Annotated in this window: 55 protein-coding genes and 1 pseudogene (2 of these 56 running past the window's edge); 21 read left to right on the plus strand and 35 right to left on the minus strand. The window is 71.1% G+C overall.

Annotation, left to right across the window (positions count from 1 at the left end):
- From JMJ56_RS07765 to JMJ56_RS07785, 5 genes are all read left to right on the plus strand, one after another.
- Positions 1-683 carry the 3' portion of a beta-ketoacyl synthase chain length factor gene (locus tag JMJ56_RS07765; RefSeq protein ID WP_202831055.1) on the plus strand. It extends 109 nt beyond the left edge of the window, so the window shows 683 of its 792 coding nt (coding positions 110-792); the start codon falls outside the window, past its left edge; its stop codon occupies positions 681-683.
- Positions 677-1096, plus strand: coding sequence for a phosphotransferase (locus JMJ56_RS07770; RefSeq protein ID WP_202831056.1), 420 nt, complete (start codon positions 677-679; stop codon positions 1094-1096). Before JMJ56_RS07765 ends, JMJ56_RS07770 begins: the two co-directional genes overlap by 7 nt.
- Positions 1096-1818 carry a 3-oxoacyl-ACP reductase FabG gene (gene fabG / locus JMJ56_RS07775; protein WP_202831057.1) on the plus strand — a complete coding sequence of 241 codons (723 nt, stop codon included), beginning with the start codon at positions 1096-1098 and terminating at the stop codon, positions 1816-1818. The genes JMJ56_RS07770 and fabG overlap by 1 nt, the downstream gene beginning before the upstream one ends.
- Positions 1819-2030: 212 nt before the next feature.
- Complete coding sequence (locus JMJ56_RS07780; protein WP_202831058.1) at positions 2031-2531, plus strand: bactofilin family protein; 501 nt, start codon at positions 2031-2033, stop codon at positions 2529-2531.
- A 151-nt stretch (positions 2532-2682) separates the two neighbouring features.
- Positions 2683-3522: a hypothetical protein gene (locus tag JMJ56_RS07785; RefSeq protein ID WP_202831059.1), complete on the plus strand. Its 840-nt coding sequence runs from the start codon at positions 2683-2685 to the stop codon at positions 3520-3522.
- Here JMJ56_RS07785 and JMJ56_RS07790 read toward each other — a convergent pair.
- Complete coding sequence (locus JMJ56_RS07790) at positions 3519-3896, minus strand: hypothetical protein (protein WP_202831060.1); 378 nt, start codon at positions 3894-3896, stop codon at positions 3519-3521. The two genes, JMJ56_RS07785 and JMJ56_RS07790, sit on opposite strands and share 4 nt — an antisense overlap.
- 119 nt (positions 3897-4015) lie before the next feature.
- On the opposite strand from JMJ56_RS07790, the gene JMJ56_RS07795 reads away from it, so the two are divergent.
- Positions 4016-4216, plus strand: coding sequence for a hypothetical protein (locus JMJ56_RS07795; protein WP_202831061.1), 201 nt, complete (start codon positions 4016-4018; stop codon positions 4214-4216).
- Positions 4213-5202, plus strand: coding sequence for an alpha/beta fold hydrolase (locus JMJ56_RS07800; protein WP_202831062.1), 990 nt, complete (start codon positions 4213-4215; stop codon positions 5200-5202). Before JMJ56_RS07795 ends, JMJ56_RS07800 begins: the two co-directional genes overlap by 4 nt.
- Here the strand turns inward: JMJ56_RS07800 and JMJ56_RS07805 are convergent, their stop codons facing one another.
- The 7 genes from JMJ56_RS07805 to JMJ56_RS07835 all read right to left on the minus strand — a co-directional run bounded on the left by JMJ56_RS07805 (position 5203) and on the right by JMJ56_RS07835 (position 14553).
- A complete protein-coding gene (locus tag JMJ56_RS07805) occupies positions 5203-6504 on the minus strand; it encodes an NAD(P)/FAD-dependent oxidoreductase (protein ID WP_202831063.1) in 1302 nt (433 codons plus the stop codon).
- Positions 6505-6552: 48 nt separating this feature from the next.
- On the minus strand, positions 6553-8604 hold the full coding sequence (locus JMJ56_RS07810; protein WP_202831064.1) for a DUF6212 domain-containing protein: 2052 nt from the start codon (positions 8602-8604) through the stop codon (positions 6553-6555).
- Positions 8601-11213 carry a glycosyltransferase gene (locus tag JMJ56_RS07815; RefSeq protein WP_202831065.1) on the minus strand — a complete coding sequence of 871 codons (2613 nt, stop codon included), beginning with the start codon at positions 11211-11213 and terminating at the stop codon, positions 8601-8603. Before JMJ56_RS07815 ends, JMJ56_RS07810 begins: the two co-directional genes overlap by 4 nt.
- A gap of 37 nt (positions 11214-11250) precedes the next feature.
- Positions 11251-12414, minus strand: coding sequence for a glycosyltransferase family 4 protein (locus JMJ56_RS07820; RefSeq protein ID WP_202831066.1), 1164 nt, complete (start codon positions 12412-12414; stop codon positions 11251-11253).
- Positions 12411-12962, minus strand: coding sequence for a 16S rRNA (guanine(966)-N(2))-methyltransferase RsmD (rsmD, locus tag JMJ56_RS07825; protein WP_202831067.1), 552 nt, complete (start codon positions 12960-12962; stop codon positions 12411-12413). The genes JMJ56_RS07820 and rsmD overlap by 4 nt, the downstream gene beginning before the upstream one ends.
- Before the next feature lie 74 nt (positions 12963-13036).
- On the minus strand, positions 13037-13840 hold the full coding sequence (locus tag JMJ56_RS07830; protein ID WP_328702306.1) for a pseudouridine synthase: 804 nt from the start codon (positions 13838-13840) through the stop codon (positions 13037-13039).
- The gene (locus JMJ56_RS07835; protein ID WP_202831068.1) at positions 13837-14553 is read right to left on the minus strand and encodes a gamma-glutamyl-gamma-aminobutyrate hydrolase family protein; all 717 of its coding nucleotides are present in this window, start codon (positions 14551-14553) and stop codon (positions 13837-13839) included. Before JMJ56_RS07835 ends, JMJ56_RS07830 begins: the two co-directional genes overlap by 4 nt.
- 45 nt (positions 14554-14598) lie before the next feature.
- Here JMJ56_RS07835 and JMJ56_RS07840 point away from each other — a divergent pair, with 45 nt between their 5' ends.
- Positions 14599-15042, plus strand: a complete 444-nt coding sequence (locus JMJ56_RS07840; protein WP_202831069.1) for a nucleoside deaminase — start codon at positions 14599-14601, stop codon at positions 15040-15042.
- Between the two features lies 1 nt (position 15043).
- Here the strand turns inward: JMJ56_RS07840 and JMJ56_RS07845 are convergent, their stop codons facing one another.
- Positions 15044-15223: a hypothetical protein gene (locus JMJ56_RS07845; RefSeq protein ID WP_043336576.1), complete on the minus strand. Its 180-nt coding sequence runs from the start codon at positions 15221-15223 to the stop codon at positions 15044-15046.
- 211 nt (positions 15224-15434) lie between these two features.
- Here JMJ56_RS07845 and JMJ56_RS07850 point away from each other — a divergent pair, with 211 nt between their 5' ends.
- Positions 15435-16403, plus strand: a complete 969-nt coding sequence (locus JMJ56_RS07850; protein WP_202831070.1) for a Bug family tripartite tricarboxylate transporter substrate binding protein — start codon at positions 15435-15437, stop codon at positions 16401-16403.
- Here the strand turns inward: JMJ56_RS07850 and JMJ56_RS07855 are convergent.
- Genes JMJ56_RS07855 through JMJ56_RS07865 form a run of 3 tightly spaced genes read right to left on the minus strand, consistent with a single transcriptional unit; the run spans position 16400 to position 19771 of the window.
- Complete coding sequence (locus JMJ56_RS07855; protein WP_202831071.1) at positions 16400-16849, minus strand: DNA polymerase III subunit chi; 450 nt, start codon at positions 16847-16849, stop codon at positions 16400-16402. The genes JMJ56_RS07850 and JMJ56_RS07855 overlap by 4 nt on opposite strands.
- 2 nt (positions 16850-16851) lie before the next feature.
- Positions 16852-18255: a leucyl aminopeptidase family protein gene (locus JMJ56_RS07860; protein WP_202831072.1), complete on the minus strand. Its 1404-nt coding sequence runs from the start codon at positions 18253-18255 to the stop codon at positions 16852-16854.
- Between the two features lie 10 nt (positions 18256-18265).
- A complete protein-coding gene (locus JMJ56_RS07865; protein ID WP_202831073.1) occupies positions 18266-19771 on the minus strand; it encodes a leucyl aminopeptidase in 1506 nt (501 codons plus the stop codon).
- A 90-nt stretch (positions 19772-19861) separates the two neighbouring features.
- On the opposite strand from JMJ56_RS07865, the gene cysQ reads away from it, so the two are divergent.
- Complete coding sequence (gene cysQ / locus JMJ56_RS07870) at positions 19862-20620, plus strand: 3'(2'),5'-bisphosphate nucleotidase CysQ (protein ID WP_202831074.1); 759 nt, start codon at positions 19862-19864, stop codon at positions 20618-20620.
- Positions 20617-21591 (plus strand): L-threonylcarbamoyladenylate synthase, encoded by a 975-nt coding sequence (locus JMJ56_RS07875; RefSeq protein WP_202831075.1) that lies wholly within the window; start codon positions 20617-20619, stop codon positions 21589-21591. Before cysQ ends, JMJ56_RS07875 begins: the two co-directional genes overlap by 4 nt.
- Before the next feature lie 100 nt (positions 21592-21691).
- Here JMJ56_RS07875 and JMJ56_RS07880 read toward each other — a convergent pair whose 3' ends face one another.
- From JMJ56_RS07880 to JMJ56_RS07890, 3 genes are all read right to left on the minus strand, one after another.
- On the minus strand, positions 21692-22249 hold the full coding sequence (locus JMJ56_RS07880; protein WP_202831076.1) for a c-type cytochrome: 558 nt from the start codon (positions 22247-22249) through the stop codon (positions 21692-21694).
- Between the two features lie 35 nt (positions 22250-22284).
- Positions 22285-23499: a PQQ-dependent sugar dehydrogenase gene (locus tag JMJ56_RS07885; protein ID WP_202831077.1), complete on the minus strand. Its 1215-nt coding sequence runs from the start codon at positions 23497-23499 to the stop codon at positions 22285-22287.
- A 93-nt stretch (positions 23500-23592) separates the two neighbouring features.
- Positions 23593-23976: a VOC family protein gene (locus tag JMJ56_RS07890; RefSeq protein ID WP_202831078.1), complete on the minus strand. Its 384-nt coding sequence runs from the start codon at positions 23974-23976 to the stop codon at positions 23593-23595.
- Between the two features lie 80 nt (positions 23977-24056).
- Between JMJ56_RS07890 and JMJ56_RS07895 the strand changes: the two genes are divergently transcribed.
- Complete coding sequence (locus JMJ56_RS07895) at positions 24057-24788, plus strand: DUF7168 domain-containing protein (protein ID WP_202831079.1); 732 nt, start codon at positions 24057-24059, stop codon at positions 24786-24788.
- The gene (locus JMJ56_RS07900) at positions 24785-25225 is read left to right on the plus strand and encodes a hypothetical protein (RefSeq protein ID WP_202831080.1); all 441 of its coding nucleotides are present in this window, start codon (positions 24785-24787) and stop codon (positions 25223-25225) included. Before JMJ56_RS07895 ends, JMJ56_RS07900 begins: the two co-directional genes overlap by 4 nt.
- A gap of 44 nt (positions 25226-25269) precedes the next feature.
- On the opposite strand, the gene JMJ56_RS07905 is transcribed toward JMJ56_RS07900, so the two are convergent.
- The 5 genes from JMJ56_RS07905 to JMJ56_RS07925 all read right to left on the minus strand — a co-directional run bounded on the left by JMJ56_RS07905 (position 25270) and on the right by JMJ56_RS07925 (position 29788).
- Positions 25270-25431, minus strand: a complete 162-nt coding sequence (locus JMJ56_RS07905) for a hypothetical protein (RefSeq protein WP_202831081.1) — start codon at positions 25429-25431, stop codon at positions 25270-25272.
- A gap of 653 nt (positions 25432-26084) precedes the next feature.
- Positions 26085-26978, minus strand: a complete 894-nt coding sequence (locus tag JMJ56_RS07910; RefSeq protein WP_202831082.1) for an NAD(P)-dependent oxidoreductase — start codon at positions 26976-26978, stop codon at positions 26085-26087.
- Between the two features lie 18 nt (positions 26979-26996).
- Entirely contained in the window at positions 26997-28013 is a 1017-nt protein-coding gene (locus JMJ56_RS07915; RefSeq protein WP_202831083.1) for a LacI family DNA-binding transcriptional regulator, read from the minus strand.
- 2 nt (positions 28014-28015) lie between these two features.
- Positions 28016-28975: a Bug family tripartite tricarboxylate transporter substrate binding protein gene (locus JMJ56_RS07920; protein ID WP_202831084.1), complete on the minus strand. Its 960-nt coding sequence runs from the start codon at positions 28973-28975 to the stop codon at positions 28016-28018.
- A 21-nt stretch (positions 28976-28996) separates the two neighbouring features.
- Positions 28997-29788, minus strand: a complete 792-nt coding sequence (locus tag JMJ56_RS07925; protein WP_202831085.1) for an SDR family NAD(P)-dependent oxidoreductase — start codon at positions 29786-29788, stop codon at positions 28997-28999.
- Positions 29789-29956: 168 nt separating this feature from the next.
- Between JMJ56_RS07925 and JMJ56_RS07930 the strand changes: the two genes are divergently transcribed.
- Together JMJ56_RS07930 and JMJ56_RS07935 are read left to right on the plus strand one after the other, a co-directional pair.
- Complete coding sequence (locus tag JMJ56_RS07930; RefSeq protein WP_202831086.1) at positions 29957-31297, plus strand: MmgE/PrpD family protein; 1341 nt, start codon at positions 29957-29959, stop codon at positions 31295-31297.
- Positions 31298-31328: 31 nt separating this feature from the next.
- Positions 31329-32297: a Bug family tripartite tricarboxylate transporter substrate binding protein gene (locus JMJ56_RS07935; protein WP_202831087.1), complete on the plus strand. Its 969-nt coding sequence runs from the start codon at positions 31329-31331 to the stop codon at positions 32295-32297.
- 606 nt (positions 32298-32903) lie between these two features.
- Here JMJ56_RS07935 and JMJ56_RS07940 read toward each other — a convergent pair.
- The 3 genes from JMJ56_RS07940 to JMJ56_RS07950 all read right to left on the minus strand — a co-directional run bounded on the left by JMJ56_RS07940 (position 32904) and on the right by JMJ56_RS07950 (position 35837).
- Positions 32904-33119 (minus strand): hypothetical protein, encoded by a 216-nt coding sequence (locus JMJ56_RS07940; RefSeq protein ID WP_202831088.1) that lies wholly within the window; start codon positions 33117-33119, stop codon positions 32904-32906.
- The gene (locus tag JMJ56_RS07945) at positions 33120-33743 is read right to left on the minus strand and encodes a hypothetical protein (RefSeq protein ID WP_202831089.1); all 624 of its coding nucleotides are present in this window, start codon (positions 33741-33743) and stop codon (positions 33120-33122) included.
- Between the two features lie 1143 nt (positions 33744-34886).
- A complete protein-coding gene (locus JMJ56_RS07950) occupies positions 34887-35837 on the minus strand; it encodes an MYG1 family protein (protein WP_202831090.1) in 951 nt (316 codons plus the stop codon).
- Positions 35838-36084: 247 nt separating this feature from the next.
- Here JMJ56_RS07950 and JMJ56_RS07955 point away from each other — a divergent pair, with 247 nt between their 5' ends.
- Complete coding sequence (locus JMJ56_RS07955; RefSeq protein ID WP_202831412.1) at positions 36085-37665, plus strand: ABC transporter substrate-binding protein; 1581 nt, start codon at positions 36085-36087, stop codon at positions 37663-37665.
- A gap of 201 nt (positions 37666-37866) precedes the next feature.
- Here JMJ56_RS07955 and JMJ56_RS07960 read toward each other — a convergent pair whose 3' ends face one another.
- Genes JMJ56_RS07960 through JMJ56_RS07980 form a run of 5 tightly spaced genes read right to left on the minus strand, consistent with a single transcriptional unit; the run spans position 37867 to position 43297 of the window.
- A complete protein-coding gene (locus tag JMJ56_RS07960; RefSeq protein WP_202831091.1) occupies positions 37867-38829 on the minus strand; it encodes a Bug family tripartite tricarboxylate transporter substrate binding protein in 963 nt (320 codons plus the stop codon).
- A gap of 35 nt (positions 38830-38864) precedes the next feature.
- The gene (locus JMJ56_RS07965) at positions 38865-40004 is read right to left on the minus strand and encodes a mandelate racemase/muconate lactonizing enzyme family protein (RefSeq protein WP_202831092.1); all 1140 of its coding nucleotides are present in this window, start codon (positions 40002-40004) and stop codon (positions 38865-38867) included.
- On the minus strand, positions 40004-41170 hold the full coding sequence (locus JMJ56_RS07970) for a mandelate racemase/muconate lactonizing enzyme family protein (protein WP_202831093.1): 1167 nt from the start codon (positions 41168-41170) through the stop codon (positions 40004-40006). Before JMJ56_RS07970 ends, JMJ56_RS07965 begins: the two co-directional genes overlap by 1 nt.
- Positions 41167-42156, minus strand: a complete 990-nt coding sequence (locus JMJ56_RS07975; protein ID WP_202831094.1) for a hydroxyacid dehydrogenase — start codon at positions 42154-42156, stop codon at positions 41167-41169. The genes JMJ56_RS07970 and JMJ56_RS07975 overlap by 4 nt, the downstream gene beginning before the upstream one ends.
- A gap of 1 nt (position 42157) precedes the next feature.
- Positions 42158-43297 carry a mandelate racemase/muconate lactonizing enzyme family protein gene (locus JMJ56_RS07980; protein ID WP_202831095.1) on the minus strand — a complete coding sequence of 380 codons (1140 nt, stop codon included), beginning with the start codon at positions 43295-43297 and terminating at the stop codon, positions 42158-42160.
- A 291-nt stretch (positions 43298-43588) separates the two neighbouring features.
- On the opposite strand from JMJ56_RS07980, the pseudogene JMJ56_RS33710 reads away from it, so the two are divergent.
- Positions 43589-43727 (plus strand): annotated as a pseudogene (locus JMJ56_RS33710) (IS630 family transposase); the annotation flags it as partial.
- Positions 43728-44019: 292 nt separating this feature from the next.
- On the opposite strand, the gene JMJ56_RS07985 reads toward JMJ56_RS33710, so the two are convergent.
- The 3 genes from JMJ56_RS07985 to JMJ56_RS07995 form a co-directional block, all read right to left on the minus strand.
- Entirely contained in the window at positions 44020-45435 is a 1416-nt protein-coding gene (locus JMJ56_RS07985; RefSeq protein ID WP_328702310.1) for a mannose-1-phosphate guanylyltransferase/mannose-6-phosphate isomerase, read from the minus strand.
- 63 nt (positions 45436-45498) lie between these two features.
- Entirely contained in the window at positions 45499-46209 is a 711-nt protein-coding gene (locus tag JMJ56_RS07990; protein ID WP_202831096.1) for a response regulator transcription factor, read from the minus strand.
- A 172-nt stretch (positions 46210-46381) separates the two neighbouring features.
- Positions 46382-47620 carry a glycosyltransferase family 4 protein gene (locus JMJ56_RS07995; protein ID WP_202831097.1) on the minus strand — a complete coding sequence of 413 codons (1239 nt, stop codon included), beginning with the start codon at positions 47618-47620 and terminating at the stop codon, positions 46382-46384.
- A gap of 157 nt (positions 47621-47777) precedes the next feature.
- Between JMJ56_RS07995 and JMJ56_RS08000 the strand changes: the two genes are divergently transcribed.
- Together JMJ56_RS08000 and JMJ56_RS08005 are read left to right on the plus strand one after the other, a co-directional pair.
- Positions 47778-48056, plus strand: coding sequence for a hypothetical protein (locus JMJ56_RS08000; RefSeq protein ID WP_202831098.1), 279 nt, complete (start codon positions 47778-47780; stop codon positions 48054-48056).
- A 34-nt stretch (positions 48057-48090) separates the two neighbouring features.
- A complete protein-coding gene (locus JMJ56_RS08005; protein WP_202831099.1) occupies positions 48091-48864 on the plus strand; it encodes a competence/damage-inducible protein A in 774 nt (257 codons plus the stop codon).
- Between the two features lie 57 nt (positions 48865-48921).
- On the opposite strand, the gene JMJ56_RS08010 is transcribed toward JMJ56_RS08005, so the two are convergent.
- Both JMJ56_RS08010 and argE read right to left on the minus strand, forming a co-directional pair.
- Positions 48922-49893: a M14 family metallopeptidase gene (locus tag JMJ56_RS08010; protein WP_202831100.1), complete on the minus strand. Its 972-nt coding sequence runs from the start codon at positions 49891-49893 to the stop codon at positions 48922-48924.
- A gap of 2 nt (positions 49894-49895) precedes the next feature.
- Positions 49896-51053: an acetylornithine deacetylase gene (gene argE, locus JMJ56_RS08015; protein ID WP_236037556.1), complete on the minus strand. Its 1158-nt coding sequence runs from the start codon at positions 51051-51053 to the stop codon at positions 49896-49898.
- 66 nt (positions 51054-51119) lie between these two features.
- Here argE and JMJ56_RS08020 point away from each other — a divergent pair, with 66 nt between their 5' ends.
- Positions 51120-52676 carry a M81 family metallopeptidase gene (locus JMJ56_RS08020; RefSeq protein WP_202831102.1) on the plus strand — a complete coding sequence of 519 codons (1557 nt, stop codon included), beginning with the start codon at positions 51120-51122 and terminating at the stop codon, positions 52674-52676.
- Here JMJ56_RS08020 and JMJ56_RS08025 read toward each other — a convergent pair.
- Positions 52640-53449 (minus strand): MBL fold metallo-hydrolase, encoded by an 810-nt coding sequence (locus JMJ56_RS08025; protein ID WP_202831103.1) that lies wholly within the window; start codon positions 53447-53449, stop codon positions 52640-52642. The two genes, JMJ56_RS08020 and JMJ56_RS08025, sit on opposite strands and share 37 nt — an antisense overlap.
- Before the next feature lie 4 nt (positions 53450-53453).
- Positions 53454-54182 carry a DsbA family protein gene (locus JMJ56_RS08030; RefSeq protein ID WP_236037557.1) on the minus strand — a complete coding sequence of 243 codons (729 nt, stop codon included), beginning with the start codon at positions 54180-54182 and terminating at the stop codon, positions 53454-53456.
- Positions 54183-54345: 163 nt separating this feature from the next.
- Between JMJ56_RS08030 and JMJ56_RS08035 the strand changes: the two genes are divergently transcribed.
- Positions 54346-54732 carry the 5' end (the start) of a gamma-glutamyltransferase gene (locus JMJ56_RS08035; RefSeq protein WP_202831104.1) on the plus strand. 1068 nt of this gene lie beyond the right edge of the window, so the window shows 387 of its 1455 coding nt (coding positions 1-387); its start codon is at positions 54346-54348; its stop codon lies off the right edge, out of view.

A 54732-nucleotide genomic window follows, 5' to 3' on the forward strand; every position in this document is an offset into this window, starting at 1 on the left:
TGCCGCCGCCCCCTGCCCTGCTGCCGCCGACGGAGCGGCGCCGGACCAGCCCGGCGGTGCGGCTGGCCCTCGCCGTCGCGGCGGAGGCGACGGCGGGGATCGAGGACCGGGCGGCGCTCGAAACCGTCTTCGCCAGCAGCAACGGCGATGGCGCGGTGGTCGGCGGCATCCTGGAGGCGCTGCACGACCCGGCGGGGGTCGCCCTCTCGCCGACGCAGTTCCACAACTCGGTGCATAATTCGGCGGCGGGCTACTGGCATATCGCGGTCGGCTCCACGGCGCCCTCGGTCAGCCTCGGCGGGCATGACGGCAGCTTCGCCGCGGGGCTGCTGGCGGCGGTGATGGCGGTCACGGCGCGCGGCGCCTCGGTGCTGCTCTGCGCCTACGACCTGCCGCTGCCGGCGCCCCTCGCCGCGGTGCGGCCGACCGGGCCGGGCTTCGCCGCCGCCTTCGTGCTGCGGCCGGAGCGCGATGCGGGCAGGTTGGCCAGCCTCTCGCTGCGCCATGTCGCCGCGCCGATGCCGGCCGCCCCGCCCGGGGATGCGCTGGATGCCCTGGCCGAGGGCAACCCCGCCGCCCGCGCCCTGCCGCTGCTGCGGGCGCTGGCGGCACGGCGGGCGGCGCGGATCGCCCTGCCGCTCGCCGCCGACGCGCATCTCCTGCTCGACCTCGCCCCATGCTGAACCGCGAGGCCATCGCCGCCCTCGTCCCGCACCAGGGGACGATGTGCCTGCTCGACCGCGCCCTCGAATGGGATGCGGCGCGCATCCTCTGCGAGGCGGAGAGCCATGCCGCGCCCGGCAACCCGCTGCGGCGGGGCGGCATGCTGCCCGCCATCTGCGGGCTGGAATATGCGCTCCAGGCCATGGCGCTGCACGGCGCGCTGTCCGCCGGCGGCGTGCCGCAGCGGGCCGGCTTCGTCAGCAGCCTGCGCGACGTGCGGATGGCAATCGGGCGGCTCGACACCGTCGCCGGGCCGCTCCGGATCGAGGCGGAGGCGCTGGTCGCCGAGGAGGCGGGCTTCATCTACCGCTTCGCCATCGCCGGCGAGGGCCAGGGCCTGCTGAGCGGCCAGGCGGCGGTGATCCTGCCGTGATGCCGCGCCGCGCCCTCGTCACCGGCGGGGCCAGCCCGCTCGGCGCCGCCATCTCCCGCGCCCTGGCGGCCGAGGGGCACGAGGTGCTGATCCACGCCCATGCCGGCATCGGCCGCGCCGAGGCGCTGGCGGCGGAGCTGCGCGCCGGGGGCCGCCGGGCGCACGCCTTCGCCGCCGACCTCACCGACATGCCGGCCACCGCCGCGGCGATCGAGGCGCTGCTGGAGGGCGGCCCCGTCCAGATCCTCGTCCACAATGCCGGCACGCATGACGACGCGCCGCTGGCCGGGATGACCGAGGCGCAGTGGCGCAGCGTCGTCGATGTTTCGCTGAACGGCTTCTACGCCGTGCTCCGCCCGCTGATCCTGCCGATGATCGGCACGCGCTGGGGGCGCATCCTGGCCATCTCCTCGATTAGCGGGATCATGGGCAATCGCGGCCAAGCAAACTACGCCGCCGCCAAGGCCGGGCTGATCGGGGCGGTGAAGACGCTCTCGCTCGAATATGCCTCGCGTGGCGTCACGGCCAATGCGGTGGCGCCCGGCATCATCGAGAGCCCGGCGGTCGCGGCGGCCATGCCGCGCGAGCGCATCGCCCAGATCGTGCCGGCGAAGCGCGCCGGGCGGCCGGAGGAGGTAGCGGATCTCGTCGCCTTCCTCGCCTCGGAGCGGGCCGGCTACATCACCGGCCAGGCGATCGCCATCTCGGGCGGGCTCGGCTAGCGGCTTTTTGTTCTTATAAAGAAACCAAAGACGGTGTTGCGCGAGCCTGCCATGGTGGGTGCGTCTGCGGCGCAACGCCCGGGCGGAGGTCACGCCGCGCCGGTGATTTCAGTGGACAGCGACGCTCTCGATTTGTTGTTGTTATATATGCTCAGGAAGGGAAAACCCCTGTGTCGCTTGGCATTCTGAACCGCAACAAGGATGGCAGCTCCATGCCCGAGCCGGCGGCGACGCCGCGCGAGGCGGATACGGGCGTTCCCGTCTTCCGCCCAGCCGGCAACAGGCCGCCGAACGCCTCCGTCCACCCCGATTCAGCCACGCCCGCCCTCGTGCCAGAGCCGATCGACCTGCGCACCCTCGTGGTCGGCCGCGGCATCCGCCTGAAGGGCACCGTGGCTGATGCGGAGCGCCTGGTGGTCGAGGGCACGGTGGATGCGACGATGGAGGCGACCGAGCTGATGGTCACCTCCGGCGGCACCTTCCGTGGCGAGATCACCGTCGATGTCGCGCATGTTGCCGGGCGGTTCGAGGGCTCGATCACCGCGCGCAAGCGCCTTGTCATCCGCGAGACCGGCATCGTCACCGGCACCGCGCGCTGCCACCGCCTCTCGGTCGAGGAGGGCGGGCAGCTCACGGCGCAGATGGAGATGCTGGGCGAGGCGCCGGCCAGGCGCGCCTTCCATCCGGATCCGCCGGTCGAGGCCGGCGACTGACCCATCCTGGCCGGACCTTCCCCGGCCCCTTGCCTCGGCAGGGCGGGCCTCCCTGCGCCCTGCCCCGCATCGCCGGGCCGGCGCGCGGCCGCCCGGCGCGTTCGAGCCTTCGGTCATCGCCCCGCCTTTTTTGCTGCGACAAGAGCTTCGGATGACCACCACGGGCAAGATGATGCATATCGCCGCCTGGGGCGTGACGGTGCTGGCCGGCCTCTTCGTCCCGGCGGCCGGCTTCGTGCTGATGCGGCTGCAGGGGCCGGAGGCCTTCCTCGCCCTGCCGCCGCTGCACCTCTCGGTCATGCTGGCCGCGCTCTTCCTGCCGCCCTGCCTGCTGATGCTGATCTTCACCTGGCTCACGCAGCGGATCGAGCTCGGCACGCTGACCGAGAACCTGCTGCGCCAGACCACCCTCTTCTGCAACCAGCGCGCCCTTTCCGAGACGCTTGTGGAGGAGGTGCGGGCGCAGTCGGCGCTGATGCAGGAGCAGCTCCGCACCGCCGCGGCCGACCGGGTGACGGAGCGGCGGACGACGCAGCTGTTGTTCCAGGAGACGCAGCTGCTGCGCCTCACCGCCGAATGGAGTCTCGTCGTCGGCGAGCTGGGCGGCATCCTCGTCGCCATGTGGCGGCTGATCCATGGCTGGACCGAGCCGGGGGCGGAGGCGCGCTACTCCTCGCTGCCGCCGCCCGAGGAGTTGCCGCTGCACATCCTCCGCATCCTGCCGGTGACACCGAAGGAGATGGCGAAGTACGACATCGACGAGCGCTTCATCCGCCAGGCGGCGCGCTACCGTGCGGTGTTCCAGGCCTTTGTCGATCAGGTGCCGGAGAGCGGACGGATGTCGCGCACCGCCTTCCGCCAGCTCGTCTACGGCCAACTCGATGCCCGGCTCGCCCTGCTGCCGCGGCCGAACCACGGCGAGATCATCGAGCCGGAGACGCTGGCGGCGGAGCCCTACCCGGAGCGGGACAGCCTGATCGACCGGGCCTAGCTCTGCGCGCCGGACTGCACGACGATGGCGTTCTGCAGGTTGCGCACCCAGTTGTTGTAGTTCCGGTGGATGGTGCCGCCATTGTAGTCGAGATTGGTGCTGGTGACGTAGCGGATGCTGAAGCGCCGCGTGTCGTAGGGAATGTCGACCACTGCCTGGTGGCTGCGGACGTTGAGCGTGCCGCGCATCAGGCCAGGCCCCTGCTCCTGCATCACCCAGCCTAGCCCGGCGCCGGCCCGCCTGATTTCCGCGGTGCGTTGCGAAAGCGTCCCGCGGCCGACGAACTCGCCGCTGCCTTCCTGAAGCGGCGCCGGGCGCGCGCAGGCGGCGAGGGCGAGGATGGCGCCGAAGGCCATCAGGCGACGCTGGATCATGAAAGGCTGTCTCCTGTGTTTCCTACCGTTACAGGAGGCTAGCGCAACCGCGGCGGCCTTGCCACCGGGCGGGGCGCGCCATATCCCAATTGCCGTTGCCGAACGGAGCTGCCGAACCGATGTCCGCCCCTCTCCGCACGCTGCTCGCGCTCTGCCTGATCGGCATGGCCGCCTGCCAGAGCCGCCAGCCGGCGACGCGGGCCGGCGAGGCGATCGACCGTGCTGGCAGCCAGACCGGCCAGGCCCTCGGCCGCGCCGCGAATTCCACCGGCAATGCACTGGGGCGGGCCGGCAACTGGATGCAGCGGCGCACGGAGTGAGCCTCTCCCGCCGGCTCTGCCTGCTTGGGCTGCTCGGGGCCGCAGGCTGCACGCCGGTCGTCATGCCGGCCGGCCTTGCCGAGCGCAACCCCGCCATGGCCGACAAGGCCTTCGTCACCGCCGATGGCGCGCGGCTGCCTTATGTCTCCTGGCTGCCGGAAGGCCGGCCGCGGGCGATCCTCCTCGCCCTGCACGGCTTCGGCGACTACTCCTTCAACTTCTTCGAGATCCCGGCACCGCTCTTCACCGGGCTCGGCATCGGCGTCTTTGCCTACGACCAGCGCGGCTTCGGCGCCGGGCCGCATCGCGGCTACTGGCCGGGGACGACGACGCTGACGGCCGATGCCGCCGCCGTGGCCCGGCTGCTGGCGGCGCGCTATCCCGGCGTGCCGGTCTTCCTCGCCGGCGAGAGCATGGGCGCGGCCGTCGCGCTGGTGACGATGGCCGCCGCCGATCCGCCCCCGGTCGCCGGGCTGGTCCTGCTGGCGCCCGGCGTGCGCGGCCGGGCCTCCATGGGCGAGTTCGCGCGGAGGACGCTCGAGATCGCGGCGCATGCCATCCCCGCCGTCGGCTTCAGCGGCTCCGCCCCCGGTTTCTCGCCCACCAACAACGAGGAGGCCATGCGCCGCTGGGGGCGCGACCCGCTGACGCTCCGCACCTTCCGGGTCGATCTCGTCTATGGGCTCGTCGATCTGATGGACCGCGCGCTGGAGGCGGCGCCGCGCCTCCGCACGCCGGCGCTGCTGCTCTATGGCGGCGAGGACCGCATCGTGTCCGAAAGCCCGGTGCGGCGGCTGCTTGCTGCCTTTGGTCAGGAGGCGCCGGTCCGCCTCGGCTTCTATCCGAAGGGGCATCACCTGCTGCTGCGCGACAATGATCGCGCCGTGGTCGCCCACGACATCGCCGCCTGGATGGAGGCGCCGGCCGAGCCCCTGCCTTCCGGCGCAGAGGCCGCGGGCCGCGCCTGGCTGGCGAAGGCTGGCTGACTACTCCGCCGGGGCGAGGGCGGGCGGCGGGCCTTCCTCCGCCATCTTCGGCCCGAGCCCCACGCGGTGCAGGGCCGAGAGGGTATGGTAGACCGCCTTGAAGCTCAGGATCGGCACCGCCGCGCGCCAGGAGCCGCGCAGGTTGCCGGCCAGCATGTTGATGATGCCGTCGCGCATCCAGAGCGTGTTCTTCGGCGCCATGAAGAGCGAGCGCATCACCGGGTCGTTCACCCGGTAGATCAGCCAGGAGATGCGGTCCATCGCCCGCGCCAGCTCGCGGTTGGTGCGATCCGCCAGGCGCTGGCCACGCACCGGGTCGTCAAGCCAGCAATGCGCCGCCTTCGCGCCGAGCTCGCCGGCGGTCATCGCCATCAGCACGCCGGTCGAGAACATCGGGTCGACGAAGCCATAGGCGTCGCCGACCATCAGGTAGCCCTGGCCGTTCCCCTGCCGTGCCCGGTAGCTGTAGTTCGCGGTGGCGTAGATCTCGGAGGCGATCTCGGCATTGCGCATCCGTGCCGCGACCGTCGGGCTGGAGGCGATGCGTTGCAGGAAGAGGTCCTGCGCGCTGCCCTTACGCCCCTTCCAGGCCGCCTGGTTGCCGACGAAGCCGACGCTCATGACGTCGCCCGGCAGCGGGATCAGCCAGAACCAGCCATCCTCGGCGAGGTGGATGCTGATATAGCCGTCCAGCTCGCCGTCGCGCCGCTCCACGTTGCGGAAATGCGCGTAGCTGGCGGCGGTGTTGTTGTACTTGTTGCTGGTCTTCACCTTCAGCCGGCCGGCGAGGAAGGTGTCGCGGCCCGAGGCGTCCAGCAGGTAGCGCGGGCGGAAGGTGAGCGTCTCGCCCTCCGGCCCCTCGGCCGTCACCGTCGCCCGCTCGCCAGGGGCGGCGAATTGAATGTCGGTGACGCGCGTCCGCTCCATCGTGGTGGCGCCAAGCCGGCCGGCATTGGCGAAGAGCAGCCGGTCGAATTCGGAGCGCCGCACCTGCCAGGCATGGGTCCGCTCACGGTCGAGCGCCAGGGCGAAGGGGAAGGCGCAGCTCCGCCCCGTGCGGTCGGAGACGAATTCAGCGCCAGGCTTGTGCACGCCGATTCCGCGCACCGCCTCCAGCACGCCGAGGCGCTCGAGGATGTCGAGATTCCGCGGCAGCAGGCTCTCGCCGATATGGAAGCGGGGGTGGCTCTCCTTCTCGACCAGCGTCACCTGCCGGCCTTGCCGGGCGAGAAGCGCGGCGGCGGTGGAGCCGGCGGGGCCGCCGCCGATCACGAGGACATCGGGCTCGAGAGTGTTCTGCATGCGGCGAGATTTCCAAAACCGGATGGCCAGCGTCAAGCCGCCCGGCGATCATGCCGTCTCGGCCGGCACCTTCAGCGCCTCGGCCAGCCGATGGGCGAGGCCGAGCCACATCGCCTCCTGGGCCGCCGCCTCTGGCGATTCCCGCACCGCCCGGGCCACAGCCTCGGGCAGCAGCCGCACCAGCGCGGCCAACATGTGGCGGTCGCGCTGGTGCGGCAGGCGGTCGAGCAGGTCACCGGCGAGGTCCGCCTCCCGCACCAGCAGGTAGGGCCCCCAGCCATCCCCCTCCGTCCCCGGCCAAATGGAAAAGAGGTTCGGCCAGCCCTCGCGCCTGCGGAATTCCAGCACCGGCCCTCCGCCCCGCTGTGCCAGCTTGAAGCGCAGCAGCGGCCAGGCCCAAGGGCCGTCGCCCACCTCCTCCAGCCAGATGTCGAGGTGGCGGTAGCCGCCATCCGGTGTGACGAAATACTCCTGCAGCCGGACGAGCGCGGCATGCGGCCCGGCCATCGTCATCATAGGGCTGGCCGGGACGGCGATGGCGGGAGGGCTGGCCGGGACGGGCGCGGCCCGCACCGGCTCCGCCGGCGGTGGGGCCGGAAGGGGGTTCACCGGCTCCGGCCGCGCCGTGGCGCCAAGACCGCGGAGGCCGACCAGCTCGGACCACTCCACCCGCAGCGGCGCCGCCGGCGGCTTGCCGGCATGGCGCAGCACCAGCACCACCGCCACATTGCGCGGCCCCTCGGGCGGCAGGGCGAGGGGCAGCAGCAGCGGCCCACCCTCCGGCGGCGGTCGGCGCCAGCCGCTCCAGCGCGCCTCCGGCGCATCCAGCACCAGATCGGATTCGAGCGCCAGCGGCACTCCCTCGGGCTGGAGCCAGAGGGCGGCCTCCAGCTGCCCGGCATCGCCGCGGGCGACCGCGACCTCCGCCTGCAGCAGGTCGAGCCCGTTCACCGGCACCAGCGGCAGGGTGATGGCCAGCCGCCGGCCTGCCCCGAAGCTCGCCAGCAGCCGCGGCGCCTCGCTGCCGAGCGCCACCCACTCCACCTGTCCGGCCGGGAAGCGTGCCGCCTCCCAGATCTGGGCCGGCAGCCGCATCGGCACGCCGGGCCAGCCGAGTTCGAGGCCGATCGCCTCGGCGTCCCAGTGCGGCGGCACGGTGAAGCGCCGGCCGAAGGGCGCGGTCCAGAGCCGCAGCGCAAGGCTGCGCTCCGGCACCCGCCCGCCCCGCACTGCCAGCGCCCGCTCCGGCGCCGTCACCCCGGCCCCGAGGGAGAGGGCGAAGCCGTCGCCCGCCTCGAGCTCCACCGCGATGTCGAGGCCGGCCGTCTCCCGCACCGGGCCGAGCGGGCTCGGCAGGTCGAGCACCAGCCAGCCCGGTTGCAGCGCCTCGCCCGGAACCAGCCAGGCGCCATGTACCCGCCCGCTCTCCGCCCCGTAGAGCCGCAGTCGAAGCAGCGCGGCCGGGCCGACATGCGCCTCCTGCACATGCAGCGCGAGGCTCGCCACGCCCTCCAGGTTCAAGCCGAGCACCTGCGCGGCCGCGAGCCGGCCTTCCGCGGCCGGCACCGCTTCGCCGGCCGGCGCGGGTTCCAGCGCCAGCACCTGACTGAGCGCCGCCGGCGGGCTCTGGCGGCTGCCATGCCGGATCAGCGAGACGATGGCCTCGCGGCTCTCCTCCGCCTCCTGCCGCGCGGCGGCGAGGGCGCGGTGCAGCACGGCGGTTGCCGCGGCCTGGCGGGCCAGGGAGGCGAGGGCGAGGCGGGTCAGTTCCGGCAGCGCCGCCGCGGGTTCCGCCGCCTCGATCACCGGCGGCAGCTCCGGCGCGGCGGCGGACCACCAGGCAAGCAGCGGCGCGGCCGCCCCGGCCTTGGGCGCCAGCACGGCGAGCACCTGCGTCGGCGGCACCGGGACCGGCCGCGTCGCCGCCTCCGCCGCCGCGCCGGGGCGATGCAGGCGAAGGCTGCCGCCATGCATCGTCACCTGCCAGGCGGAAAGGCCGGGCTGGGCGAGGAGGGCGAGCGCCACCCCGTCCAGCGCCAGCAGCGTCGGGCTGCCGTCATAGAGTTCGGCGAGATCGGCCGGCGCAATCAGCACGGTCATCCTGGCTGCCCTTGCACCGGCACCAGCCGGTCCAGATGGTCGAGGAAATCCTGCATCCGCACCGGCCAGTCGGCCTTGGCCAGCCGCGCCGCAGCCGCGGTGGCGACGCCGGCCAGCAGCGCCCGGTCGGCCGAAAGCCGTGCCAGCGTCTCGAGAAAGCCGTCGATGACCGCCTCCTCCGCCTGGCGGTGCGGGACGAGGAAGCCGTCCTCCCCGTGCCGGATCGCCTCCGCCACGGCACCGACATCGGTGGCGATGACGACGCAGCCCATGCGCTGCGCCTCCAGCACCACCAACGGCACGCCCTCGAAGCGCGAGGGCAGGACGAGCACATCCGCCCAGGCATAGAGCGCATCCAGCGCCGCCGGCTCGATGGCGGGCGGCTCGATCGGCACGCCGAGCTCGGGCACCGCGGCATCGGCCAGCACGGCCCGCCCCACCACGCGCCAGCGCAGGCCGAGCGGCGCGCTGTGGCCGATGATGGCAGCCAGACGGTCGAGCCCCTTCTGCCAGTCCATCCGGCCGAGGAAGAGCACCTGGAGCAGCCGCCGCTGCCGCTGCCGGGCGGCGAGGGCCGCGGCGATGCGCGAGGGCCGCGTCGCATAGCCCGGTGCGTTCTCCACGAGGTGGATCTTCCGCGCCGGAATGCCGGCGCCGATGCACCAGTCGCGCAGCTGACGGGAGATCACAAGGATGCCGTCATAGGCATGTTCGTAGGCGGCCTGGACATGCGGCGTGCCGCGCGGCTCGCCATGCGGCCCATGCTCGATCAGGTGCAGCCCGCCGAAGACGCGGACGCCGAGCCGGCGCAGCGGCGCCATCAGCGCCTGCCCCGCCAGCGAATGGACATTGATCAGCACGTCGAGCCCGGCCAGTACGCCAAGCACGTCCCGCGCCGCCTGAGAGCCGCCGAAATGCGAGACGCCGGCGCCGAAATAGCCGCCCTCCCAGGAGACTGCCGTCTCGCCCAGCCCGTCGAGCAGCATCACTGTATCGAAGGCCCCGGCGAATTCGGCGCCGCGGTCGATCCGCCCCTGGCCGAGCACGATCAGATGCGTCCGCCAGCCCCGCCGCCGCAACACGGCGGCCTGGTTGAGGATGACCTTCTCCAGCCCGGCGAAGGCAAAGAGCGGCAGCAGGAAGCCGATGTCGCGCAGCCCTGGCCGCGGCAGGCGTGGCAGCAGCCGGCCGATGCCGATGGCGGCCTCGGCATCCGCGGCGATCCGGCCGCGCGGCGGGCGGTATTCCCGCTTCCAGCCCGCGGGCAAGGGGCTCCACCGGCGGCGCAGGCGGGCCAGCGCCGCCACCTCCAGCAGCAGCAGCCGCAGCGGCAGGGGGCTGGCGAGCGAACCCGGTGCCGGCAGCCGCAGCCGCAGCAGGGCGGTGATGGGCTGCGGCTTCGGCCCCTGCAGGCTCTCGATCCAGGCCGGGGAGGGATCGCCGGCGGCCGCCCACAGCACTTGGCTGCGGGCGAAGACCAGCGGGGCCGACGCCACCTGCCCCTCGGCCGGGCCGGGACGCTCCAGGGCCAGCATCGGCTGGTCGGTCGGGACGATCTCGAGGGCTGCGACATGCGCGTCGCGCAGCAGCCGCTCGGCCCACCAGAAGACCATGTGCAGCACGCCGGACCTCGCCAGCAGGTCGAGCACCGACGTCTCGGTGAAGCAGAGGATCTCCGGGTACTGGCAGACGCTCGGCTGCTCCATCGCCGCGAGCATCGCCTCGCGGGCCTGGCTGGGCGGAAGGCCGGTGCCCTCGCCCGCCGGATCGACCACGAGGCGGACCTGGCCCTCATCCGGCATGTGCAGGGCGAAGCGGGGTACTTCCGCCGCTTCCGCCGCCAGCAGCCGCCGCGGCGCGAAGAGCCGCGCATGCTTGCGGTGCAGCTGGCCGAGCAGCAACGGCCGCAGCCGCTCGGAGGAGGAGAGCATGCTTTCCGGCCGGCGGCGGTAGCGGAACCCCGCATGGGGCAGGTGCTGGCCGCGCCAGCCGCGGGCGGCGGCGGAGAGCCAGAAATCCCAGTCCTCGAATCCGTCCCGCATCGCCTCGTCGAAGCGGAGGCCGCCCTCGACCATCTCCCGCCGGACGACGCTGCCGGCCTCGCAGTAGTTGCAGGTCAGCAGCTGCATCAGCGAGAAGGCGCCGCCGGTGGTCCAGTGGTCGTGCCCGCCGAATTCGTCGATGTCCGGATAGACCCAGCCGATCTCCGCCGGCGCCGCGGCCAGCGCCGTCAGGGCCCGGGCCAGGTAATGCGGGTGCAGCCGGTTGTCGGCGTCGAGGAAATGCAGGGCGCGGCAGCCGTGCAGGGCGCCGAGGACGAAATCGATGCCGGTGTTGCGGGCGGCGGACAGCCCGCCATTCGGCCTGCGGAGCAAGAAGACTCGGCCGGGGTGCAGGCTGGCGAAGGCGAGGGCCGTCTCGGCCGTTTCCGGGTAGGGGCAGCCGTCATCGACGACGACCACGGCGGACAGCGGCCCGCCCTGCTGGTCGAGGACGGAAAGGATCGCCTCCGGTAGCAGGCCCGGCTGGCGATAGGCCGGGATGACGACCGCGACCTCGACGCCAGCGGCCCAGTTGCTGTCTGCAGGTCTTTGGACGGTCCGCATCATCTGCATCGGTCTGCGTCCGTTCCAGCACATGCCGCAGCTATCCGTATCGTCCGCACCCCGCGACGAGGCCGCGCAGGAGCACGGAATACCGGCTGAGCATCTCCAGCATGCCGTGACGCAGGGCATGCGCCTCGGCCGCGTCGATCCGGCCTATTGAATTCGGCGCTTTCCTTAATATCACAGAGACGTGACCCGTCAAGCTGAGTATAGATTGCGTTTCGGAGACGAAAGCTAAAGAATCGGCCATTCCGCCCCAGCATTCGAGGGCCGCGGCCGTCGCCACCACCGGGCAGCGCCGCGCCGCCGCCTCGAGCGCGATCAGCGGGCAGCCTTCGAGCCGCGAGGGCAGGACCAGCGCATCCGCCGCCAGCAGCCAGTCGCCCACGTCATCGGCCGGACCCCGCAGGCGCAGCGGGCCACCCGGCCGCGCCGCCGGATGCGCGGCGAGCGAGGGCGCCAGCGGCCCCTCGCCCAGCGCACCCAGCGTGGCGCCCGACACTTCCTCCAGCCGCTCCGCCAGGGCCGGCAGCAGGTCGGCGCCCTTCTTCTCCTCCAGCCGTCCGGCGAAGAGCACCAGCGGCGCCGCCGGGCCGAGGCCGAGCGCCGCTCGCCGGGCCCGGCGCTGCGCCGCCCGCCGGGCCGGATCCTCCACCGGCGGCGCGACGCCGTTCGGCACCACAGCCACCTGCCCGGCGGCGAGTCCGAACAGCGCCTCCACCCGCCCGGCGACCGGAGCCGAGACGGCTGCCCAGGCCAGCGGCGCAGCAAGGACAGGACGCAGCAGCGCCGCCGGCACCGGCACCGGCTCGCGCGGAGCGAGATGGGCGATGGCTAGGCCCGGCAGGCGCGCCTCGGCCAGGGCGCGTTGCAGGCCGAGGCCGTGGCTCGGCCAGGGCAGCGGCAGCAGCGCCGCCTCCGGCGCATGGCGGGCGATCAGCGCCGCGGCGGTCCTGGCCTGGCGGGCGGCATTGGCTTCCGGTTCCTCCGCCTCGCGCCAGCCGATGGGCGCGGCCACTGGAGCGAGCGGGTGGAACAGCGGGGCGAGGCCGGGCAGCAGCTCCGGCTCGGCCGCGGCGATGACCTCGACCCCCGCTTCGGCCAGTGCCAGCGCCAGGGTCGCCGTATGGCGCTCCGCCCCGCCGATCGCAGCGGAGGGCAGCAGCACCAGCAGGCGCCGTAGGCGGCGGACCCGCGCTGTCATGCCGGGCGCAGCACCAGCAGCTGCGCGGCGCCATGCGCCCTCTCGGCGAGCAGGGCGAAGCCCGGCGGCGGCACGGCATTGCCCGTGGCATACTCGGCACAGATGATCGCATCAGGCGCGATCCAGCCGGCGGCGAGCGCGGCGAGGGCCCGCTCCATCACCCCCTCGGCATAGGGCGGGTCGAGGAAGAGCAGGCCACAGGGCGAGGCTGCGCGCGGCGGCCTGGTCGCATCGGCGGCGAGGACGGTGCAGCGCGCCTCCTCGCGGCAGGCGGCGATGTTGGCCCGCAGCGCGGCCAACGCCGCCCGGTCGGTCTCGAGGAAGCTGGCCCGTGCCGCGCCGCGCGACAGCGCCTCCAGCCCCAGCGCCCCGGTGCCGGCGAAGGCGTCGAGCACCGTGGCGCCTTCCACCCGCTCCCGCCCGCCCCAAGGGGCGTGCCAGAGCATGTCGAACAGCGCCTGGCGCACGCGGTCGGCGGTCGGGCGGGTCGCCATGCCGGCCGGCGCGGCAAGGCGCCGCCCGCGATGCCGGCCGGCTATAATTCTCACGCGCGGTTCCGCCTGATATTTTTCACGCGCGGTTCCGCACGATGATTTTCACGCGCGATTCCACACGATGATCCTCACCCCTCGTCTGGCCTCGGAGAGGCCCGCCGGCGCGGCGGCGCCTCCTCCTTCACGCCAAGCTGCTCGCGCATCACCTTGGCATTCACCTCCTCCACCGCCCCGGCCGGCAGGGCACCGAGCTGGAAGGGGCCGTAGGAGACGCGGATCAGCCGGTTCACGGTGAGGCCGAGATATTCCATCACCCGCCGGATCTCGCGGTTGCGCCCCTCCTGCAAGGCGACGGTCAGCCAGGCATTGGCGCCCTTGCGGCTATCGAGCCCGGCCTCGATCGGCGCATAGCGCACCCCGTCGACGATGATGCCGCTGCCGAGCGAGGCCAGCACCCCTTCGTCTACATCGCCGTTCACCCGCACGCGGTAGCGGCGGATCCAGCCATTGGAGGGCAGCTCCAGCCGCCGGGCCAGCGCGCCGTCATTGGTCAGCAGCAGCAGCCCTTCGGAGGTGAGGTCGAGCCGCCCCACCGAGATCAGCCGCGGCAGGCCGGGCGGCAGCGCGTCGAAGACCGTCTTGCGGCCCTTCTCGTCGCGATGCGTCGTCACCAGCCCGTCGGGCTTGTGGTAGCGGAAGAGTCGGGTGCGCTGGGCATTGGCCACGGGGCGGTTGTCGACCAGCACAGCCTGACCGGGCTGGACGAAGGTCGCTGGTTTGCCGACCACCTTGCCGTCCAGCTTCACCCGTCCTTCGGCGATCATCCGCTCCGCGTCGCGGCGGCTGGCCACACCTGCGCGGGCAAGCCACTTGGCGATGCGCTCGCCGCGCTCGCCATCCTCCTCCGCAGCGGCGTCCTCGGCCTCGTTCACTTGCGGCAAGCCTCGACGAAGGCGGCGAAGATCAGCGGGTCGGCCGGATCGACGGCATATTCGGGATGCCACTGCACGCCGAGGGCGAAGCGGTGGCCGGGATGCTCCAACCCCTCCACCACGCCGTCCGGCGCCACGGCGTTCACCCGCGCGCCAAGGCCCGGCGTGGCAACGGCCTGGTGGTGGGCGCTGTTCACCGCCATGCGCGGCTTGCCGATGATGCGGGCGAGCAGCGTGTCCTCGGCAATGGCGACCTCATGCCCCGGCTCATTGCGCGGGTTGGGCTGCTCGTGCTCGATCTCGGTGCGGATGCTGTCCGGGATGTGCTGGATCAGCGTGCCGCCGAGGGCGACCGCCAGCAGCTGCTCGCCGCCGCAGATGCCGAGCACCGGCATGTCGCGGGCGAGTGCCCCGCGCGTGACGGCCAGCTCGAAATCGGTCCGCCCCGCCTTCAGCGTGACGGTCGGGTGGGTGCTGCCCTCGCCGTAGAGCGAGGGGTCCACGTCGAAGGCGCCGCCGGTGATGAGCAGCCCGTCGATGCGGTCGAGATAGGCCTCGGCCAGCTCCGCATGGTGCGGCAGGGCGATTGGCAGGGCGCCGGCTTCGGCCAAGGCGGCGAAGTAGTTCTTGCGGAGCGCATACCAAGGCAGCTTGGAGTAGCCGCCGGGCTCCTCCGCATCCAGGGTGACGCCGATGATGGGACGGGTGGGCATAGCGCTCTGCTAGACCTCCTGCATGGGGCGGGGCAAGCTCGCGCCATGCCTGCCCCGATCGAAATCGCCCTCGACGAGGCCCGCGCCGCCGCCGCGCGGGGCGAGGTGCCGGTCGGTGCGGTGGTGACGGATGCCGCAGGCCGCGTATTGGCCCAAGCGGGGAATGAGGTGGAGGCGCGGCACGACCCCTCGGCTCATGCCGAAATGCTGGCGCTGCGCGCGGCCGCCGCGGCGCGGGGGGACAAGTTCCTCGCCGATTGCACGCTGACGGTGACGCTGGAGCCCTGCCCGATGTGCGCCCAGGCGATCGGGTTCTTCCGCATCCGGCGCCTGGTGTTCGGCGCCTATGACCCGAAGGGCGGCGGCGTCGAGCATGGCGCGCGGATCTATGCCGCCCCGTCCTGCCATCATGCGCCTGAGGTGGTGGGCGGCCTGCGCGAGGTGGAATGCGGCGTCGTACTGCGCGAATTCTTCGCGGCGCGGCGGTAGATCAGGCCTTGGCGGTGGGGACCGGGGCTTCCGGCTGCGGCTGCGCCTCGGCTTCCGACACTTCGGCCTGCGGGGTGTCGTTGCCCGTCGCGGTGGAGGAAACCGCCGCGGCGCTGGCAAGCCCCGCCGAGAGAAGGATGCGCCGCAGGAAGTCCCCCCAGGGATCGGTGCGCCGTTCCATGCGCCTCATCCTCCCGCCGGGCCGGTGCAGCGCGCAGCATGTCTGCGTGGCATCTCTGGTCTCCTGCATCCGGGGGGAGGATGCCGTATGGTTGTGTCATGATAACGGCAAAGTAGAAACCAAGTGTATCCCGAAGCTTGACCACACCGGTTAATAGCGTCACGAAGCGGTGAAATTACGTTACCGGATATTTCCGAAGAGAGGACAAAGGATGATCCGTCGCCGCGCGCTGCTTGCCGCGCCCCTGCTGGCGCCCGGCGCCGTCCCTGCGCAGGAGGCGCCCTGGCCGGTGAAGCCCGTCCGCATCCTGCTCGCCTACCCGCCCGGCGGCAGCACGGATGTGCTGGCCCGCGCGCTGGCCGAGGCGTTGGCCGCCGCCATCCCAGGGAGCAGCGTCATCGTCGAGAACCGGCCGGGCGGCGCCGCCGTGGTCGGTACCCAGGCGGCCGCCGTCGCGGCGCCGGACGGCTATACGTTGAGCCTCGGCAACAACCAGACCCATGCCGCCAACGCGGCCATGGTGCGCGACCTGCCCTATCGCCCGGTCGAGGACTTCGCCCCGATCGGCCGGCTGGCCGAGGTGCATCACGCCCTCGTCGTCCCCGCCACCTCGCCGGCCCGCACGCTCGCCGAGCTTGCAGCGCGCGGCAAGGCGGGGCGACTCACCTATGCCTCCTCCGGCGTCGGCTCCGCCAGCCATGTGATCGCCGAGAGCTTCGTCCGGCGTGCCGGGCTGGAGGCGACGCATGTGCCCTATCGGGGCGGCGCCCAGGCGACCACGGACACCATCGCCGGCGTCGTCGACTTCTTCGTCTCCACCTGGCCGCAAGTAATGGCCCTGGTGAAGGAGGGGCGGCTGCGGGCCTTAGGCATCGGCGCCCCGGCTCGGCTGCCCGACGTCCCGGATGTGCCAAGCTTCGCCGAAGCCGGCGCGCCCTATATGGCCGTCGATGCCTGGTTCGGCCTCTGGGCTCCGGCGCGGACACCGGCGCCGGTCATCGACCGGCTCTCGGAGGCACTGCCGAAGATCCTCGCCGAACCGGCCATGGCGGCGCGGCTGGCCAGCCTCGGCTTCACCCCGGCGCCGCTGCGGGCAGCGGAGTTCGCGGCCTTCCAGCGGGCTGAGGTGGAGCGCTGGCAGGGGCTGGTGGAGTTGACGGGGATTCGCCTCGACGGCTAGGCCTTCTTCTCCCAGCCCCGCGCGCCCTGCTGCCAGTAGGAGAGCGCATGCCCCGCCGCCTTGGCCGCGCTCCAGCGGCGGCGGGCGGCGGCGACCGCTTCCTCGTCGGCGCCGTCGAAAAGGTCGAGCACGCGGTCATACTCGCTGAACCGCGCGCTCTCCGCCCCATCCACCAGCACGAGGAAGCGCGCCCCGTTCGGCGCCGGCGCATCCTCCGCCGTCAGCCAGATCGGCTGCATGGCGGCATGGCCGCTCCTGGCCGTGCCATGCGGCAGCCAGTCCGGGTCGGCCGATTTCCAGAGCGCATCGTCGAGCGCCGCCACCCGCTCCTCGCTGCCGCAGAGCACCACCGCCCGCCCGCCGGTGCCGAGCACCCGGCCGAGCAGCTTCGGCAATGCCAGTTCCAGCGGCAATCGGGTGAGATGATAGAAGGCGACCTCGGCCATGCTCAGTGCTCGAAATACATGGCGACCAGGGTATCGAGCAGCCTCGCGCCGAAGCCGCTCGGACCGCGCGGGCCGAGCGCCGTTACCTCCGCCCGGTCATCGACGCCGGCGATGTCGAGGTGGGCCCATGGCGCCGGCCCCGCGAATTCGCGGAGGAAGGCCGCCGCATGGCAGGCATCCGGCTGCCGCGTCCCGCTCGCGCATTGCTTCAGGTCGGCGATGGCGCTGGCCAGATCCTCGCGGTGCCGCGTCCCGATCGGCATGGGCCAGAGCATCTCGCCCACCGCCTCCCCCGCGGCCTGAGCCTGGGCCAGCAGCCCGGCATCGGTACCGAAGAGCCCGGCCCGATGCGTCCCGAGCGCGGTGACGATGGCGCCCGTCAGCGTCGCCAGGTCGAGCACCGCCTGTGGCTTGAAGCGCTGCGCGTAGTGCAGCGCATCGGCCAGCACCAGGCGCCCCTCGGCATCGGTGTCGATGACCTCGACGGTGCGGCCTGAGCCCATGCGCAGCACGTCGCCCGGCCGGTAGGATTCCGCCCCGACCGCATTCTCGGCCAGTGCCAGCACGGCGATGGCGGGCGCCGGGGAGCGGCGGAGCGCGAGGGCCAGCATCGCCCCGGCGCAGGCCGCGGCGCCGGCCATGTCGGCCTTCATCGCCTCCATGCCCGCCGCGCCCTTGATGCTGATGCCGCCCGTGTCAAAGCAGATGCCCTTGCCGACGAAGACGACGGGCGCCGCCGCCACGCTGCCGCGCCAGCGCAGCACGGCGAGGCGCGGCGGGTTCTCGCTGCCCCCGCCGACGGCGAGCAGCCCGCTCAGCCCCTCCCGCGCCAGCCGTTTGCGGCCGAGCACGTCGACGGCGATGCCATGCTCCGCCAGCGCCTCCAGCCGCGCGGCGAAGGCGCGGGTGGTGAGCGCATTGCCCGGCTCCATGGCGAGGTCGCGCGCCAGCAGGCAGCCCCGCACCCCGGCCGCCGCCCGGTCCCAGAGCGGGGCCACCGCTTCCGGGTCGTCGACCAGCAGATCGAGCCGCCGCGGCCCCGGCGAGGGCTCGGCCCGGTAGCGGGTGAAGCGCCAGGCGCGCAGGCAGGCCCCGGCGGCGAGCGCGGCGGCATCGGCCGGCGCCAGCCCACGGGCATCGATGGCGAAGCGCCGTGCCTCGCCCGCCGCGGCGGCGGCCGTGCCGCCTGCCTCCTCCCAGTCGAGTGTCCGGCGCGTGGCGCCGATGCCGATCAGCATCACCCCCCGCTCCGGAAGCATCACCGCCTGGCGTGGGGCGCCGGTGAAGCCAGACGCCTCCGCCGCCGCCCGCAGCGCGGCCGGCACCGCGGCGGCATCCGGCAGCGGCAGGGCGAGCGGCGCCCGCGCATCCTCGCGCGGCGCCCGCCGCAGCTTCACCGTCAGCATGGAAGGCGGCTCAGCCTTCGTAATGCTCGGCCACCAGCCGGTCGAGCAGGCGGAGGCCGAAGGCCGTCGCCCCCTTCGGCGAGGTCGCCAGGTCCTTGCCGCTCCAGGCGGTGCCGGCGATGTCGAGATGCGCCCAGGGCATCGGCCCTGCCTTGGTGTCGACGAAGCGTTGGATGAACTGCGCCGCGCTGATCGAGCCGCCCGGCCGCCCGCCAACATTCTTCATGTCGGCGATCTCGGACTTGATCTGCTTGTCATAGGCCTCGCCGAGCGGCATCCGCCAGCAGGCTTCGCCCACCGCCTTGCCCGCCGCCATGATCCGTCCGGCCAGCTCGTCGTCATTGCTGAACAGGCCGGCATGCTCATGGCCGAGGGCGATGATGATCGCGCCCGTCAGCGTGGCGAGGTCCACCATGAATCGCGGGGCGAAGCGGGTCTGGCAGTAGTGCAGCACATCGGCCAGCACCAGCCGCCCCTCGGCATCGGTGTTGATGACCTCGACGGTCTGCCCGCTCGCCGTAGTCACCACGTCGCCCGGGCGCTGGGCATTGCCGCCCGGCATGTTCTCGACGAGGCCGACGAGGCCGACCGCATCCACCTTCGCCTTGCGGCCGGCGAGCGCCGCCATCAGCCCGATGACGGCGCCGGCGCCGGCCATGTCCCACTTCATGTCCTCCATCCCGGCGGCGGGCTTGATGGAGATGCCGCCGGTGTCGAAGGTCACGCCCTTGCCGATGAAGGCGACCGGGCGCTGCGCCGTGCCCTTCTTCCCCTTGGACGCGCCGTTCCACTGCATCACCACCATGCGCGGCTCCTGGGCGCTGCCCTGCGCCACGCCGAGGATCGCGCCCATGCCGAGCTTCTTCAGCTCCTTCGGCCCCATGATCTCGACGGTGAGGCCGAGGCTCTCCAGCGCGCGGCAGCGCTCCGCCATCTCCAGCGGGTTGAGGATGTTCGGCGGCTCGGTCACCAGGTCCCGCGCGAGGAAGACGCCGTCGGCGACGGCGCGCAGCGGCGCCCAGGCGGCCTTGGCCGCGCTCGCCGCATCGGTGGCGATGGAGAGGCGCTCAAGCTTCGGCTTGTCCTCCTCCTTCTCCGTGGTGCGGTAGCGGTCGAAGCGGTAGCTGCGCAGCAGCAGCCCCATGCCGAGCGCCGCGGCCACGGGCGGCGGCAGCGCCTCGGCGGCCACCACCGCCTCGCGCTCCGCCTGGATGAGGCCATAGAGCGCGCCGCCGGCCGCCTCGGCCGCCTCCGCCGTCACCTCCTTGCCCAGGCCTATGGAGACGATGCGGGCCGGCCCCGCGGCGCCATCGGCCAGGGCCGGGGCCCAGATGGTGCAGCTCTGCCCCTTGCGCCCCTTGAAGCCGGCCGCCGTCAGCGCGCGCTGCACCGCCCCGCCGGTCGCTGCGTCGATCGCCTGCGCGAGCCCGGTGAAGGCCTCTGCCCCTTCGCCGATGGGCAGCACCAGCGCGCCATGGCGGGGCAGGGCGGGCTTCACGAAAGCGATGTCGATCATGCGGCTGGGGTTCCGGGACAAGGGTGAGCCGCCGAGGATAGCACCCTCCGCCGCTGGCGGGAGGCGGGGCGGGCGGGTAAAGCTGGGTCCATGGATGATGTACTGCTGCTGGACCTCGCCGCCAGCCTCGCCCGCCGCGCCGCGGCCGCGATCGAGGCGGTGCGCCGCGCCGGCTTCGTGGTGGACCGCAAATCCGACGAAAGTCCCGTCACCGAGGCCGACCACGTGGCCGAGGCGCTGATCGTCGAGGGACTGCGCGCCGCGACCCCCGGCATCCCCGTGGTGGCGGAGGAGGAGGTCGCCGGCGGCCTCGTCACCGCGGCCTGCCCGGCCTTCTGGCTGGTCGACCCGCTCGACGGCACCCGGGACTTCGCCAAGGGCCGCAGCGAATACGCCGTCTGCATCGGCCTGGTGCGGGAGGGCCGGGCGGTGCTCGGGGCGCTTGCCCTGCCCGCGACGGGGGAGATCTTCGGCGGCCTGCTCGGCGCCGGCGCCTGGAAGGAGGATGCGGCGTCGCGCCGCCCCATCCAGGCCCGCCGCCCGCCGCCCGAGGGGCTGACGGTGCTGGCCAGCCGCCATTATGCCGATGACCCGCGCATGGGTCCCTTCCTCGCCGGACGGCCGGTGGCGGAGCGCCGCAGCGCCTCCTCCGCCCTGAAATTCTGCCGGGTGGCGGAAGGCGTGGCCGATCTCTACCCCCGCTTCGGCCCGACCATGGAATGGGATTCGGCAGCCGGACAGGCGCTGGTGGAGGCCGCCGGCGGGGCGGTGACGCTGTTGGACGGCGCCCCGCTCCGCTACGGCAAGCCGGGCTGGCGCAATCCCGACTTCATCTGCCGCGGCGCATGACCGAGCGCCTGACCCCTGCCGAGCTGGATCGTGCCGCCACCCTGCTGCGCGAGGGCGCGCTGGTCGCCTTCCCGACCGAGACGGTCTACGGCCTTGGCGCCGACGCACGGAATGCCCGGGCCGTCGCCGGCATCTTCGAGGCCAAGGGGCGGCCGCATTTCAACCCGCTGATCTGCCACTACCCGGAGGCCGAGGCCGCTTTCGCCGAGGTCCGCGCCGATGACCGGGCGCGGCGGCTGGCCGCCCGCTTCTGGCCCGGGCCGCTGACGCTGGTGCTGCCACGCCGGCCGGAATGCCGGGTCGACCTGCTGGCCGGTGCCGGGCTGGATACGCTGGCGGTGCGGGTGCCGGCGCATCCCACGGCGCTGGCCCTGCTGCGTGCGGCCGGCGTGCCGGTCGCGGCCCCCTCGGCCAATCGCTCCGGCCAGGTGAGCCCCACCACGGCGAGGCATGTGCTGGACGGCCTCGGCGGGCGGATCGCCGCGGTGCTGGATGACGGGCCCTGCGCGGTCGGCGTCGAGTCCACCGTGCTGGACCTGACGGGCGCCGGCCCTGTACTGCTCCGGCCCGGCGGTGTGCCGGTCGAGGCGATCGAGGCTGAGCTCGGCCCCGTCGGCCGCACCCTGCCCCTCTCGGCCGCGGCGGCGACGGCCTCGCTGCGCTCGCCGGGGATGCTGCTCTCGCACTACGCCCCCGGCCTGCCGGTGCGCCTCTCCGCAACCGAGGTCGCACCGGATGAGGCGCTGCTCGCCTTCGGCCCGCCGCTGCCCGGCGCCGCCGTGGCCTGGAACCTCTCCGAGGCAGGCGACCTGCGCGAGGCCGCCACCCGCCTCTTTGCCGGGCTGCGCTGGCTGGACGAGGCGGGCAGCGCACGCGGCTGCCGGGGCATCGCCGCCATGCCGGTGCCGGAGGCGGGGCTCGGCGCCGCCATCAACGACCGGCTGGCGCGCGCCGCGGCGCCACGCGGCTGAAGCAAACTCCGATCAGGTGAAGTCACCTGATCGGAGTAATTTGCTCGTTCAAACAACAGGCTAGAGCGGGATCCGTGAGCCAGTGCGAACGGAAGCCGCTCTAGCGCTGCGCCACGTAGTGGGCGATCTGCGCGATCTGCGCGTCGCTCAGCCCCTGGACCACGCCGTTCATCTGCGTGTCCGACCCATGCCGCTTGCTGTCGCGGTAGGCTATCAGCGTCTCCGCCAGGTAGTCCTCGCGTTGCCCGGCGATATGCGGCACCTGGTTCTGCCCGGTGAGGGCCGGGAGGTGGCACACCCCGCAGCGCAACTGGCCTGCCAGCGCCGCCCCGGCCTCGAGGGCGCTGGCATCCCGCGGCGCCCGGTCCGGCGGCGGCGCATGGGGAAGGGTGGCGACATAGGCGCCAAGGTCCTCCACCTGCTGATCGGTCAACCCGTCGGCGGGCGCCTGCATCGCCGGCACGTCGCGTAGTCCCTCGCGGAACAGCACGAGCTGCAGGGCGATGAACTCCGCCTGCTGCCCGGCCAGCGATGGAATCCCCGGCATGGCGGAGATACCCCGCTCGCCATGGCAGGCGCCGCAATTGCGCTCCGCCGCCAGCGCCGCGCCGCGTGCCGCCGCATCGCCCTGCGCGGCAGCGGGAAGGGCCGGCGCCATCAGCGCCAGCCCCAACAGTACAACCCGCAAGCCCATCACCGCCCGTAGGTGATGCGGTAGATCGCGCCGTTCTGCTCGTCGGAGACCAGCAGCGCCCCGTCCGGCATCACCAGCACATCGGTCGGCCGTCCCTTGAAGCTGTTCTCGGCGGTGTCGAGCAGGCCGCTCAGGAAGGGCTCCACCCGCCCCTGCGTGCCGTCCTCGTTCAGCGTGACCGCCACCACGTCGAAGCCGCTCTTGGCATCGCGGTTCCAGGAGCCGTGCCGCGCGACGAAGGCCCGCCCGCGATAGGCCTCGGGGAACATCGTGCCGGTGTAGAAGCGCATGCCGAGCGGCGCCGTATGCGGCCCGAGCATCGCCACGGGCGCCGGGAACTCGGAGCATTGCCGCCCGGTATGCCCAGGGTCCTGCCAGGCATTGCCGGAGCAATAGGGGAAGCCGTGATGCTCGCCCGGGCGCGACAGCCGATGCAGCGTGTCCTCGGGCAGCTCATTCCCGGCCCAGTCGCGGGCATTGTTGCTGGCGTAGAGCACATTGGTCCCCGGCCGCCAGTCGAAGCCGACCGAGTTGCGGATGCCGTGCCCCATCACCTCGCGCCCCGACCCGTCGGGGTTGTAGCGGACGATCAGCGCATGCCGGTTCTCGTCGAAGGTGCAGACGTTACAGGGCACGCCGATATTCATGTAGAGCTTGCCGTCCGGCCCGAAGGCGGCGAATTTCCAGCCGTGATGGCCTTCGGTAGGCAGGGCGAAGGCCTGGGTCAGCTCCACCGGCTCGGCACTCGGGTTCTGCGCGATGTTGTCGAAGCGCAGCACCCGGTTGACGGCGATGACGTAGAGCGCGCCGTCCCGCACCGCCACGCCGTTCGGGTTGTCCAGCCGCTGCGCCAGGATGCGCGTGCTGCGCGCGCTGCCCTCGTCCTTCACGGCATAGACGCGCCCGATGGTGCGGGTGCCGACATAGACGGTGCCATCCTCGCCACGCGCCATCATGCGCGCGCCCGGCATGCCGGAGGCCCAGAGCTCCGCCCTGAAACCTTCCGGCAGCCGGATGGAGTCCAGCGGGATGCGGTCCGCCGGGGTTGCCGTCAGGCGCGGGGCATGGGGCGCCAGCGAGCTGGTCGCCTGCTCGGCGGGGCGCCCCTGGGCCCAGGCGGGCGGGGCTGCGGCCTGCTGAGCGAGGGCCGCACTTCCGAGCGACAGGGACAGGGCACCGGCCAGCGCCATACGCCATGCGGAATGGGACGTCATCAATTCCTCCAGAACGGCGCCTAGCTGCGCCATTCGCCTGGAAGCTAGTTCATGTCGTCCCGGCAAGACAATGCCGCGGCATCGTCCCGGCGGTCAGGCCGGCGTCCGCTCCAACAGCTCGATCGAGATGTTCTCCGGCCCGCGTATGAAGCAGATGCGGATGCCGGGCCGCGGCGAGGTCGGCTCCATGGAGAACTGCACGCCCTTCGCCTTCAGCCCCGCCACCGCCGCGTCTAGCCCCTCCACGCTCAGGCCGAAATGGTCGATACCCTGATAGGGCGCGGAAGGCGGCGCGGCCGCGGCGGCATCGGCCTGGATGATGAAGACATCCTGCCCCCCGACCTTCATGTCGATGCGCGGCTTGCCCTGCTGCAGGCTGCGGATGATCTCGGCGCCCAGCATCTCCTCGAACCAAGCGGCGGTCGCCTCCGGGTCGGGGCTGCGGAGATGCACATGGTCGAAGCGGTAGCGGGGCATCGGATCCTCCCTCGGGCCGCGAGCCTAGCCCTTTCGCGCAAGGCTTGACCACCGCCGGGGCGCCGCCTCATCTGCCCGGGATGGACCAGCAGAGCGAACTCGCCAAGGTGAAGGCCCGCATCCGCGCCCTCGCCGCCAAGACCGTCGAGCGCGGCTGCTCCGAGGCGGAAGCCATGGCCGCCGCCGCCAAGGTGGGTGAGCTGCTCGAGGTCTATGGCCTCTCCATGGGCGAGGTGGAGCTGCGCGAGGAGGCCTGCGTGCAGGCGCGCCTCACCGTCCAGGGGCCCGGCCGCGTCGCGCTGCGCTGGCTCTTCCCGTCCGTGCTGCGGCTCTGCGAATGCCGCGGCTGGACCGATGGACGCGAGGATTTCGTCCTCTACGGCCTCGAGCCCGACGTGCAGATGGCGGATTACCTGCTCCGCGTCATCGAGAGCGCGCTGGCCTTCGAGGAGGCGCGCTACCGCCGCAGCCCGGCCTATCTAGACAACCCGTTGCCCGGGCAGGCCATCCTTCGGAGCTTCCGCTACGGCTTCGCCGACCGGGTGGCGAAGCGCCTCGACGCCATGGCGGATGAGCGCCACGCCGCCGCCGAGGCACGGCAGGCCGCGACCTCGACCGGCACCGCCCTCGTCCTGGCGAAGGAGCGCAAGGTGGAGGAAGGCTTCCGTGGCCTCGGCATCCGGCTCCGCAGCGTCACCAGCACGGCGACGGTGCGCGACCGCGGCGCCTGGGGCCACGGCGCGGACGCCGGCGGCCGGGTCGGGCTGAATCGCCCGGTCGGCGCCGATCCGCACGCCCGCCGCCTGCGATGAGCCGTGACGACGCGGCGGCCCGCCGCCTCTACGCCTGGGAGGACCGGGTGGTGGCACCGCGCGACGCCTCCGTCGTCCCCTTCGCGCAGCTGCAGGCGCTGGTCGACCATGTCTGGTCCGCCGAGGGGCTGCGCTTCCCGCCCCGGGTGCGGCCCCTAACTCGCCAGGCCCGCCGCACCGTCGCCCGCGCCACTCGCCTCGCCATCGAGGCACCGCCGGAGCTGCCGAGCTGGGTGCTGTTGCACGAGCTGGCCCATGCGATGACCAGCACGGCGGAAGGCGAGAGCGCCGGCCATGGCCCGGCCTTCGTCGGCCTCTACCTGCACCTGCTGGTCCACCATGCCCGGATGCCGGAGGCGGAGCTGGCGGCCTCGCTCCAGGCCGCGGGGATCGCCTTCGACCTCGCGGCGCGGCCCGTCTTCCTCGGTGCGGAATAGGGCATCACCGACCTGGCGGCCCCTGGCATGTCGAGAGCGCGCGGCTATGGCGCCGGAGGGAAGCGGACCGCCGCCAGCAGCCCTGCCGGCTCGAAGCGCAACGCCACCGCACTACCCAGGCCGAGGTCGTGGGCAAGCGCCCGCTCCAGCAGCCGCGTACCGAAGCCGCGCCGCTCCGGCGGCTGCACCACCGGCGGGCCATCCATCTCGCTCCAATGCAGGGCGACCGCTCCGTCCGGGCCTGCCTCGCACCGGATATGCACGCGGCCGGCGTGGAGAGCGCGCCATACTTGGTGGCGTTCGTCGCCAACTCATGGAAGGCCAGCACCAGCGCCTGAGCGGGCGACACCGCCGCCTCACGGGCGCCCGCCTCGATCTAGAGCTGAAGCGCCTGGCCACTCTTGAGCCATGGCGCAAACGCGGCGCGCAGCGTCGTCTCGATCCCGGCTGGCTCCCAGGCGTGCCGTCCCGGCGGAAGAACAGATCCTCATGCGTCGGCAGCGTCCTTCCGATGGCGAAGACCCCGCCCAGCGCGCACTCCGCCATCGGAAAGGGCCACCCATCGGGGTGATAGTGGTGCACCGCATCGTGCAGCACCTGCCCGACCAGCTCCTCCCGCGGTCAACCGAACATGTGCTCCGCGGCGGGGTTCATGAAGGTGACGCGCCCCTCGACGTCCGCCCGAGCGGCACGGAGCAATGCCTCAAGGCACGCCGGAGCGCGACCGGGCATTCCGGCTCGGGGCCGGTAGAGGCACAGGCCGCTGGGCGAAATGGCATGCCGAAACCCTGTTGCTGTCGCGGCATGTAAACGACGTCATGCACCGCCGCGGCCAGAGGGCGGCGTGGCAGGCCTGCCGTCATCCGCCTATCGTGACCCCGGCCCAGTCCTCGACGACCCGGGCGATGTGGGTGAAGTCGCTCTCGGGCCCGAAGGTCGCGCTGGTCACGGCCAGCATCTGCCGCACCGCGCTGCCCACCACCATCGGCACGCCCATCGCCTCCGCCTCGTCGAGGCAGAGCCGGACATCCTTGTGCGACAGGCCGGTGGTGAAGCCGAAATCGAAGGTCCGGGGGATGACGGCGCGGGGGAATTTGTCCTGGGTTGCGCTGTTGCGGCCGCTGCTGGCGTTAATCACCTCGCATATCAGCGCCGGGTCCAGTCCCGCCTTCACACCCATCGCAATGGCCTCCGAGGAGACGGCGAGCGCCGCGGCGGCGAGCAGGTTGTTGCAGAGCTTCAGCACCTGCGCCTGGCCCGGCCCCTCGCCGCAGAAGAAGGGTTTGCCCATGACCTGCAGCATCGGCTCCAGCGCCGCATACTCCGCGCGCGGGCCGGAGACCATGATGGCGAGCCGGCCATTCGCCGCCCCCGTGATGCCGCCGCTCACTGGACAGTCGAAGGTGGTGCGGCCCGCCTCGGCGAAGCCGGCCGCCACCTCGCCGGCCACGCGCGGGCCGGTGGTGGAGAGGTCGACGAAGCAGCGCGCGCGTTGGCCCTGCAGCACGCCATCCGGCCCGAGCGCCACGGCGCGCACCACGCCGGGCGAGGGCAGGCTGGCGAAGACCAGGTCCGCCCGGTCCGCCACCTCGCGCGCATGGGCGGCACGGACGGCGCCCAGTGCGACGGCAGCATCGAGCGCCGTCGCCACGGGGTCGTAGGCTACCACGGGGTAGCCCGCCGCCAGCAGCCGTGCCGCCATTCGGCTGCCCATCTGCCCAAGGCCGATGAAGCCGATCACCTGATCCGTCATGTCACGTACTCGCCCCTGTCACGTACTACCGCGGTGGATGATTTCGAAGCGCAGGTCCACGGTCAGCGGACCGGCGGCGCGGCCCTCGATGCGGTCGAGCAGGACCTCGGCGCTGCGGCGGCCGATCTCGTGGCGCGGCAGGCGCAGCGTGGTCACCGGCGGCACGAGGTGGCCGAGCAGGTCGATATTGTCGAAGGCGGCGATGGCGACGCGCCCCGGCACCGGCCAGCCGCGCCGCGTGCATTCCAGCGCCGCGCCGATCGCCAGCACGTCGCCCGCGAAGAAGATGGCATCCGGGTCGCCGCCGGCCGCCAGCAGCCGGTCCAGCGCCTCGACGCCGGCGGCGAGGCCCGGCGGCACCTCCAGCACCAGGCGCGGGTCGAAGGGCAGGCCGGCCTCCTCCAGCGCGGCGGCATAGCCGCGGCGGCGGTCCCGGCTGCGCCCATTGGCCGCGAGCGGCAGGGTGACGAAGCCGATGCGGCGATAGCGGAGGCGCAGCAGGTGCCGCGTCATCGCCATGGCGGCATCGTGGTTGGAGTAGCTGACCACCATGTCCAGCGGCTGGCGGGTGAGGGTGCCGTTCTCGACCACGGGGATGCCGGCGCGGCGGATCATCGCCACCGCCTCCGGCGTATGCGTCGTGTCGTGCAGGATCAGGCCGGCGACGCGCTGGCCGAGGAAGGCGCGGATCGCCGCCTCCTCCGCCTCCGCCCCATAGCCGGAGGAGGCGATCATCAGCTCGTGCCCATGCCGCCGCAGCACGTCCGAGATGCCCTGGATGGTGCTGGCGAAGAGCGAGTTGTCGATGCTCGGCACGACCAGACCGATGACGTTGGAGCGCGAGGAGGACAGGCTGCCAGCCAGCCGGTTCGGCACGTAGCCCACCTCCCGCACCGCCTGCTCCACCCGCGCCCGCACCTCGGGCGAGACGCGCTCCGGGTGCTTCAGCGCGCGGGAGACGGTCATGGTCGAGACCTCGGCGACGCGCGCCACGTCCCGCATCCGCACCGCTGCGCCGGGGGGATCGCCGTCCATGCCTACTCCGCGGTGATGCGCGCGTCGCGCACCACGGCGCCGATCTTGTCGATCTCCTCTGCCATGAAGCGGCGGAAATCCTCGACCGTGCCGCCGGCCACCTCGGCGCCGCCTTCCAGCAGCCGGGCACGCTCGGCGGGCTGGGTGACGATGTCCATGAAAGCGGCGTTCAGCCGCTCCGCCACGGCAGACGGCATGCCGCCGGGGCCGAGCACCCCGTACCACTCGTCGATGGCGAAGCCGGGCAGCGTCTCCGCGATGGCCGGCACCTCGGGCAGGTAGGCGGCGCGCGCCGCGGAGGTGACGGCGATGGCACGCAGCGAGCCCTCGCGGACGAAGGGCAGGGTGGAGCTGGCATTGCCGAACATCAGCAGGAGATGCCCGGCCACCACATCCGCCAGCGCCGGCCCGCCGCCGCGATAGGGCGCGTGCAGCATGTCCACGCCGGCCGCGAGCTTGAACATCTCGCCCGAGATATGCACCGCCGAGCCGATGCCGGGCGAGCCGAAGGTCAGCCGTCCCGGCTGCGCCTTGGCCAGTGCGATCAGCTCCGGCACCGTCCGGACCGGCAGCGCCGGATTGACCACGAGGATGTTGGCGACGCGCGCCAGCAGCAGGACCGGCGTCAGGTCCCGCAACGGGTCATAGGCGGTGCGGGAGAGCAGCGCGGCGGAGATGACCGTGCTGGTCACCATGCCAAAGGTATGGCCGTCACTCGGCGCCCGTGCCAGCTCCGCCGCGCCGATGGCGCCCGAGGCGCCGCCCCGGTTCTCGACGACGACCGGCTGGCCGAGTCGCGCCGAGAGCTGCGGCGCGAGCTGCCGGGCGAGGATGTCGGTGGTGCCGCCGGGCGGCCAGGTGACGAGCAGCCGCAGGGGGCGAGAGGGGAAGGCCTGCGCCAGGGCTGGCGCCGGCAGCAGCGCCGATGCGCCCAGGGTCGCCAGCAAAGCTCGACGTTCCATCCCGCTTTTCCTCCCGCCGGTTCAGGCCGCGGACCAGCCGCCATCGATCGGCAGCACGGCTCCGGTGATGTCCCGCCCCGCCTCGCCGCAGAGGAAGGCCGCCATCGCGCCCACCGCCTCGGCCTGCACGAAGCGGCCGGTCGGCTGCTTGCCGGTCAGGAATTGCGCCTCCGCCGCCGTCCGGCCAAGCCCGCCCGCCGCCATGGCGGCGCGCAGCCGTTCCTCGATATTGGGTGTAAGGGTCGAGCCGGGGCAGAGCGCGTTGCAGGTGATGCCGCTCTCGGCCGTCTCCAGCGCCACCGCGCGCGTCAGCCCGATCAGCGCGGTTTTGGTCGTGACATAGCCGACGCGCCCGGCGGTGCCGACCAGGCCGTAGATCGAGGACATGTTGAGCACCCGCCCCCAGCCACGCCGCCGCATCCCCGGCAGGGCCAGCCGCAGCAGGTGGAAGGCGGCCGAGAGGTTGACGGCGATGTCCATGTCCCAGGCCTCCGGCGCAGTACCCTCGACCGGACCGAAATGCCGGGTGGCGGCATTGTTCACCAGGATGTCCGGCGCCGCCGCCGCGACGAGGGCGGCGATGGCGGCCAGATCGGTTAGGTCAGCCCGGTGGTAGCGCACTTCGACGCCCCGTGCCGCCACCGCCGCCAGGGCGGGCGCCGCCTCCGCCTCGGTGGCGAGGCCGTGCAGCAGGATGGTGCAGCCCTGGGACGCCAGGGCCTCCGCCACCGCGAGGCCGATGCCGCCGGTCGAGCCGGTGACCAGCGCCTGGCGGCCGCGCAGGCTGCCACCGCCCCTTTCGTCCGGATTCATGTGATCGATACCATTTCTCAAGCCTAGACGGGAAGCAAATGGGAGTGCAATCCAGCGCATTGAACTTTACAGCCGGAACGGTAGTGGTTACCGCTAACACGATCCGGCAGCAGCTTGCCGCACCACGTCCAGGAAACACGCCATGCTGGCTCTTGCACGCCGCGCCCGATGAGTAGCCAGGCCTATGCCGGCGAGGCGCTCGGCCACTTCCTCGCGGCCTCCCGCTGGGCGGACATCCCGCCCGCGCTGCGGCACGAGGCGGTGCGCAGCCTCCTCAACCATCTCGGCTGCGCGCTGGGCGTGGCGCGGGATCCGGCGGTCACGACCGCCCTCGAGGTGATGGCCGGCTTCAGCGGCGCGCCGGTGGCGACCGTCATTGGCCAGGGGCGGAAGCTCGACGCGATGAGCGCCGCCTTCGTCAACTGCATCGCCGGCAACCTGCTGGATTATGACGACACGCATCTCCGCACCGTCATCCACCCCGCCGCACCAGTCGCGCCGCCCCTGCTGGCGCTGGCCGAGCAGCGCGGCCATTCGGGGACAGAGGTGCTGCATGCCTTCCTGCTCGGGATGGAGGTGGAGTGCCGCATCGGCAACGCCGTCTCGCCCGGACATTACGACCGGGGCTGGCACATCACCTCCACCTGCGGGGTCTTCGGCGCGGCGGCAGGTTGCGCGAAGCTGCTGGGGCTGACTGCCACGCAGGCCTGGCATGCCCTCGGCATCGCCGCCAGCCAGTCTGCCGGGCTAGTGGAGAACCTGCCGAGTGCCGCGAAGAATGTCGGCATGGGCAATGCGGCGCGGCACGGGCTGCTGGCGGCGCTGCTGGCCGAAGCGGGATACGAAGCCACGCCGGCCGCCATCGAGGGGCCGCTCGGCTGGGCCCGCGCCATGGGCGACATGCCGCAGGTCGCGGAGATCACCAGCGGCCTCGGCGAGCGCTGGGAGATCGCCCGCACCACCTACAAGCCCTATTCGGCCGGCATCGTCTTCCACGCCGTCATCGATGCCTGCCTGCAGCTCCGCGCCGAGCTGGACGTGCCGCCCGAGGCCATCGCCGCCGTGACGGTCGCGGGCGATGCGCTGCTGCTCGCCCGCGGCGACCGCGCGGTGCGGACGGAACGCGATGCGCGCGTCAGCATCCACCACAATGCCGCGCTGGGCCTTCTCCGCGGCCGGGCAGGCGTCGCGGATTTCGGGATGCCGGCCGTGCTGGACCCGGCGCTGGTGGCCCTCCGCGCCAGGGTCACGGCGGCGCTCGATGCCTCGCTGCCGCGCGGTGCCGCCCGGGTGACGGTGCGGCTCGCCGATGGGCGGGAGCGGGTGGCGACGGTGCTGCAGGCGCGCGGCAGCGAGGCACGGCCGATGAGCGATGCGGAGTTGGCGGCGAAGTTCCGCGACAACGCGGCCCTCGGCGGCTTCGCCGACCGCGCCGATGCCGCGCTCGACGCGCTGTGGGCTTTGGAGACGGCGCCGGAGATCGGCGGCCTGATGGCTCTGCTGACCTGACGAAACAGAAGAACGGGGGAGAACCACGCCCATGCCCTTCATTACCCGCCGCCGCCTGCTCGGGGCGGCCGCAGCCCTGCCGCTCGCCGGCCCCGCCCTGGCCGCCTTTCCCGAGCAGCCGGTGCGCGTCATCGTCCCTTGGAACCCTGGCGGCCTGGCCGACATCCTGATCCGCGCCCTGGCGCCCGCCATGGGGCAGGCGCTCGGCCAGCCGGTCGTCGTCGAGAACCGGGCCGGCGCCAATGGCGCGGTCGGCACGCAGGCCGTCGCCCGCGCACCGGCGGACGGCCATACGCTGATACTCGGCAATGCCGAGACCCATGCCATCAACCCACTGATCTATCCGAAGCTCGCCTACAACCCGGTCACCGAGTTCACCCCGGTGACGGCCTTCGCCAGCGGCCCCTTCGCGCTGATCACCCGGCCGGGCCTGGGCACCGAGACGCTGGAGGCCTTCCTCGACCTGGCGCGCCGCCAGCCGGGCCGGGTCAGCTTCGCCTCCTGGGGCATCGGCAGCACCTCGCATCTGGCGATGGAGGGTCTGGCCCGGCAGGCGCGGCTGGAGATGCTGCACGTCCCCTTCACCGGCGCGGCGCCGGCGGCCACGGCGCTGATCGCCGGGCAGGTGGATTGCATGTTCCTCAATGCCGGCCCGGCCGAGGCCGCGGCGCGCGACGGCCGGCCGAGAATCCTCGGCATCGGCGCCACGGAGCGCGTCCCGCAACTGCCCGCGGCGCCGACATTGAAGGAGCTTGGCCTCCCGGTGGAGGCGGCGAACTGGTTCGGCCTGCTCGGCCCGGCCGGGCTGCCGGCGCCCGTCGCCGCCCGCATCGGCGCCGCCGTGGCCGAAGGGCTGAAATCTGCCCAGGTCCAGGAGGTCTTCCGCGCCCAGGTCGCCCTGCCGTTGACGCAGACGCCGGCCGAGATGGAGCAATTCCTCACCGCCGACCGGGGACGCCGGGGCTCCGTCCTGCGCGACCTCAACATCCGGCTGGAATAGGCGGCATCTGGCCGTCATGCCGGCCCGGCGCTTCCCCGGCGGTTGAGGAGGGCGATGGCCAGGGCGAGGGTCAGGCTCAGCAACAGGCGGCCGGCGACGAGCTTCGCGCTGCCCAGCAGGGCCCAGAGCCTACCCGCCAGGCCGCCATGCTGCGGCGGGAGGATGTGGAGGCTGGCCGCGTGGGGTGTCGCCCCAGATGGCTGCGGACGAGGTGCGCGACATGGCCACGGCCTGAGGGCGGACAGCGCTGCCGGTGTTCGAAGCCTCCTTCGCACCGCGCTGGCCCATGCCGGCCCGGCAGCCTCGTCACGGTGCGCGATCATCGGGACATGGCCGGGGTGACCATAACCGATGACGGGCCAGGCTTCTCGCAGGCAAATGCGCCCGGGCCTTCGGCCCGTTCTTCAGGACGGCGCGCGAGCGGCAGAACCGGGCTCCGCCTCGCCGTCGGAGGTCAATCTGTAATCCATGATGATAGGTTCATATCGTGTTTGCAGGCCGAGCAGTCGGGCAGGGCTGTTTCGGTCGCTACTCATAGCTCTACGTCGTCGGAGCAACAGAAGCAGTTCCGGTTTGGTCCGCCGCCATGGGGGTTTGAGGGCAGGATCAGCGCGCGCGCGGGTTTCCGAGCGAGATCGCGATGTCAGTGAGATCGCGAAGCTCTTTCGTGTCGGGTAGGCGCCTTGGCGGGACAGAGGTCGGGCTGCCCCGGTCCTCCTCGACCATCTTGGGGAACTCGCCCCATCGCGGGCGCGTCCCCCCGCCCGCAGCGTCTGAGTTTTGCGCTTCCTCGGGAGCGATCTCGCGCACCGCCTTGAGCATCTACCTGAGCCCTCCGGCCACGAACGTAGCAACGAGCCCGCCGATTGTCAGCAGCAACGCGCCAACGAGGGCTACGAAGGCCCGGTTCCTCCAGGTCTTCCTCTGCCGGTTTGCCTCCCGGTTACGGGCAGTCGCGACAATCATCTGCGCGACCAGGCTGCCGCGCACCCTGGCAAGGATGATGCTCTCCAATTCCTGTGGCGTCGCGTCCGCAAACTGCTCCCTCGTGTCCTGTGCCACCTGCCCCGCCGACCGAAGCAGTTCCGCCTCGGGCGCCACGTCCAACACGCCTCGCCGGACGAGCGCCGCGAGTAGGCAGGCTATGGAAACCACAACCAGCACCACGTCGAGGGCGAGGGCGGCAGCGATAGGCACCGCGAAGCTAGGCGCCGCCTGCCGGAGTTGCGGAGCCGCGACGGCGATGGCGGCGAAGGTCGCGCCGGTGCCCGTCGCGTAGAAAGGCAGGCTCCGGATGACCGTCTCCTCATCGTCGAGCTCCCGAAGGAATCGCTGGCGAACGTAGCCCTCCAGATACGCCTGCGTAGCGCCGGTGTCGGCCAGGTAGGTAGCCGCCTCGGGATCGGGTTCTGGGCGCACGCGCCCAGGGCTCAAGGTTTCCTCCATGCGCGACTCCCGCGAACAAAGCAGGAACATGCACAACCCCGTTCGCGCTGTCCATCGCTTCGGCGCCGTTAGAAGCCCGTTACCTCAGGTCGTCGCCGTTGCTCGGGTGGCCTTGCTTTTCACCGCCGTCGTGGCGTTTCGGAACGCGATGATAGCGGGACCGCACATTCATAACGCTGCGCGGTGGCCCAGGGGTTAAGGGCGCCACAGAAAGCACGACTGGTGAAAGCTGGTTGCTTAGAAGCGATGCTATCGATCCTGCGGGGCGACTATGGGCGCAGCACCGAACGGCCGAGGCCGCGATAGACGCAACATCAATGGTGGCTTCTCGCTGTGCTACCCCGAGATGCTGGGGGGACTTGCCAGTGTGGGTCGCCGCAACGAGGCCTTGGCGACACTCGGGAGCGCATTGGAATGGTCCGAGCGGAGTGGGGAGACATGGTACCCTCCCGAACTTTTCCATAGACCTTGTTCCGGCGCAGGCTGTGCGTGCTGTAGGTTGACCGCTCAAGCCCGATAACTTCGACTCATTCGCAGACGGGGCAGGCATTCTGGCGGATGCTGAGGTGCTGGCCCATCCTTGATCGGCTCGGGGACACATAGTCGTCCAGCACGCGGCCACGGATTACCAGCCATGCGCGCAGGCTGCCGCGGGTTTGGTCGCTGAGTTCGAACTGCACCGGCCGCCCGGTCTTCCGCTGGATGCGGTCGCGCGGTAGCGAGTAGCGCCATTCACGGCCAGTTGGACAATCGTCAGCCGGACCAAGTTGCAGCCTCTAGGCTTGCTGTCGATCACCGCACGGTCGCTAAGCCGCTGCTCCCCTTAGGGAGGAAGCGGATTGCCCAAATCTGCTTGGGTTTAAGGGGCGGTTCGAGACCGACCGAGCGCCCCTTGTTCCAGGGTGAGGCCGGCCTCGTATGAGGGAGCGGAGCACCAGCATAGGCGTGTCGAATAGCACATCTCCTGAACCGCAAGACCGCGGCCCAGGAGGAAGCGCCAAGCTAGCGTCGGCGGACCGAAAGCGGTCTCGCCGCAGCGCACCGGTCACCGCCAAGAAATATACGCTTTTTGGATGGGCGCATGAGGCCAGCGCCATTCTGTTGACCCAGCGAGATATGCCGAGAGTCTACCGAAGTGCGGATTCACAACTCCATCGCCTTGCGAGCCATGTCCACGGCACCGGCGCGCGACTTGGCGGCGCCTACGAAACGGCGCAGATGCACGAACACGGCATCCGCTATGCCCGTCTTCGCCACCAATGCCTCCCCCTGCAATCCGGCCCAGGCTTCGGGCAACGGCAGCCGCTGCTCGAACGAGCCTGGCTCCGGCGGCATCGTGTCCAGCATCCAGTTCCCGTTCGAGGCAGGTGAAACGGTGAGCAGGACTGGCAAGTCGTGCGAGAAAACAACGTTCTTCCAGGGCATTCCGCGATCCAGCACCAGGATGCGCGGATTGTCGCCGGCCTTGTGCGCAGCGAGGACGCTGGCTTCGGCCGCAAGACGTGCCCGCAATCCATCAACGCGGCGGCGCAGGATACCTGAAGCCAATGCGGCCGCCTCCAGAAATGCCACATCGCCGGCCGTGGGTCCGGCTCCCGCAGGATCATCCCAGGTCGGATTGAATTCGCCGATCAGCGTTGCCATGCCAAGTGTATCGCGTTCGCTTGAGCCGTTGGACGACAGGCCGTTATCGATTTCGTCAATCCGCCGCACAACGGTCTCATCGATTTCCGAGGCGATCCTGGCGGCGAAGGCCTCGGCCCCGCTCTCCCGCAACAGGGCGGCTACCGCGCGTTCGCCGTAGGCTTGCCAAATCAGGCCTGCGGAGGAGAAGGGCGTTGCATCGGCTCGCTGCGGTGCACCGCGCTGGTGATGGTCGAAGCGGTTTGCTGCTGCATCGAAGATGAACCCTACATCCCAGACGATATCGGCCGTGTCGATCAATTCCGGTTTGCGGGTGCGCAGCAGCACATGGTCCCGGCCGGGTTCAGCCAAACCCAGCGCCATGCGCAATACGGCATAGGCAAATACCTCGTCGCAATGGAACTTGCCGCCATGGGTTGCAAGTACGGGAAGCGGCAGATCACGTGCCATAATTGAAATCCGATACAGGGGTGCTTCGGCGCTAATGGGGAACGCCTCTGGCGGAGTGCCTACCTCGGCAAGCCCGATGCGTCGATGGTTCGAGTTCACCTGCTCCTGGCGATGTTCGGCGTAACAGAAAGCCAGGTGAACCGATCATCCGCTTTGGAAAGCCGCGTATCGACGGCAGGATGACAGCCTTGGGCATGGCCTCGTTGTTGCTACGTCTAAGCCGATACCGGATCGAGGTTTCCTGATGATGAAACGCCGCACCCTGCTCACCACCGGCGCCGCTGCGCTTGTTGCACCCCGCGTGGCCCAGTCGCAGGCCGCCAGAACGCTCAAATTCGTCCCGCAGATCGACGTGCCCCTGCTCGATCCCATCGTCACCAGCGCCTACATATCGCGCAACCATGGCTTTGTGGTGTTCGATACGTTGTTCGGGCAGGATAGCGAGTACAAGGCGCAGCCGCAGATGGTGGACGGCTTCATCACCGAGGCCGACGGCAAGACCTGGCGGCTCACGCTGCGCGGCGGCCTCAAATTCCATGACGGCACCCCCGTGCTCGCCCGCGACTGCGTCGCCAGCGTCAACCGCTGGGGCAAGCGGGACGCGTTCGGCCAGGCGCTGATGGCCGTCACCGACGAGCTTTCGGCCACCGACGACAAGACGATCGTCTTCCGCCTCAAGCGCCCCTTTCCCCTGCTGCCGGACGCGTTGGGCAAGATTGCCGGCAACATGTGCGCGATCATGCCGGAGCGGCTGGCCAACGCCGACCCCTTCAAGCCCATCACCGAGATGGTCGGCAGCGGCCCGTTCCGCTACGTCGCAGCCGAGCGTGTACCAGGGGCGCTCAGCGTCTACACTCGCTTCGAGAGCTACGTGCCGCGGCCGGGCGGCACGCCGAGCTGTACTGCCGGGCCGAAGATCGCATACCTGGACCGCATCGAGTGGGGCGCCATCCCAGACCCGTCGACCGCCATGGCCGCATTGCAGCGGGGCCAGGTCGATTGGTGGCAGGAGCCATCGCTCGACCTGTATCCCGTGCTTCGGCAAAACGGCAACCTGACCACCGACACGCTCGACCCGACGGGCCTGCCGGGCATGGTGCGGTTCAATCATCTGCAGCCGCCCTTCAACAACCCGGCAATCCGGCGTGCGCTGCTCGGTGCGGTGAACCAGGCGGACTTCATGCAGGCAGTGGCGGGGTCTGATCGGTCGCTGTGGAAAGACGATGTTGGCTTCTTTGCCGCCGCCTCGCCGCTGGCCAGCAGTGCCGGAGTATCGGTGTTGCAAGGCAAGCGCGACATGACCCGCGTAAAGGCCGACCTTGCCGCGGCCGGCTACAACGGCGAACGCGCGGTGGTGATGATCGCAACCGACTTGCCGGCTCTGCAAGCGCTGGGCGAGGTGGGAGCCGACATGCTGAAGCGGGCGGGCATCAACGTGGACGTGCAGAGCACGGATTGGGGCTCGGTGATCCAGCGCCGGGCCAGCAAGGCCCCGGTCGACAAGGGCGGGTGGAGCGTCTTCTTCACCAGCTTCTTCGGCGTCGACCAGTTCACGCCAGCGACGCATCTCGGCCTGCGGGGGAATGGCGAGGCCGGGTGGTTCGGTTGGTGCAACTCTCCCAAGCTCGAGCAACTGCGGGACTCCTGGTTCCAGGCGTCGGACACGGCGGCTCAGAAGGCGATCGCGGTGCAGATCCAGGAGCAGGCGTTCCAGGACGTACCCTACCTGCCGACAGGGGAGTATTATCAGCCAACCGCCTACCGCAAGACGGTGAGCGGCGTGTTGAAGGGCCTGCCGTTGATGTGGAATGTGAAGAAGGAGGCGTGACGACCCGCAGCCCGATGCCGGCTTGAGCTGATTCTGGCCAGCCGTGCATCGGCCACCCGAGTGTGGCCATTCGGAACGCCCGACACGACCGCCCGATCTGCCCCGTGCAGATGAGGGCGGCGGCGGGAGTTACGGGATTGGCGGGACCACATCTGGATGCCCGACACGGGAACCTCGGCCCATCGCTGATCTCTTGGTCGATCAATCAGCGCGGATGTTGGCGGCGCGCATCACCTCGCCCCAGCGCCGCCGGTCTTCCTGGATGGTGCTGCGGAAGCTGTCGGGGTCGCCGATCAGGCTTTCCATGCCGTTCTCGGCCAGCCGCCGCTGGAAGACCGGGTCGACGTTCACCCGCTGCAGCGCCGTGACCCAGCGATCCAGAACCGGCTTCGGCATGCCGCCCGGACCGGCGACGCCAAACCAGTTGCGCACCGTGAAGCCCGGCACCGTCGCGCTGATCAGGGGCACGTCCGGCATCAGCGGGCTCGGCCTCGGGGCGCCGAAGGCGACGGCGCGCAGGCCGCCATCGCGGATCTGGCCGAGGAATTCCGGCAGATTGCCAAACATCATGTCGGTGCGCCCGGCGGCGATATCGACGATCGCCGGCGCGCCGCCGCGATAGGAAACGTGCAGCAGGTCGACACCCGCAAGTCGCTTGAAATACTCCGCCGCCAGATGCTGGCTGCCTCCATTCCCCGCGCTGGCGTAGGTCAGTTTCCCGGGATTGGCGTGGGCGAGATCGATCAGTTGCCGGACGTTTTGGATCGGCCCCTGCGGACTGACGACGAGCACATTGTAGATGTTGGCGACATTGCTGATCGGCGTCAGATCCTGGTCCACGTCGAACGGCAGCCGCATTCCCGGCATCTGCGGCATGACGGTATAGAGCGCCATGGTGGCAAGCAGTACCGTATGACCATCCGGCGGCGACTTCGCCACGGCATCGGCGGCAATATTGCCCGAGGCACCGGTGCGGTTTTCCACCACGACGCGTTGGCCGAGGACCGGCGACAGGTGCTCGGCCAGGATGCGGGATAGCAAGTCGCAGGTCCCGCCGGGCGCGAAGCCGCAGAGGAAGCGGATGTCCTTCGAGGGAAACTCCTGCGCACGCGCTGGTAGCGCGGCCGCGAACAGGGCGAGAATGGCGATCAGCAGGCGCTTCATTGGCGCATTTCCTCCCGGTTGATGCTTGCTTTGGCCTACACGTAGCCTGGTCCCTCGATGGCCGGATGGGCGGCGAGGAAACCCTCATCCACTTCGACGCCGATGCCCGGGCCATCGAGCGGCAGCACCGTCCCGTCGCGGCTAATGCTCCAGGGCTCGCTGCCCAGCACATCGCGGAACAGGTTGTTTCTCGAGACATCCGCCTCGAAATAACCGCCATTCTCGATGGCAGCGAGGAAATGGATGGAGGCTGCCTGGTTCACACCGGTCATGGAGGAATGCGGGTTGATCGGGATCTTGAAGGCGCTGGCCATGGCCGCGATCCGCAGGGCCTCCGTGATGCCGCCGCATTTCGACAGGTCCGGCTGCCAGATGGTGATGACCCTGTCCTCCAGCACTCGGCTGAATTCGAAACGGGTGTAGTGGTTCTCTCCCGCCGCCAGCGGCGTCCGGCCATAACTCCGCGCCTGGGTGTAGAGATGATGATCGTGCGCGGGGAAGGGTTCCTCCAGCCAGCCGATGTTCAGCGCATCCATCACCGGCATCACCTGCCGCGCATCCGCGATGGAGTAGCCGGTGTTGGCGTCCGTCAGGATCGCCAGCCCATCGCCGAAGGCATTCCGCACGGCCTCCATTCGCGCGGTGTCGTCGCGCACCGTGTCGCCGATGCGCAGCTTCACGGCGCGATATCCGCTCTCGATCAGCGGCTGGGCCTCCTCGACCAGGTCGGCCGGCGGCTGGTAGCCGAGGGCGATGCCGCCGGCATAGGCGGGAACCAGGCGGCGGGCGCCACCAAGAAGCTTCCAGAGCGGCCAGCCCACCGCCTTGCCCCTGATGTCCCACAAGGCCATGTCGATGCCCGACATCGCCATGGCGGTGCCGGCGCCCATGCCGTGGCTGCCAAGCTGGTACTTGTAGATCTTGGCCCAGATGCCGGTGGTGTCGCTCGCCTCCATCCCGAGGATGAGCTGGGAGAGGGTGGTCTCTATCAGCTTGGCGATGGCGGTATGGGCGCGGCCATGATGGCTTTCACCCCAGCCGACCAGGCCGCTCTCGGTCGTCACCTTCACCATGACGCAGTCGCGCTTCACAGCCTGCCCGATGCCCAGCCGCACGCCACCGGATTGCGGCAGCGGGAAGGAGGTGGGATAGGCCTTGATCTCGCGGATCTTCATCATTGCCTCCTGTAACGGTTCAGGAAATCTTCCTTCACTGTGATGCCAAGGCCTGGCCGGTCGGGCACGTCCACCATGCCGTCCTGCACGGGGAAGCGCTCCTCGATCAGGTCGTGCAGCATGGGGTTGTGGCCGAGCGAGTATTCCAGGATGAAGCCCGCGCTGTTGCTGGCGGCCAGATGCAGCCCGGCAGCGAAAGCCGGGGCACCCGACCAGAGATGCGGTGCCAGGCGCAGATTGAAGGCGCTGGCGATGGCGCCGATCCGCACGCCTTCGGTGATGCCGCCGGCGATGGCGAGGTCTGGCTGCAGCACATCGGCCGCACGCAGCTCCGCCAATTCACGGAAGTCGTGCCGGGTGAACTCGCTCTCGCCGCTGCTGATGGGCACGGCGCTGGCGCGGCGCACCTCCGCCTGGCCCTGCTTGTCGTCCGCTGTCACCGGTTCCTCGAACCAGAGCAGGTCACAATCCTCCACCATGCGGCAGAAGGCCTTGGCCTCCGCCACGGTCCAGGTGCCATGTGCATCGGCGGCGAGACCGATTTCAGGGCCGAGCGCCCGGCGCGCTGCCCGCACCCGTGCGGCGGAGCGGGCAACCGGCCCATCCATCGAGCCGACCCGCATCTTCACCGCGTGAAAGCCGCCCTTGTCGATATAACCGAGGAGCTGTTCGCCGATCTTGTTCTCATCGGCCCAGCCGCCGGAGGCATAGGCCGGCATGCGTTCCGCCCGCCGGCCACCGAGAAGCCGCCAGACCGGTGCGCCGAGCGACTTGCCCAGAATGTCCCAAAGGGCGATGTCGATGCCCGCGATGGCACTGATCGACAACCCCCGCCGCCCGAGCGCCGGGAAGACATGGCCGCGGTCGATCGCAAAGCCCTGCCGCGGCATGTTGTACAGCACATCCCAGAGCCGCGAGATGTCACGCGGGTCCTCGCCCGTCAGCTGCGGCGCAAGATCCTGGTTGATGATGGCGGCCAGCCCGGCGCAGGCCGCTGTGCTGGCCACACCTGCCTTGGCCTCGCCCCAGCCGGTGATGCCGGCATCCGTCTCCACCTGGACGATGACGCTGTCGAAGGTCGGCTGCTTGCCGAAATCGGAAAGGTGCTGACGCTCCGGTGGGATCGGCACCTGAACCCAGCTGGCCTCGACGCGGGTGATCCTCACAGGCCAAGCTCCCGGCGGCGGGTCTGGTATGCGTCCCAGGCTTCCGGATTGATGAGGTTGGCCGGCCGCCCGCCGCGCAGCACCCGCACCACGTCCTCTGCCGCGACCTGGCTCATGCGCGCCGCACTCTCGCGCGAGAGGCCGGCGACATGCGGCGAGAGGACGACATTGGGAAAATCGCGCAGCGGATGGCCTGCCGCGAGCGGCTGCACGGCGTAGACATCCAGCGCCGCGCCGCCGATGCGGCCTGCCGACAACGCCTCGACCAGCGCCTCCTCCTCGACCACCGCACCGCGCGAGACATTCATCAGCCAGGCAGTCGGCTTCATGCGGCCGATCAGTGCGGCCGAGGCCAGCCCCTTGGTTTCCGGGGTCAAGGGGCAGGCGAGGGCGATGAAGTCGCTCTCAGCGAAGAGGTTTGGCAGCGCCGCATACTCGACAAAACCCGGCAGCGCCTCCCGCCTCCGCTGGAAGCCCAAGACCCGCATGCGGAAGCCGTGATGCGCGATCTCCGCCAGTCGCGTTCCGATGGCGCCGACGCCGACGATGCCGAGGGTCCGGCCGCGCAGCTCGGTAGCGCTGCTGGCCAGGGCGCGGCCGCTCTTCCAACCCTCCGTGAGGTGGAGCCGGTGCATCGTTTCCAGCTGCCGTGCTGCGGCAAGCATCTGGGCGACGACGAATTCGGCAACTGCATCGGCATTGGCGCCCGGCACATTGGTCACCAGCACACCATGCGCCGTGCAGTCGGCTACCGGGATCAGGTCCACGCCGACCCCATGCCGCGCGGCGACCAACAGCCTTGGGCAGGAAGCGGCCAGGTCGTCGGGCAACTTCTGCCGCACGATGACAGCCGAGGCTGCGCGGCAAAGGGCGCGGAGTTGGTCGTGGCTTTGTTCGCCACCGGGGCCTTCGATCACCTCCAGCCCTGCCTCGCGCAGCACTGCCATGCCCACGGGTTCGATCGGCTCGGTTAATGCAACCTTCATTCTATGCCACCTTGAAGCGGGCCAGAACCTCGCGGTCGATCTCGATGCCGAGGCCCGGGCCCTCCGGCACGGCGACGACCCCGTGCTTCTGCTCGATTGGCAGGGTCGCCAGCAGGTCGCGCAATGGGTTCGGCGTCTGCTCGAATTCCAGCATGGGCGGCACGGGACGGAAGGCCGGCGGCTGATCCGGCAGGGTCGCCAGGAACTGCACCGTGGCGGCGAGACCAATTGCGCTGCCCCAGGCATGCGGCACGCATTCCACGCCGAAGGCCGAGGCCAGCGTTGCGATTTTCCGCATCTCCGAAATCCCGCCGGCGGCGCAGACATCGGGCTGGACAATATCCATGGCCTTTTTCGCGATCACGTCGCGGAAGCCGAAGCGGGTAAAATCATTTTCCCCGCCTGCGACCGCCAGGTCGAGCGCGCGCGTGACCTCGACATAGCCGTCATGGTCTTCTGGGCTGATCGGCTCCTCGAACCAGAGGAGATCCAGCGGCTCCAGCATGCGGCCGAGACGGATCGCCTGCGGGACGGAGAAGCAGTGATTGGCGTCCACCGCGAGGCCGATCTCCGGCCCGATCGCCTCCCGCACCGCCGCCACGCGCCGCAAGTCCAGTTTCGGATCGCCGAGGCCGATCTTCATCTTGATGGCGCGGAAGCCCTGCGCCTTGTACTCCAGCGCTTCCTCCACCGCATCCTCGACCAACCGGTCCATGTCGATGAAGTAGAGGCCGGTTGCATAGGCCTGAACCTGCTTGCGATAGGCCCCGCCGATAAGCTTGTGGATCGGCTTGCCCGTGGCCCGCCCCATCAGGTCCCAGAGCGCGATGTCGATGCCCGAGAGCGCCGTGATGGAGAAGCCCTGTGCCCCGTAATCCTTGATGCGGTTGTAGAGGTCTTCCCAGACGACCTCCACGTCGAAGGGATCGCGGCCGACCACGCGCGGGGCATACTGCGTCTCGATCAGGGTCTTGTTGACAGCGGCCGGGCCGTAGCACTCGCCCCAGCCGGTCAGCCCGTCATCGGTCGTCACCTCGACGATGCAGGAGGAACGCGTGCTGTAGAGCCAGCCCCGCGCCGAGGTGAAGGGTTTCTCTACCTTGGACTGCAGGATATGGCAGGTGATCTTGTCGATCTTCATGCGGACGCCCTCCCAGGCGCAGTTCCGGGAAGGCTGCCATGGGGGGGCGCCGCCTGTCACCCTCGCGCTTGAGTGCCGGCTCTAGAGACGGAATGGCCCGATTGGGAGCCGACGGACAGCGCCCGCACAAGGGCTGCGCGGTTCGCTGGGCCGCGCTGGTGCGGGAGGTGGGTTGGGTCGCGCCGGGGCCACTCGGGGGCGGACCGGCGCTCGGCGCAGATCGAGGTCCACGCAGTGCTGACCTTCGCCTTGTTGGCCAGAAATCTGACATGACGCTGCGGGATCCAGGCCGAGGCGCAGCCCGATCTCGACCCCGACCGTTTGGTATTGATGGATGAAAGCTGGGCCTCGACCAACATGGCCTGCACCGACAGCCGGGCACCCCGGAGCGAGCGCCAGCAGGCCTCTCGTGCCAGCCGGGTGTGCCAAGTGCTTCGCCGCTGCCGGCTGTAGCGCAGACAGATAGGAAAACGCTCTAGCCCGGCCAGCGCAACAGGTGCTGCAGGCCTTGTCTCCCTTTGGCACCCTCGGTTCCGACCGAAGCTGTTGGGATGTCGGCCTGGGTTAGCCTTCCGTGCCCCCGAATTTAGCCCAAGCGCGAGGGCGACCACCATTTCCCGTAAGCTGTCAATTTTTGAAATACACCGCAACATGTTGAAAATGCTGCGTTCTCAAACAGAGACAGCTTATGGGTAAACGCATACGCCGCCCTCACCCTTCGGTCAGGTGCGTCCGTAGGTGTCCTCGAGGCGGACGATGTCGTCCTCGCCGAGATAGGAGCCGACCTGCACCTCGATGAGCGTCAGCGGGATCATCCCCGGATTCTCCATCCGATGGACGCAGCCGAGCGGCAGGTAGATGCTCTCGTTCTCGCGCAGCATGATGTTCTCGCCGTCGCGGTGGACGATCGCGGTGCCATGCACCACCACCCAGTGCTCGGCGCGGTGGAAGTGCTTCTGCAGCGAGAGCTTCTGTCCCGGCCGGACCTGGATGCGCTTGACTTGGAAGCGGTCGCCCTGGATCAGCCCCTCATAGTTGCCCCAGGGGCGGTAGACGCGGCGATGCTCCGTGGCCTCCTTCTGCCCGCTGCGGCGAAGCTGGTCGACCAGCCGCTTCACGTCCTGCGCCCGGTCCCGCGGCATGGCGAGCACCGCGTCATCGGTGGTGACGATGACGACATCCTTCAGCCCGACCACGCCGGTGAGGATGCCCTCCGACCGCACCAGGCAGCCCTCGGCATCGACCAGCGAGACCGGCCCGCTGACGACATTGCCGCGCCCGTCCTTCTCGCCGACCTCCCAGAGCGCCGCCCAGGAGCCGAGGTCGGACCAGCCGATGTCCGCCGGCACCACCGCGGCGAGCGAGGTCTTCTCCATCACCGCATAGTCGATGGAGATGGCCGGCGCCGCGCCGAAGGCCTGGGCGCCTAGGCGGACGAAGTCGAGATCCCGCTTCGCCTCGGCTATGGCGGCGGTGACGCTGCGGACCACCTCGGGGGCAAAGCGCTCCAGTTCGGCGAGCAGCGTCGCGGCGGTGGCGACGAACATGCCGCTGTTCCAGAGGTGCCGGCCATCGGCGAGCAGGTCGGCCGCCTTGGCCGCGTCCGGCTTCTCGATGAAGCGCTCGAGCCGCATGACGCCCGGCGCCTCGGCCAGTTCGGCGCCCGGCTCGATATAGCCATAGCCGGTCTCCGGCGCGGTCGGCCGCATGCCGAAGGTGACGATGCGCCCGGCCTGCGCCGCGACGACGGCCCTGGCCAAGGCGGCGTGCAGCGCCGGCACATCGGTGATGGCCGCGTCCGCCGCCTTCACCCAGATCACGTCCTCCGGCGATTGCTCGGCCACCAGCAGCGCGGCGGCGGCAATGGCCGGGGCGCTGTTCCGCCCTGCCGGTTCCAGCAGGATGCGGGCGCCCTCGACCTTCGCCTCGCGCAGCTGCTCGGCAACGAGGAAGCGGTGCGCCTCGTTGCAGACCACGACGGCCGGCGCGAACTCCGCACCCATGGCCCGGCCCGCCGTCTGCTGGAGCATGGTCTCGCTGCCGAGCAGCGGCCAGAATTGCTTCGGGTACCCCTCGCGCGAGAGCGGCCAGAGCCGCGTCCCCGTTCCGCCTGACAAGATCACCGGCACGATCGCCACAATGCTTCTCCGTCGTGTTTACGGCGGCCTACACCGGAAAGATGGCGGGAAACAGGGCGAAGATCAGGCGACCCTGCGGCCGCAATCGGCGAAGCCGGCGAACATGTAGCCGGCGCCGCGGACGGTCTTGATGCAGTCCTGCTGGGTCAGGCCGAGCTTGCGGCGCAGCCGGAGCACGAGATTGTCAACCGTCCGGTCCTCGGCGCGGAAGGGGCGGCGGAAGACGGCGCGGGCAACGGCATCCCGGCTGATCGGCTTGCCGCGATGCTCGACCAGCAGGCACATCAGGTCGTACTCGGCGGTGGTGAGGGCGCATTCCGACCCGTCCGGCCGCAGCAATTGCCGCCGTTGGGGGATCAGGCGCCAGCCATCGACGCCGATTGCCGGCTCGGCCTGTACCGTGCCCCATTCGCCCCGCCGCAGCACGGCCCGGATGCGGGCCAGCAGGGCGTGCGGCGCCAGATCGCGGTCCACCAGGTCGTCGGCGCCGGCCTCCAGCACCACGATCTCGCTGAGGTCGTCGCCGCGCTGGGCGAGCATGATGCAGGGGATGATGGAAATCTCGCGAATGCGCCGGAGGGTCTGCAACGCGCTGGCCGGCTTGTCCCCCTCGCCGAGGAGGATGACGCTCGGCGGCCGGTTCTGCAGGCGCGCCAGCAACGGCTTCGGGTCCTGATGCACCTCGACCGGAAAGCCATGCTGATCGAAGAAACTGGCCAGTCTTCGGCCAAAGCCGGCGTCCGTTTCGATGATTCCGAGACCCTGCTGTTCCATGCCAATCCCCTACGGCATTCCCGGAGCCGCCAGCGACCTCGGCCGTCAATCAGCGATTGATGCAACGCCATAGTGTGCAGCGCAGCACGATTTGTCACCCGGAAATCGTATTCCGGGTTTCCTCAATGGACTGTTACCGAACCCGGGGTTGAGCAGAGATTTGTAAATGAAGTTATGGCAAGGTTGGCCGCCGACCCGCGGCGACGGCATCGATGAGCGCCAGGTGCTGCGGCAGGCAGACACTGTCGAGATCGTAATGATCAACCACGGTGCGCCGCGCCGCTTCCCGCAGCGGCGCATGGGCCGCCGGGTCCTCAAGCGCCCGCACCACCGCCTCCGCCACCTGGTCCGGCGAGAAGAAATCGACCAGCAGCCCGTTCCGCCCGTGCTCGATCACCTCCTGCACCGGGGCGGTGGCGGAGCCGATGACCAGGCAGCCGAGCGACATGCTCTCCAGCATCGACCAGGACAGGACGAAAGGGTAGGTCAGGTAGACATGGGCCATGCTGAGGCTGAGCAGGCCAAGCAGCGTCTCATGCGGCACCTTGCCGGTGAAATGCACCCGCGAGAGGTCCAGCCGGTCGCCGAGCTCGGCCAGCAGCACCGCCTTCCAGCTCTCGCCCTCGCGCGGCTTGCTGCCGTAATGCGGGTCGTCCCCGCCGACCAGCACGATCTGCGCCGCCGGCCGCCGCGCCAGGATCTCCGGCAGGGCGCGCATGAAGACATGGAAGCCGCGATAGGGCTCAAGCCCGCGCGCGACGAAGGTCACCACTTCATCCCCCTCGGCCAGGGTGCAGCCATCGGCCAGGGTGATCCGCACCCCCTTCCGGCGGCGGATTGCGTGGGTATCCACCCCCTCATGCACCACCGAGATGCGCTCGCGGGCCCAGTCGGGGAAGCGGCTGGCCTGCCATTGCGTCGGCGTCTGCCCCCAATCCGCCACCTGCAGCGAGACCAGGTGGTTGGCGTTGAGGATGCGCACCCGGCAGGCATCGTCCATCGAGACCTGCCCCGGCGGGTCGAAGCCGACATCGGCGCCGGTCGAGTGGTAGTAGAATTCCCAGTAGTAGAGCAGCTTCGTCTCCGGCCAGACGTCGCGGAGGAAGAGCCCCTCCCCCCAGCCGGGATGGCAGCAGACGATGTCCGGGGTGAAGCCCCGCTCCTTCAGGGTGATCGCCGCCCGCGCCGCCTGCTGGCCGCGATAGACCGCGTTCTCGAAGCGCCGGACATAGCGGTGCGTCTCCTTCGCCCCCGCATGCGGCGCCTTGTAGCGGAGGTGCTGGACGCCCGGCAGCGGCTCCCCGGCATTCTCCCCGAGGCCGATCACCTGCATCCCCGGCCGCCGGGCCAGCGCGCGGGCGACATGGCGGTACTGCGCCGGGAAATTCTGGTGGACGAAGAGCACGCGCATGCTTCGGTCGATCCTGTCGGCAGTCACGGGGGCGTGGGGTCCGCTCATGCCCGATCGCCAGGGACAGGGCAAACGCTGCGTGCCGTCCCACGCCGCCGTGCCGCACAAATCCGCGGGCCAGGGCAACAACCGGCATCGCCACGCATTACGCAGGTGCATGGAAGCCGCCCGTCCCAGGACCGACTGGTCCGTCCTCTCCACCCTCCTCCGCCTGGCCCAGCGCGAGGGATGGCGCGTGGAATTCGAGGCCGACCAGGTCGAGGTCTCGAGCCGCCGAGCCAGGCCGGGGGTCATCGTCCTGCCCTCCCGCCTCATCCGCCACGCGCGGGCGAGCGGCTGGCAGGCGGCCATCGCCCCGGGCCGCATCGGCCTTCGCCACCCGGCGGTGCGCCAGGCGGTGACGCTGCGTCTCGGCGAGAGCGGCGGGGCGGGCTAAGCTCCCTGGAACCACGCCAGGGTCCGGAGCCGCCATGACCGACAATCCCACCGCCTGCCTGATCATCATCGGCAACGAGGTCCTCTCGGGCCGGACCCGCGACGCCAACCTGCAGCATCTGGCGACCCGCCTCGGCGAGCTCGGCATCCCGATGCGCGAGGCCCGCGTCATTCCCGACGTGCCGGAGACGATCATCGCCACGGTGAACGAGTGCCGGGCCCGCTTCACCCATGTCTTCACCACGGGCGGCATCGGGCCGACCCATGACGACATCACCAGCGAGTGCATCGCCCGCGCCTTCGGCGTGCCCTGGGAGGTGCATGAGGAGACGCGCGCCATCATGGCGGCCGACTACGCCCGGCGCGACCCGCCCATCGAGTTCAACGAGGCCCGGCTGCGCATGGCGACGCTGCCCCGCGGCGCCGTGCCGATCCGCTGCGCGGAGACGACGGCGCCCGGCTTCAGCATGGGCAATGTCCATGTGATGGCCGGCGTGCCGCGCATCATGCGCTCGATGTTCGACGCGCTGGCCCCCACCCTCGAGCGTGGCAGGCCGATCCTCTCCCACACCGTCCATGCCGATTACGTCTACGAGGGCCAGATCGCAGCGGGGCTGACGGCGATCCAGCAGCAGCACCCGGCGCTCGACCTCGGCAGCTATCCCTACTATCGCGGCAAGGGCGGCGGCGTCGCGCTGGTCGCCAAGGGCACCGAGGCCGAGGCGGTCGAGGCCGCGGCCCAGGCGATGCTTGCCCTGCTCAGCCAGTTCGGCACGGCGCATGAGGGCGAGCCGCCACCGGAGGGCTGACGGAGCCTGATCGCCGAAGGCCGGCACGGCCGGAGGCGTGAATCAGGCAACCAGGAATTACCCCACGAACCGCGCCAGCCGCACCGCCGTCTGCCCCGGCATGGTGCGGAGGCTCGGCATCACCAGCAGGCAGTCGTCATGCGGCGAGCGGATCTCCGCCTCGCCGTCGAGGGCGATGAGCGTGTTCCGCCGCTTCACCACCTCGCCGCCGCGGAAGGCCTGGACGAAGGCGAAGGCGGGCGTGCGCGCCACAACCGTGCGCGTCACCTCGGCGAGGCGAGCCTTCGCCGGCGCGGCCGGCGGCGGCGCCAGCACTGGATGCTCCGGCGCCACCACGCCGCTCGCCCGGAGCAGCGCGGCGCCCGCGGCCTCCATCGTGCCGATCGTCGCCGACTCCCAGTGCGAGCCGGCCTCGACCAGGATCGCGGCGCGCCGGCTGAGCGGCGCATAGTCGATCAACCGCTTGCCGCTCGCATGGCCCTGGTCCGAGACGACGAGCGGCGGCACGCCGAGGCTCAATGCAAGCTCCGCCGCCCGCGCCGACCGCCCGACGAGCATCAGCGGGTCCGATGGCCAAAGCATCGAATGCAGGTCGAGCAGGATGTCGACGCCATCGAAGAAGGGCCGCAACACCCGCGCCCGGCGCAGCTCGGTGGAGCGGCGGCCGCCCTCCAACGTCTCCTCGTCCCAGAGCCGGTTCATGTCCTCGTCGAGGAAGCGGCTTGCCGTCGGGTCCGCCGGGTCGAAGCGGGCATAGGCATCGACATTGGCGAAGACGAGGGACAGCCGTCCCCGCACCGGCCGCAGCCCGGCGCGCAGCCAGCGGTCGAGCACCACGGCGCCGGCGATCTCGTTGCCATGCACCAGCGCGACCACGGCGACATGCGGCCCCGGCGCCTCGGCAGCGAAGCTCCAAACCCCCGGCAGCGCATTGCCGCCGAGGAAGGGGCGCAGGTCCGGCGCGGCGATCTGCACCTCGAGGCGCAGCAGGCCGGAGCCGCCCTGAACCGGAGACGGGGTGCGTGGCATGCTCACCCCGCCAGCGTGCCCGCCAGGCGCCCGAGGAAGCCAAGGCAGGAGTCGATCTCGCTGTCGGCCACCCATTCCTCCGGCTGGTGCGCCTGGGCGATGTGCCCGGGCCCGCAGACGATGGTGGGGATGCCGGCGCGTTGGTAAACCCCCGCCTCCGTCCCGTAGCTGACACGGCCGGCGGCGTTGCGCCCGGTCAGCCGCTGCACCAGCAGGGTGAGCGGCGCATCCTCGGCGAGGTCGAGCGGCGGCAGCACGGAGCGCGGCGCGATCCGCAACTCGGCATCGGGATGCACCGCGCGCAGCGGCGGCATCGCCTCGGTCTCCATGAAGGTGCGGAATTCAGCGAGCACCGCCTCGGCATCGTCGCCCGGCACCGAGCGCACCTCGAAGGTCATCTCGGCACGGTCCGGCACGATGTTGAGGATGCTGCCGGCGCGGAAGGTGCCGACATGCACCGTGGTGAAGGGCGGCTCGAACCCCTCCGCCCGCCGCCCGAGCTTCGCAAACAGCCGCGCCCGGCGGGCAAGGAAGGCGGCGCCCTCGGCGGCGGCATGGAGTGCGTTGGCCGTCTCGGTGGCGCGCGAGGAATGGCCGGAGAGGCCCGTCACGGTGACATCCCAGCTGGCATAGCCCTTGTGGCCGACCACCGGCGCCATCCCCGTCGGCTCGCCGACGATGCAGCAGCCGGGCAGCGGGTCGGGCTCCAGCTCCGTGACCAGGCGCCAGGCCCCGGCGGCATTGGTCTCCTCGTCATGCGTCAGCCAGAGATGCACGGGCCGCTGCAAGTCCATCGCGGCGAACTCCGGCATCATGGCGATGGCGCAGGCGGCGAAGCCCTTCATGTCGCTGGTGCCGCGGCCGATCAGCCGGCCGGCCTCGCGCCGCAACCGGAAGGGGTCGGCCTTCCACTCCTGCCCCTCCACCGGCACGCAATCGACATGCGCCGAGAGCGCCACGCCCCCCGCCACGCGCGGCCCGACCATGGCGTAGAGATTGGCCTTGCGGCCCTCTGCATCGAGCGTGACGCGGCTGGCGATGCCATGCGCCGCCAGCCACGCCTCGACGTCGCGTATCAGATCGAGATTGCTGTTGCGGCTGGTGGTGTCGAAGGCCACCAGCCGGTCGAGCAGCCCCAGTGCCTCGCCGAGCTGCGTCATTTCATTGTCTCCCATCCGGCAGTCTATACGGGGTGGCGAAGCCGGCAATCCGGGGAGGGCTGTGGCATGAATCAAGACAGGGGACCACGCATCGCGGTGCTCGGGCTGCATCTCGAGGCGAATGCCTTCGCCCCGCCGACCACGCATGAGGACTTTGCCCGGCAGTGCCTGGCGCGCGGCGAGGAGATCACGCGCCTCGCCCGTGCCGAAGCGAGCCACCTGCCGGCCGAGATCGGCGGCTTCTACCGGCGGATGGATGCGGCCGGCCTCTGGCAGCCGGTGCCCATCCTCATCGCCGCCGCCCCGCCCGGCGGGCCCATCGAGCAGGCGGTCCTGCTCGATTTCCTGGATGAGATCGGCCGCGGCCTCGCCGCCGCCCTGCCGCTCGACGGTGCCTATATCGCCAGCCACGGTGCCTCCTCCGCCACCGGCGACGAGGACAGCGACGGGACGCTCGCCGCGCTGGTACGCCGCATCCTCGGCCCCGCCGTGCCGGTGGTGTGCAGCCACGACCTTCACTGCAATGTGAGTGAGCGCCTGGTCGATGCCGTCGATGCGCTGGTCGTCTACCGCACCAACCCGCATGTCGACATGGCCGAGCGCGCCGCCGACTGCGCCGACCTGCTGCGCGAGATGCTGGGCGGGACGCGCATGGCGAAGGCCTTCCGCCGCCTGCCGCTGACCCCGCCCTCCGTCACCCTGCTGACCGCCGCCGGCCCCTATGCCGAGGCCATCCAGGCGGCCGAGGCGCTGATGCGGGCGGACCGCCGCATCGCCAATGCCTCGGTCGCCGCCGGCTTCGTCTTCTCCGACCTGCCGAAATGCGGAATGACGGTGACGGTCACCGCGCGCGACGGCGATGCCGCAACTGCCGAGGCCGCGGCGCAGACCCTGGCGGACCAAGTCTGGGCCGGCCATCCCCGCTACCGCCGCGACCTGACCCCCCTCGACGGGGCGGTGCGGATGGCGGTCGCGGCGGGCGAAGGCCGGGCGCCGCCCGTCTTGCTCGCCGATGTCGCCGACAATCCGGGCGGCGGCGGGCGCGGCAGTACCACCTTCATCCTGCGTTCCCTGCACGAGGCCGGTGCGGCAGGGGCCGTCGCCGGCGTGCTGGTCGACCCTGCGCTGGCGGCCGAGGCGCATGCGCTCGGCGAGGGCGCGGAATTCGAGGCCGTCTTCAACCGGGTGGAGAGCGAGTTCAGCCGCCGCTTCGCCGCCCCTGCCCGGGTGTTGGCACTGCGCGACGGACAGGACATCGGCCGGCGCGGCATCCTGGCCGGGCGGCGCTTCGACCTCGGCCCCTCGGCGCTGCTGGAGCTCGGCGGCTCCGGCCTCCGCGTCGTCGTCGGCTCGCTCCGCCGCCAGCTTGCCGAGCCGCGCATGCTCGAGATGCACGGCATCGACATCGCCACCCTGCGTTGCCTCGTGGTGAAGAGCCGCGGCCATTTCCGCGCCGGCTTCGACGAGCATTTCCCCGATGCCCGGATCATCGAGGTGGATGTCCCCGGCCTCACCAGCCCGGTGCTGGCGAATTTCGCCTGGCGGCGCCTGCCCCGGCCGGTCTTCCCGATCGATGCCGGGGTCCGCTACGGCTCGACCATCCCGCCGACCCAGGCGCAGTAGCGCTCCGCCGAACGGGCGAGCGCTGCCTTCGCGCCCGCCGCGATCTCCCGCTCATGGAAAGCGCCGTAGATGGCGTCGAAGCCGAGGCGGTCGCAATAGCCCGCCATTCGCCGCACCTCGGCCGGCGGCAGCGGGATCAGGCAGGGATAGCTCCGCATGAAGCCAAGGTGCAGCCGGTCCGGCAGCACCTGCAGGATGTCGCCCGAGAGCAGCGCCCCCTCCCCGGCCGACCAATGGGCGATGGCCCCGCCGGCGAAATGCCCACCGAGCCGGTGCAGCGTCAGGCCCGGCAGCACCGGCTGCGCATCCCCTTCCCAGAAGCGGAGGCAGGGGTCGGGCCGCATCACATGCTGTCGGTCATCGGCATGCAGCCAGACCGGCACGCCGAAGGCCCGGCCCCATTCCACCATGGTCGAGTAGTAGTGCGGGTGGCTGATGGCGATGCCCGCCAGGCCGCCGAGCGCCTGGATGATCGCCTCCGTCGCCCCATCCAGCAGGGCGATGCAGTCCCAGAGCAGGTTGCCCCCTGCCGTCCGCACCAGCAGCGCCCGCTGGCCGATGCCGAGCGCCGGCATGGGCTGCACCGCGAAGAGGTCCGGCGCCAGCCGCCGCCAGCCGTTGGCATGGCTGTCCTGAAGCCTCTCGAGGGTCGTCCAGCCCTGGCCGCGGGCCGGGACGAATTGCCGCTCATCCTCGCAGATCGGGCAATGCGGGGGCGGCGCCGCGCTCTCGGCGAACTGGACGGCGCAGGCCTGGCAGATGAAGTGCGGCATCGCCTCAGCCCCCCCGCCGCGCCTCCGCCACCATCCGCTCCAGCGTGGCGAGGTCGACCGCGCCCGGCACCAGCGCCTCGCCGATGACCAGCGCCGGCGTGCCCTCGATCCGCAGCGCCTGGGCGAGGCGGATATTGCCGTTCAGCCGCGCCTGGATGCCGGCATCGTCCATGTCCCGCCTGAGCCGCGCCCAGTCGAGCCCGGCGCGTTCCGCCTCGCGCCGCAGCACGGGCTCGGCCGGCTCCTCGCGCAGCTTCATCAGGGCGTCGTGCAGCTCGGCATACTTGCCCTGGCGCTGGGCGGCGATCAGCGCGCGGCTGGCCAGCAGGCTGTTCGGGCCGAGGATCGGCAGGTCCTTCAGCACCAGCCGCACGTCGCGCTGGCGGCGCAGCAGCTGCTCCATCGCCGGCTGCATCTGCTTGCAGTAGCCGCAGCGGACATCGAAGAACTCGACGATGGTGACGGCGCCCTGCGGATTGCCCTTCACCGGGTCTGCCGGGTCGCGGAACAGCGCCTCGCCCTGGCTGGCGATGGCCTGGCGCACCGCCCCCGCGCGCTCGCTCTGCTCCGCCTGATCCGCCGCGGCCATCGCGTCGCGGAGAATCGTCGGGTCCCGCACCAGCGCCTCGCGCAGGATGCCGACGATCTCCCGCCGCTGCTCGGGCGTGAAGCCCTGGGCCACGGCGGTGCCCACCAGGCCGAGGGCCACCAGGACAACGAGGATGCGTTTCAAGCGGGCGGCCTCCCGAGGATCGGCGCCAGTCTAGCGCGGCGCCCCGGAATCAACACCGGTTGCCGCTGATGACGAAGGCGTTTATGGCCGCGCCTGGATCAGCGCGGCACGCGGGGGCAGGCCAACGCCCCGCGCCGGCTCGACAGGGGGACCAGGCAGCAGCATGACCACCAGCGCCAGCGGCTTCAGGCGAGCCAGGCTCCTCCTGCTGGCCGCCGCCCTCGCCCTCCCCGGCTGCGGCACGGTGAACAACCTCCTCTCTCCCATCATCGGCGGCGGCCCACCGGCCGGCGCGCCCGGCTTCGTCCGCGGCTTCCTCGGCGGCGTGGCGACGGAGGACCCGGCGGCGGCGCTGATCGCCCGCAACGTGCTCGCTTCCGGCGGCACGGCGACGGATGCGGCCGTCGCGGCCGGCTTCGCCCTCGCCGTCACCCTGCCTTCCCGCGCCGGGCTCGGCGGTGGCGGCGCCTGCCTCTCCTTCGATCCGGCCAAGGGCGCGACCGAGGCCGTGCTTTTCCTCCCGGGCACCCGCGCCGCCGTCCCCGCCGGC

Source organism: Belnapia arida (genome assembly GCF_016773205.1).
In the GTDB taxonomy this organism is placed as follows: Bacteria; Pseudomonadota; Alphaproteobacteria; order Acetobacterales; family Acetobacteraceae; genus Belnapia; species Belnapia arida.

Coding starts and splice junctions, on each gene's coding strand:
- JMJ56_RS07770 (WP_202831056.1), top strand. CDS start 677: ATGCTGAACCGCGAGGCCATCGCCGCCCTCGTCCCGCACCAGGGGACG.
- fabG (WP_202831057.1), top strand. CDS start 1,096: ATGCCGCGCCGCGCCCTCGTCACCGGCGGGGCCAGCCCGCTCGGCGCC.
- JMJ56_RS07780 (WP_202831058.1), top strand. CDS start 2,031: ATGCCCGAGCCGGCGGCGACGCCGCGCGAGGCGGATACGGGCGTTCCC.
- JMJ56_RS07785 (WP_202831059.1), top strand. CDS start 2,683: ATGACCACCACGGGCAAGATGATGCATATCGCCGCCTGGGGCGTGACG.
- JMJ56_RS07790 (WP_202831060.1), bottom strand. CDS start 3,896: ATGATCCAGCGTCGCCTGATGGCCTTCGGCGCCATCCTCGCCCTCGCC.
- JMJ56_RS07795 (WP_202831061.1), top strand. CDS start 4,016: ATGTCCGCCCCTCTCCGCACGCTGCTCGCGCTCTGCCTGATCGGCATG.
- JMJ56_RS07805 (WP_202831063.1), bottom strand. CDS start 6,504: ATGCAGAACACTCTCGAGCCCGATGTCCTCGTGATCGGCGGCGGCCCC.
- JMJ56_RS07810 (WP_202831064.1), bottom strand. CDS start 8,604: ATGACCGTGCTGATTGCGCCGGCCGATCTCGCCGAACTCTATGACGGC.
- JMJ56_RS07815 (WP_202831065.1), bottom strand. CDS start 11,213: ATGATGCGGACCGTCCAAAGACCTGCAGACAGCAACTGGGCCGCTGGC.
- JMJ56_RS07820 (WP_202831066.1), bottom strand. CDS start 12,414: ATGACAGCGCGGGTCCGCCGCCTACGGCGCCTGCTGGTGCTGCTGCCC.
- JMJ56_RS07835 (WP_202831068.1), bottom strand. CDS start 14,553: ATGCCCACCCGTCCCATCATCGGCGTCACCCTGGATGCGGAGGAGCCC.
- JMJ56_RS07840 (WP_202831069.1), top strand. CDS start 14,599: ATGCCTGCCCCGATCGAAATCGCCCTCGACGAGGCCCGCGCCGCCGCC.
- JMJ56_RS07845 (WP_043336576.1), bottom strand. CDS start 15,223: ATGGAACGGCGCACCGATCCCTGGGGGGACTTCCTGCGGCGCATCCTT.
- JMJ56_RS07850 (WP_202831070.1), top strand. CDS start 15,435: ATGATCCGTCGCCGCGCGCTGCTTGCCGCGCCCCTGCTGGCGCCCGGC.
- JMJ56_RS07855 (WP_202831071.1), bottom strand. CDS start 16,849: ATGGCCGAGGTCGCCTTCTATCATCTCACCCGATTGCCGCTGGAACTG.
- JMJ56_RS07860 (WP_202831072.1), bottom strand. CDS start 18,255: ATGCTGACGGTGAAGCTGCGGCGGGCGCCGCGCGAGGATGCGCGGGCG.
- JMJ56_RS07865 (WP_202831073.1), bottom strand. CDS start 19,771: ATGATCGACATCGCTTTCGTGAAGCCCGCCCTGCCCCGCCATGGCGCG.
- cysQ (WP_202831074.1), top strand. CDS start 19,862: ATGGATGATGTACTGCTGCTGGACCTCGCCGCCAGCCTCGCCCGCCGC.
- JMJ56_RS07875 (WP_202831075.1), top strand. CDS start 20,617: ATGACCGAGCGCCTGACCCCTGCCGAGCTGGATCGTGCCGCCACCCTG.
- JMJ56_RS07880 (WP_202831076.1), bottom strand. CDS start 22,249: ATGGCGCCGGCCCTTCCCGCTGCCGCGCAGGGCGATGCGGCGGCACGC.
- JMJ56_RS07885 (WP_202831077.1), bottom strand. CDS start 23,499: ATGACGTCCCATTCCGCATGGCGTATGGCGCTGGCCGGTGCCCTGTCC.
- JMJ56_RS07890 (WP_202831078.1), bottom strand. CDS start 23,976: ATGCCCCGCTACCGCTTCGACCATGTGCATCTCCGCAGCCCCGACCCG.
- JMJ56_RS07895 (WP_202831079.1), top strand. CDS start 24,057: ATGGACCAGCAGAGCGAACTCGCCAAGGTGAAGGCCCGCATCCGCGCC.
- JMJ56_RS07900 (WP_202831080.1), top strand. CDS start 24,785: ATGAGCCGTGACGACGCGGCGGCCCGCCGCCTCTACGCCTGGGAGGAC.
- JMJ56_RS07905 (WP_202831081.1), bottom strand. CDS start 25,431: ATGGATGGCCCGCCGGTGGTGCAGCCGCCGGAGCGGCGCGGCTTCGGT.
- JMJ56_RS07910 (WP_202831082.1), bottom strand. CDS start 26,978: ATGACGGATCAGGTGATCGGCTTCATCGGCCTTGGGCAGATGGGCAGC.
- JMJ56_RS07915 (WP_202831083.1), bottom strand. CDS start 28,013: ATGGACGGCGATCCCCCCGGCGCAGCGGTGCGGATGCGGGACGTGGCG.
- JMJ56_RS07920 (WP_202831084.1), bottom strand. CDS start 28,975: ATGGAACGTCGAGCTTTGCTGGCGACCCTGGGCGCATCGGCGCTGCTG.
- JMJ56_RS07925 (WP_202831085.1), bottom strand. CDS start 29,788: ATGAATCCGGACGAAAGGGGCGGTGGCAGCCTGCGCGGCCGCCAGGCG.
- JMJ56_RS07930 (WP_202831086.1), top strand. CDS start 29,957: ATGAGTAGCCAGGCCTATGCCGGCGAGGCGCTCGGCCACTTCCTCGCG.
- JMJ56_RS07935 (WP_202831087.1), top strand. CDS start 31,329: ATGCCCTTCATTACCCGCCGCCGCCTGCTCGGGGCGGCCGCAGCCCTG.
- JMJ56_RS07940 (WP_202831088.1), bottom strand. CDS start 33,119: ATGCTCAAGGCGGTGCGCGAGATCGCTCCCGAGGAAGCGCAAAACTCA.
- JMJ56_RS07945 (WP_202831089.1), bottom strand. CDS start 33,743: ATGGAGGAAACCTTGAGCCCTGGGCGCGTGCGCCCAGAACCCGATCCC.
- JMJ56_RS07950 (WP_202831090.1), bottom strand. CDS start 35,837: ATGGCACGTGATCTGCCGCTTCCCGTACTTGCAACCCATGGCGGCAAG.
- JMJ56_RS07955 (WP_202831412.1), top strand. CDS start 36,085: ATGAAACGCCGCACCCTGCTCACCACCGGCGCCGCTGCGCTTGTTGCA.
- JMJ56_RS07960 (WP_202831091.1), bottom strand. CDS start 38,829: ATGAAGCGCCTGCTGATCGCCATTCTCGCCCTGTTCGCGGCCGCGCTA.
- JMJ56_RS07965 (WP_202831092.1), bottom strand. CDS start 40,004: ATGAAGATCCGCGAGATCAAGGCCTATCCCACCTCCTTCCCGCTGCCG.
- JMJ56_RS07975 (WP_202831094.1), bottom strand. CDS start 42,156: ATGAAGGTTGCATTAACCGAGCCGATCGAACCCGTGGGCATGGCAGTG.
- JMJ56_RS07980 (WP_202831095.1), bottom strand. CDS start 43,297: ATGAAGATCGACAAGATCACCTGCCATATCCTGCAGTCCAAGGTAGAG.
- JMJ56_RS07990 (WP_202831096.1), bottom strand. CDS start 46,209: ATGGAACAGCAGGGTCTCGGAATCATCGAAACGGACGCCGGCTTTGGC.
- JMJ56_RS07995 (WP_202831097.1), bottom strand. CDS start 47,620: ATGCGCGTGCTCTTCGTCCACCAGAATTTCCCGGCGCAGTACCGCCAT.
- JMJ56_RS08000 (WP_202831098.1), top strand. CDS start 47,778: ATGGAAGCCGCCCGTCCCAGGACCGACTGGTCCGTCCTCTCCACCCTC.
- JMJ56_RS08005 (WP_202831099.1), top strand. CDS start 48,091: ATGACCGACAATCCCACCGCCTGCCTGATCATCATCGGCAACGAGGTC.
- JMJ56_RS08010 (WP_202831100.1), bottom strand. CDS start 49,893: ATGCCACGCACCCCGTCTCCGGTTCAGGGCGGCTCCGGCCTGCTGCGC.
- argE (WP_236037556.1), bottom strand. CDS start 51,053: ATGACGCAGCTCGGCGAGGCACTGGGGCTGCTCGACCGGCTGGTGGCC.
- JMJ56_RS08020 (WP_202831102.1), top strand. CDS start 51,120: ATGAATCAAGACAGGGGACCACGCATCGCGGTGCTCGGGCTGCATCTC.
- JMJ56_RS08025 (WP_202831103.1), bottom strand. CDS start 53,449: ATGCCGCACTTCATCTGCCAGGCCTGCGCCGTCCAGTTCGCCGAGAGC.